35 protein-coding genes and 1 pseudogene are annotated in these 48171 nt (G+C 67.1%); 16 read left to right on the top strand and 20 right to left on the bottom strand.

Annotated elements, in window-relative coordinates; all coding sequences use genetic code 11:
• Positions 1-265: 265 nt before the first annotated feature.
• The 8 genes from J4G12_07440 to J4G12_07405 all read right to left on the bottom strand — a co-directional run bounded on the left by J4G12_07440 (position 266) and on the right by J4G12_07405 (position 8252).
• A complete protein-coding gene (locus tag J4G12_07440) occupies positions 266-1099 on the bottom strand; it encodes a hypothetical protein (GenBank protein ID MCE2455643.1) in 834 nt (277 codons plus the stop codon).
• Entirely contained in the window at positions 1099-3858 is a 2760-nt protein-coding gene (locus J4G12_07435) for a hypothetical protein (GenBank protein MCE2455642.1), read from the bottom strand. The genes J4G12_07440 and J4G12_07435 overlap by 1 nt, the downstream gene beginning before the upstream one ends.
• 176 nt (positions 3859-4034) lie before the next feature.
• The gene (locus tag J4G12_07430) at positions 4035-5030 is read right to left on the bottom strand and encodes a class I SAM-dependent methyltransferase (GenBank protein ID MCE2455641.1); all 996 of its coding nucleotides are present in this window, start codon (positions 5028-5030) and stop codon (positions 4035-4037) included.
• The gene (locus J4G12_07425) at positions 5015-5806 is read right to left on the bottom strand and encodes a carboxypeptidase regulatory-like domain-containing protein (protein ID MCE2455640.1); all 792 of its coding nucleotides are present in this window, start codon (positions 5804-5806) and stop codon (positions 5015-5017) included. The genes J4G12_07430 and J4G12_07425 overlap by 16 nt, the downstream gene beginning before the upstream one ends.
• Positions 5807-5820: 14 nt before the next feature.
• Complete coding sequence (locus J4G12_07420) at positions 5821-6522, bottom strand: methyltransferase domain-containing protein (GenBank protein ID MCE2455639.1); 702 nt, start codon at positions 6520-6522, stop codon at positions 5821-5823.
• 53 nt (positions 6523-6575) lie between these two features.
• A complete protein-coding gene (locus J4G12_07415) occupies positions 6576-7040 on the bottom strand; it encodes an MOSC domain-containing protein (GenBank protein ID MCE2455638.1) in 465 nt (154 codons plus the stop codon).
• Positions 7033-7281: a zinc ribbon domain-containing protein gene (locus J4G12_07410; protein MCE2455637.1), complete on the bottom strand. Its 249-nt coding sequence runs from the start codon at positions 7279-7281 to the stop codon at positions 7033-7035. The genes J4G12_07415 and J4G12_07410 overlap by 8 nt, the downstream gene beginning before the upstream one ends.
• Before the next feature lie 11 nt (positions 7282-7292).
• A complete protein-coding gene (locus tag J4G12_07405) occupies positions 7293-8252 on the bottom strand; it encodes a polysaccharide deacetylase (GenBank protein ID MCE2455636.1) in 960 nt (319 codons plus the stop codon).
• 229 nt (positions 8253-8481) lie between these two features.
• On the opposite strand from J4G12_07405, the gene J4G12_07400 reads away from it, so the two are divergent.
• The 11 genes from J4G12_07400 (at position 8482) to J4G12_07350 (ending at position 28484) form a co-directional block, all read left to right on the top strand.
• Positions 8482-9537 carry a DUF4159 domain-containing protein gene (locus J4G12_07400; protein ID MCE2455635.1) on the top strand — a complete coding sequence of 352 codons (1056 nt, stop codon included), beginning with the start codon at positions 8482-8484 and terminating at the stop codon, positions 9535-9537.
• 9 nt (positions 9538-9546) lie between these two features.
• Entirely contained in the window at positions 9547-11910 is a 2364-nt protein-coding gene (locus J4G12_07395; protein MCE2455634.1) for a hypothetical protein, read from the top strand.
• The gene (locus J4G12_07390; GenBank protein MCE2455633.1) at positions 11883-13031 is read left to right on the top strand and encodes a hypothetical protein; all 1149 of its coding nucleotides are present in this window, start codon (positions 11883-11885) and stop codon (positions 13029-13031) included. The genes J4G12_07395 and J4G12_07390 overlap by 28 nt, the downstream gene beginning before the upstream one ends.
• A 56-nt stretch (positions 13032-13087) precedes the next feature.
• Positions 13088-15925, top strand: coding sequence for a tetratricopeptide repeat protein (locus J4G12_07385; protein ID MCE2455632.1), 2838 nt, complete (start codon positions 13088-13090; stop codon positions 15923-15925).
• On the top strand, positions 15922-16707 hold the full coding sequence (locus J4G12_07380; GenBank protein ID MCE2455631.1) for a DUF4159 domain-containing protein: 786 nt from the start codon (positions 15922-15924) through the stop codon (positions 16705-16707). Before J4G12_07385 ends, J4G12_07380 begins: the two co-directional genes overlap by 4 nt.
• Positions 16708-16816: 109 nt before the next feature.
• Positions 16817-17860, top strand: a complete 1044-nt coding sequence (locus J4G12_07375; GenBank protein ID MCE2455630.1) for an AAA family ATPase — start codon at positions 16817-16819, stop codon at positions 17858-17860.
• 4 nt (positions 17861-17864) lie between these two features.
• Positions 17865-18791 (top strand): DUF58 domain-containing protein, encoded by a 927-nt coding sequence (locus J4G12_07370; protein ID MCE2455629.1) that lies wholly within the window; start codon positions 17865-17867, stop codon positions 18789-18791.
• 3 nt (positions 18792-18794) lie between these two features.
• Entirely contained in the window at positions 18795-20948 is a 2154-nt protein-coding gene (locus J4G12_07365; GenBank protein ID MCE2455628.1) for a BatA and WFA domain-containing protein, read from the top strand.
• Positions 20949-20985: 37 nt separating this feature from the next.
• Positions 20986-24510, top strand: a complete 3525-nt coding sequence (locus tag J4G12_07360; GenBank protein ID MCE2455627.1) for a DUF4175 family protein — start codon at positions 20986-20988, stop codon at positions 24508-24510.
• A gap of 43 nt (positions 24511-24553) precedes the next feature.
• On the top strand, positions 24554-25405 hold the full coding sequence (locus J4G12_07355; protein ID MCE2455626.1) for a hypothetical protein: 852 nt from the start codon (positions 24554-24556) through the stop codon (positions 25403-25405).
• A 28-nt stretch (positions 25406-25433) separates the two neighbouring features.
• Positions 25434-28484, top strand: a complete 3051-nt coding sequence (locus J4G12_07350) for an aminotransferase class III-fold pyridoxal phosphate-dependent enzyme (GenBank protein MCE2455625.1) — start codon at positions 25434-25436, stop codon at positions 28482-28484.
• A 131-nt stretch (positions 28485-28615) separates the two neighbouring features.
• On the opposite strand, the gene J4G12_07345 is transcribed toward J4G12_07350, so the two are convergent.
• Complete coding sequence (locus tag J4G12_07345; protein MCE2455624.1) at positions 28616-30928, bottom strand: S9 family peptidase; 2313 nt, start codon at positions 30926-30928, stop codon at positions 28616-28618.
• A 246-nt stretch (positions 30929-31174) separates the two neighbouring features.
• On the opposite strand from J4G12_07345, the gene J4G12_07340 reads away from it, so the two are divergent.
• Together J4G12_07340 and J4G12_07335 are read left to right on the top strand one after the other, a co-directional pair.
• Positions 31175-31576, top strand: a complete 402-nt coding sequence (locus J4G12_07340; GenBank protein MCE2455623.1) for a hypothetical protein — start codon at positions 31175-31177, stop codon at positions 31574-31576.
• A gap of 85 nt (positions 31577-31661) precedes the next feature.
• A complete protein-coding gene (locus tag J4G12_07335; GenBank protein ID MCE2455622.1) occupies positions 31662-34400 on the top strand; it encodes a TonB-dependent receptor in 2739 nt (912 codons plus the stop codon).
• 26 nt (positions 34401-34426) lie between these two features.
• Here the strand turns inward: J4G12_07335 and J4G12_07330 are convergent, their stop codons facing one another.
• The 11 genes from J4G12_07330 to J4G12_07280 all read right to left on the bottom strand — a co-directional run bounded on the left by J4G12_07330 (position 34427) and on the right by J4G12_07280 (position 46139).
• Entirely contained in the window at positions 34427-35182 is a 756-nt protein-coding gene (locus J4G12_07330) for a hypothetical protein (protein ID MCE2455621.1), read from the bottom strand.
• Complete coding sequence (locus J4G12_07325) at positions 35179-35775, bottom strand: PadR family transcriptional regulator (GenBank protein MCE2455620.1); 597 nt, start codon at positions 35773-35775, stop codon at positions 35179-35181. The genes J4G12_07330 and J4G12_07325 overlap by 4 nt, the downstream gene beginning before the upstream one ends.
• A gap of 210 nt (positions 35776-35985) precedes the next feature.
• Positions 35986-36891, bottom strand: coding sequence for a tetratricopeptide repeat protein (locus tag J4G12_07320; GenBank protein ID MCE2455619.1), 906 nt, complete (start codon positions 36889-36891; stop codon positions 35986-35988).
• Positions 36888-38711: a protein BatD gene (locus tag J4G12_07315; protein ID MCE2455618.1), complete on the bottom strand. Its 1824-nt coding sequence runs from the start codon at positions 38709-38711 to the stop codon at positions 36888-36890. Before J4G12_07315 ends, J4G12_07320 begins: the two co-directional genes overlap by 4 nt.
• The gene (locus tag J4G12_07310) at positions 38705-39604 is read right to left on the bottom strand and encodes a tetratricopeptide repeat protein (protein ID MCE2455617.1); all 900 of its coding nucleotides are present in this window, start codon (positions 39602-39604) and stop codon (positions 38705-38707) included. Before J4G12_07310 ends, J4G12_07315 begins: the two co-directional genes overlap by 7 nt.
• Positions 39597-40601: a VWA domain-containing protein gene (locus tag J4G12_07305; protein MCE2455616.1), complete on the bottom strand. Its 1005-nt coding sequence runs from the start codon at positions 40599-40601 to the stop codon at positions 39597-39599. The genes J4G12_07310 and J4G12_07305 overlap by 8 nt, the downstream gene beginning before the upstream one ends.
• Before the next feature lie 90 nt (positions 40602-40691).
• Complete coding sequence (locus J4G12_07300) at positions 40692-41681, bottom strand: VWA domain-containing protein (protein MCE2455615.1); 990 nt, start codon at positions 41679-41681, stop codon at positions 40692-40694.
• Positions 41681-42850 carry a hypothetical protein gene (locus tag J4G12_07295; GenBank protein ID MCE2455614.1) on the bottom strand — a complete coding sequence of 390 codons (1170 nt, stop codon included), beginning with the start codon at positions 42848-42850 and terminating at the stop codon, positions 41681-41683. The genes J4G12_07300 and J4G12_07295 overlap by 1 nt, the downstream gene beginning before the upstream one ends.
• Positions 42847-43731, bottom strand: a complete 885-nt coding sequence (locus tag J4G12_07290; protein MCE2455613.1) for a DUF58 domain-containing protein — start codon at positions 43729-43731, stop codon at positions 42847-42849. The genes J4G12_07295 and J4G12_07290 overlap by 4 nt, the downstream gene beginning before the upstream one ends.
• Positions 43732-43744: 13 nt before the next feature.
• Entirely contained in the window at positions 43745-44746 is a 1002-nt protein-coding gene (locus tag J4G12_07285; protein MCE2455612.1) for a MoxR family ATPase, read from the bottom strand.
• Positions 44718-46139: a hypothetical protein gene (locus J4G12_07280; protein MCE2455611.1), complete on the bottom strand. Its 1422-nt coding sequence runs from the start codon at positions 46137-46139 to the stop codon at positions 44718-44720. Before J4G12_07280 ends, J4G12_07285 begins: the two co-directional genes overlap by 29 nt.
• Before the next feature lie 357 nt (positions 46140-46496).
• On the opposite strand from J4G12_07280, the gene J4G12_07275 reads away from it, so the two are divergent.
• The 3 genes and pseudogenes from J4G12_07275 to J4G12_07265 all read left to right on the top strand — a co-directional run.
• On the top strand, positions 46497-47333 hold the full coding sequence (locus J4G12_07275) for a class I SAM-dependent methyltransferase (GenBank protein ID MCE2455610.1): 837 nt from the start codon (positions 46497-46499) through the stop codon (positions 47331-47333).
• Positions 47334-47483: 150 nt separating this feature from the next.
• Positions 47484-47822: pseudogene (locus tag J4G12_07270) on the top strand (Ig-like domain-containing protein).
• Between the two features lie 61 nt (positions 47823-47883).
• Positions 47884-48171 (top strand): Ig-like domain-containing protein (locus J4G12_07265; GenBank protein MCE2455609.1); only part of this gene is annotated, 288 nt, incomplete at its 3' end.

Genomic DNA, 48171 nt, shown 5'->3' with positions numbered 1-48171 from the left:
CACCGCGACAGGTGAGGCGGCCGGTCGCGTCGCGCCCGATGCCTCGTTCCGGTTCTGAGCTGGCGGGAAGCTCCCTGAGACCAACCCTAACGTTACGACGCGCTGGTAGATCCGCTCCCCGGTTGAACCGTCTCCGCCGATGTGCTTGGGTAGGACTCTGTGGGCATCTCCGTGCACCCCAACGCCAGGACGCCGGCGAAGGCGACGCCCCAAGTCCTCCGCGTACTGGGTCGCTTGTTGCTCAAGTACGGGAAGACCCTCGAACTCAGCCTCCCGCCGGCGCACCTCCCGGCTTTCTTCCGGCCCCCCGCAGGTTCGCGACCTTGCCGAGCAGATCGAACCAGAAGGGCGCACCCAGGCTGACGGCGGCGATGGTGATCAACCAGCCGCCCGCCCGCTCGATCCAGTCCGTCAGGGTGTGGCTCGCTCCTTCCCACCCGATCGGGAAATCGGCGACCCCGAGCGGCTCGGGCGAATCCGGGTCGGCCGTCGCGCTTGCTTCGAGCGCCGCTCCGGCGAAGAACGCCCCATTCTCACCCCCGAGCTCCTTGACCAGGTGTATGGTGTCGGCGTTGGCAGCCGCAGTGACCGCGACCGCGACCAGAAACACGTTGAGCTTGGCCTTGCGCGCGTACCAGCCGCCGACCCGGTCCATGCCCTCGTCGATCCAATCCGCCATGGCCCGCCGAAGATCGTCGATTCCGCCCCCGTACCGCTCCACCATAGATCCGACGACTCCGTGGAGCGGGCTGGATTCGGGCACCCGGTCGGCGACGGCTTGGGCGCTTTCCCTGGCCGAAACCTCGAGGTCGCCCTCCCTGTCCCTGGTCAGCACGTCGAGCAACGCGGCGGCGAGAGTGTCGGTCTTCAGGTACGACGGGGCCTTCCCCGACTTGGCGAGTCTGGCGACGAGCGGGTGTGCGTAGACCGCGCGGGCATGGCGTTCGCCGAAGAGTCGTTCGATCCCGGTGCGCAGGTTCCTGGAACGCAGCGAGAACAGGGAAGCGATCCACTCCTGGACCGCCGACGCCGAGAGGCTGAGCACGAAGTAGAGGAGGAAGAGTCCAAGAATCGCGTCGATCGCCGGACCGTTGAACATCAGCGACGCATGCTCCGCCACTCGTCCTTGATGATCCGCGCGTTCCGTTCCACGGTTTCGCCGTCGACGTTCAGCACCACACGGTACTCGCCCGGCGGTGCCGGAGAGACCGCGAAACGAACTCGGTCCACGCCGCCGCCTCTGCCGCCGAAGCCTCCGAATCCGCCGCCCCGCGCCTGCTCGCGCAGACGGGCCTGCTCCTCTTCGCTCCGCTCCACGCGCCTGGTCATGTCCCAGAGGATCTCGTGGAAGCCGGCCGAGCTCTCACCTTCAAGCTCCGCGACCGCGAGTCCGCCCTGGTAGACGGTCAGCGCTACCGATTCCGCGTCCTCGGGCAGGTAGTAGGAGAGAGGCACACCTGCGGGTTCGCTCTCGCCTTCGAAGTTGGAGGAGGCGTAGTTGGTCATGTCCGCCCCTTCCCAGCGCACCTTCGGCTCGGGGTGGAAGAAGTGGGCTCCGTCCGCGATCACGGGCCCGGCCGCCTGAGCGAGTTCGCTGATGTCGGCGATGTAGATGCCGCGGCCGTGGGTGGCCACCACGAGGTCGTCCTCGCGGGGATGGATCTTCATGTCGTGAACGGGCGAGGTGGGCATGTCGCCCTTCATGCTCGTCCAGCTCTCGCCTCGGTCGACGGACGCCCACACCTGGAACTCGGTGCCGACGAAGAGAAGATCCGGGTTGGCATGGTGTTCCCGCACGACATTGACAGGTCCGTGGGGCAGGTCGCCGCTTATGTCGGTCCAGCTCTCGCCGAAGTCGTCGGTGCGGTAGACGAAGGGGCGGAAGTCGTCTCGGCGGTAGCCGGTGTACGAGACGTAGGCGGTACCGAGATCGTGGTGCGAAGCCTCGACCCGGCTGACCCAGTACTCGGGGTTGTCGGGGATGTTGTCGTTGAGCAGGGTCCAGCTCTCGCCGCCGTCCCGGGTGAACTGAACGTTGCCGTCGTCCGTTCCCGCCCAGATGACCCCGGCCTTGAGCGGCGACTCGTCGATCGTGGTGATGGTGGCGTACTGGATATTGCCGTCGCCGCCCCTTCCGGTGGTCAAGGTGGCGGGATCGGCCTTGGTCAGATCTGGGCTGATCACCTCCCAGCCCTCGCCCCGGAAATCGGAACGCAGCACCATGTTGCCGGCGTGGTAGATCACGTCGCAGTCGTGCGGCGAGACGAGTATGGGCGCGTTCCAGTTCCAGCGCATGTCGGGGTCGTCGTGCCGGATGCCGCGCCGTTCGCCGGTCACGAGGTCGAGCCGGGCGATGGGACCGAACTGCGACTCGTTGTAGAGGTAGCGCCCTTCGCACCAGTCGAACTCGTTGTACATGCCGTCGCCGCCGCCGACGCGATCCCACATCTCGAAACGGACGGGACCGCCGGCCGGGTTGGTGTTGTAGGCCATATGCGATCCGTTGTCCTGAAGCCCCCCGGCGACCCGGTAGGGGTAGGACATGTCGATGCCCACGGCGTAGAACTGGGCGAGCGACTGAAAGTCCGGATGGTACCAGTGTTCGCCGGCGTCGTAGCTGACCCCCATGCCGTGGTCGTAGCCCAGGATCATGTGGCGCGAGTCGTCGGGGTTGATCCAGAGCGCGTGATCGTCGCCCCCGAAGCCGAGCGGCCTGCGCTCCCAGGTCTCGCCGCCGTCGTACGTGCCCCAGGACGCCGCCGAGAGCACGTGCACGATGTCGGGATCGTTGGGGTCGATGATGATCTGTCCGTAATAGTAGGCGGGTGCGCCTCCGATCGACTGGCCGTCCGGACTCACCTTGGTCCAGGTCAGGCCGGCGTCGTCGGATCGGTAGACCTCGCCCCCGATCATCCCTCGGCTCGATTGGTGTTCGAGCAGCTCCTGGCGCCTCTCCTCGTCCGACATCCCTTCCTTGTTGGCGTTCTCGATGGTGGCGTAGAGGATGTTCGGATCGCGTTCGTAGACATCCACGCCGATGCGCCCGAGCATGCCCTCCGGCAGCCCGGCGCCGATCCCGATCCAGTTGGCGCCGCCGTCGGTCGTCTTGTAGAGACGGCTGCCGGGTCCGCCGAGATCGAACGTGAAGGGGAGCCTGACCTTGTCGTAGCTCGCCGCGTATAGCGTGTTCGGGTCGGTCGGATCCATCACCACGTCGACCACTCCGATGGCTCGTCCCTCGGACTCCGGCGCGAGCACGTGTTCCCAGCTCTCGCCGCCGTCGGTCGTCCGGTAGAGGCCGCGTTCCGGATTCTCGGAATAGAGATGACCCAGAGCCGCGACGTAGGCGATGTCCGGATCGGTCGGATGCACCACGATGCGCCCGACGTGGTGAGACTCGGGCAGCCCCACGTTCGACCAGCTCTCGCCCGCGTCCGTGGACTTGTACACGCCGTCGCCCCAGTAGGAGGAGCGGGAGTTGTTCGCCTCGCCCGATCCCAGATAGAGGACGTTCGGGTCGGAGGGGGCCACCGCGATCGCCCCGATGCTGAAGACAGGTTCGTCCGTGAAGAGCACGTCGAAGGTGATGCCCCGGTTGGTGGTCTTCCAGAGATGGCCAGAGGCCGTGGCGATGTAGAAGGTGTGCGGATCCTGCTTGGGAACCGCGATGTCCACGAAGCGGCCGCTCTGCCGGGTGGGCCCGATCTCGCGGTAGGTCGTCGAGGATATGATCGCCTCCGCCGCGGACTGAGCCTGGATCGGCGGCGAGTCGCTCAGGAGGAGGAGGGCGAGGCCGCAGGCCGCGACGGCGAGCGGTCCGTGGGTTCGCGGCGCGGGGGAAGGCGTCGATGCTGGCATGAGGCGGTGGTCTCGAGAAGGTGGAAAGTGCCGGGTTCAACCTGCCGCCGAACAGCGTTCAGGTCAATAGCCCGGGGGGAGCCGCCGCACGTGATCCGAAGGAGGAATTTCCACCTTGCGCGGACACTTCCGCTCGGGTGTCCTCGAGGGATCGTCACCCCTTGTGCAGACGCCGTCTAACTTGCTAGCTGCCGACGACCTGCCCGCCGCGCGAACACCACCATCTTGGTGCGCGGGTCGAAGTGAACCCGAGACTGCGAGAGCCCAAGCGCCCGCGCTGAAGTTCCGAGGAAGCGCCCGAGCAGCGGACTGGCGTTGCCGAGCCGGCGCGACAGCGTCTCCAACGTCAGCGTGATCCCGTAGGACTTCACGGCGAGCACCTCGAACCCCGCTCGTTCCAGCGCTCCCGTCATCGTGTGCCTGGTAAAGAAATAGAGGTGCTCCCGCACCCGTCTGAAATCCTCCAATCTCTTCCCCGCGATCCGTGAAACCAGCGAATCCGAGTCCATGGTCGAGACGACGAAGAGCCCGCCGGGCTTCGTCAGCTCCGCGACCTTCCGCAGAGCCGCGAACGGGTCGTGCAGGTGCTCGATCACGTCCATCATGGTGACCACGTCGAACTGGCCTTCGCCGTAGTCGAGCAAGGCGCCCACGTGCACCGGGAAGCCGTACCGGCTCGCGACCGCCGCCGCCGCCGCGGAGTTCCGCTCGATGCCCTCGACCGCGAAGCCGCGCCGGTGCGCCCGTTCCAGCAGGTAACCCGGTCCGCATCCGCAGTCGAGCAGGCTCGCGCCTTCCAGGCGGTCGTCTCCCTGGATCAGATCGACGATCCGCCCGACGAGCTTGTCGAAGGCCCGGCAGCGGTCGGCGCGTTCCTCCTCGTAGTCCGAGTAACCGTAGAGCGCGGACTCGTCCCCGTCGAAGAACCCCGGGTTTCGGAAGTAATGCTCGTCGTACACGGCATGCAGGTCGTCTTCCGACGGGCGCGGATCGAGCCACATGAAGGTGCACCGGCGGCAACGCAGAATGCGATGAGCGTCGAAGACATATCTGGTCGCGATCCTGTCCGCGCGTCCACAGAATTCGCAGCCCGAGGCGGACGGATCCGGAGCGGGACCCCACGACTCCGAGGTCGGAATCCCGTCGTCGGATCCGCTTACCGAAATTCCCACTTGAAACCCCTCGTGTATAGACGCACCTGGCCCGGCAGCCATACCACTACCGCGACTGAATCTAGATCGACCGCGGTGTCGAGATGAACGGCGGGCACCTCCCGGTCGTTCACCATGAGCGTGCCGCACGGCGCCGGGCTCAGCATCTGGGCCTCCGCCCACCCGGTCATGGAGGGCGAACCTCTCTGAACGCTCGATCCTCCATAGCCGAAGCAGACGCCGAGCCGGCCGTGGCTCACGGGGATGTAGAGCTTCCTGAGCATGTCGGTGTTGTCGCGCGACCTCGCCTGCACCTCCGCCAAGCGCTGGCCCTGGTAGGCGCGAAACCCGAATATGGTGTTGGGGTTCACACCCAATTCGAGCCGCAACCAATCCACCATCGCCTCGTTGGTGACCACCGCCTCGATGGGATCGAGCGGAATGGGCTCGGGTCGCATCTCGAGGTCGAGGCCGTACGTGCTGTCGGTGGCGACCGAGAAGCGGATGAAGTCGGTATCGAAATAACCGAGCCGCTGAGCGAAGAGGACGTACTCGCCCGGCCCGGGGAGGGTGAACCGATACCTTCCGTCTTCCTCGGCGACATAGTTCGCGAGCTGATTCCCTTCACGGTCCATCAGGAACACGCCGGCGGTCACCACCGGGGAGTTGTCGGCGGAGTCCAGGATCCGGCCGCCGATCACCTGCGCCGCTCCCGGGTTCGTCACCGTCAGACCCACCCCAAGGGCGACCGCTGCCTGCAGCGTCAGACGTCTCCCGTCGGATAGGGGCTCAACCACCGGATTTACCTTCCTCATTTTCTCCCCACGCATATCGCCGACATTCCGATCCGCCAGACGCACTCCGCCCGGAAGCCCGCCCGTCCGATGGCGTCGAGCTCCTCATCCAGAGTGAAGTAGGTGTCTTCCTCGGCCCATTCCTCGAAGTGCCGGAAGACCTGCTCTCGATGGATTCCCGCAGAGACCATGTGTTCGACCCAGAGATGTCGGATGCGTCGGTTTTCGTCCTCGCTTGACGAGAGAGCGATGTCGGCGTTCACGAACACGCCTCCCTCGGGCGTATTGACGAAAATGTTCCGGTAGAACGCACGTTTGTCTTCAAGATCGGCGATGTGGTGGAGAGCCAGACTCGCGCAGAAAGCGTCCGATTCCTGCGGCGGATCGTTGAAGTCCCGGCAGCTCAGGCGCACCCGGTCGCCAAAACGGGCCAGCCTCTCTTCCGCCCGGTCGAGCATGGAGTCGTCCGAGTCGACGAGCTCGACCGCGCCCACACCTTCTTCCGCAAGCAATGCCTCCGCCAAAGAGCCCGTTCCCGAGCCCAGATCGGTCACGAGCCGAGGTCGCACCCGAGCGACTTCGGTCGCCGCCCGCGAAATCATCTCGCCGTAATTGGGAATGAATCGGCGGATGACCTCGTCGTAGGAGCTGTTCGCAATCCGCAGATGCCTGCCTGCCCAATCGGTCGCGACCTCCTTTTCAGTCTCTGGGCGACCCATCCCGCAGGCCCTCGAGCGGATCCCCGCGTTCGGTGATTCTTTTCGACACGCGCTCACTCATCCGCCCAACCGGCCGTCGCACCGACCGCGATCTCGCCCCCGGTCTCGACCTTTCCGTAGGCCCCGCCGCGCCACTCGGGCCGCAAAGCATCCTGAAGCCCGGGCCGCGCCTCCTCCATGCGACCGCAGGGCTTGGTCTCCGCCACGATGCGAATCCGAACGTCGCCCAGAGCCAGGAGCTTCCCGCCGGACTCGGCCAGCCGAACGCCGCTCACCATGACGTTCGCCCGTCGCATCTCGGGGCCGACCCCGGGGAGGCTCTCCTTGACATCGTCGAAGACCTCGCGCTCGATGATCGTGACCTGACGCAGCTTCCGTCCGAAACAGGCGTCGCCCTCGATCCCCTTGTCCTCCACCGCCAGCACCCGTCCGGACGGATCGAGCTCGCCCCGGTGCGCTCGCTTGATCCAGAGCCCCTCCACTCGCGCCGCGTCCGCGTTCATAGTCGCCTCAGTCATCGTGCGCCAGCTCGTACTCGCGCTGCGTGTGCATCATCTCGCGCGCCTGGCCCCGGTCGCGCCGTTTGGCCGCCCGCATGGAGCGGTCGCGCCGTCCCTCGGAGTGAACGCGCGGCATCGAGATAAGTCGTTCGAGCTCGGAACTCGCGCACTCCGGGCAGGAAACGGCGTCGCCCTCCTTGCGCACCCAGAATTCGAAGGCGTGGTCGCACTCGGCGCAGGCGTACTCGAAAATCGGCATCATCTCCTCCTCTACTGATCCATCCCCGCCTGCTCGCGCACGTAGCGAGCCGCCTCCTCGTGGGTGGCGAACCACACCTCCCCCTTTTCCTTAATGTGTGCGACCAGTCCTTCGAGCGCCACCATCCGCGAGCGCTTGCCGATGACGTGCGGATGCATGGTGAGCAAGAACATCGTCCGCTCCTCCCAAGCGCGATCGAACTCGTCGATCCATATTCGCATCGCGTCGCGAGGCGGCGTGTGACGATCCCCGAGCGGGTTGAAGAGCGGGGCGTCGTCGAGGATCCAGTCCACCGGAAGCTCCACCATGCCCGTGGGTTCGCCGCGCTGGACGATCTCGTAGGGGCGGTCGTCGGCCATGAGCGAGCTCTCGTAGAGGAGTCCGAGCTCGCGCACCAGGTCGAGCGTGTTTTCGGAGAGATTCCAGGAGGGAGCGCGATAACCGACCGGACGGACACCCGCGATTTCCTCGATGGCGTCCATCGCCTGCCCAAGCAGCCGGGCCTCGGTCTCGCGGTCGAGCGTGGCGTTGCGCTCGTGGATCCAGCCGTGGACTCCGATCTCGTGCATCCCCGACGCCTGGATGATCTCCGCCTGCCGGGGAGCCAGCTTGAGGCTCCACGCGGGGAAGAAGAAGGTGGACGGGATTCGCTCGCGATCCACGAACGCCACCACCCTGGGCAGCGCGACCCGAGAACCGTACTCGCCCTGCGAGAGCGGACCGACGCTCACCTCGCCGTCGCGGAGGCCGTGCACCGTCTCGTTGTCCACGTCGAAAGAAAGCAGCACGGCGACCCGAGCGCCGCCCGGCCACGATTCCGGGGTGAGGTCGCGCCCTGCGCGAGTGTGCTCGACTGCGGTCCGTACCTCCTCTTCGGTCCATTCCCAGGGCGGAACCGCCGCTTCCTCGGAGGACGAGGGGGGAGAGCACGCGCCCAGAGCGAGCAGAGTCGAGCAACGGATCGTGCCCATCGCGGATCGAATAATGATGGAGCGCATGGAGTCGGCGGAGGAGGGGACGGGTCGTCTCGAACCCGGCCTGCTAACCCTTGCCTGGCCGTAAGGGTTCCGGCAGCGGCCGGGGCCGTCCGGGTCGACGGTCTGGCGCGGAGCCCTGTCGCGAGCGACCCCCTCCGCGGACTCCGGCGCAGCCGCCGATTCGGGAACACCGACCCGCGAGCACCGTACACAAGGAGCGCCCGTGAGGCGGCGGAGTAACGGCCGCAGCTCGACGGACACCCACTTCCACACGGAACCTCCACCGCCGTTGCCCCACCGTTTCTTCGCCATTCTCGCGCTGGTTTCGGCAACGGTCGCGGGAATTGCCGTGTTCACCGCGCACCGCGAGGGTCCCGCGCCTCCGGTGGCGGAGAGCTCGAGGGCGTTGGGTGCAGGGCCCGCCGGAGCCGTCACCCAGTGGAGCTGGAACGGGATCCGGGAGCGCGACGAGGCCCCGCCCCGCCCGAGGACGACCTTCTCCGGCGGGCCAGGTGCGACGGCCCTTGCCGACGGCCTCGCGTCCGCGCCGGCGGGATTCGAGCCGATCTCGGCGCAGCAGGGGCCGCCCCACCGGCGCATGTATCCCGGCGAGCTGCCGGGCCGCTACCCCTTCTATTGGACCCGGGCCATCTACTCGGGATGGGGTAGAGGCTGGCGCGGGCAATCCTGGGCGATCGACTATCCGAAAGGCGACCAGCAGTTCATCCTCGTCCTCAAACGTCTCGTCCGGCTCGACGCCTACGACTGGGACAACGCGGTCCGGCTCGACGATCCCGATCTGCGCCGCTTCCCGGTCCTCTACGCCGTCGAGGTGGGCGGCATGGAGCTCACCCAGCCCGAGGTCGAAGGGCTGCGCGCCTACCTGGACGCCGGCGGTTTTCTCATCGTCGACGATTTCTGGGGCGACGAGTGGTTCGCGTGGGAGCACAACATCAGAAGGGTCTACCCCGACCGGCCCATCGTCGATATCGGGCTCGATCATCCCATATACTCGGCCTATTACGATATCACCGAGATAAAGCAGGTGCCTGCGCGCGGCCGCGGCATCTACGGAAGGCCGACCGAGGAGTGCTACGGTTGCTACCCGGCGGTGCGGGGCATCTACGACGACGACGGGCGTCTCATGGTGGTCATCAACTGGAACACCGACCTCGGCGACGCGTGGGAGTGGGCGGAGGATCCCAGCTATCCGCTGGAGTATTCGACCTACGCCTACGAGATGGGCGCGAACATGATCGTCTACGCGATGAGCCACTGACCCGCGCACGTGTTCGAGTTTCTCTTCAAATATCGACCGATCGCCTTCGAGGAGGGCGAGCTGGTTTTCGTCGCGCCCGCCTGGGTCGAGACCGCGGTTCTGGTCGGGTTCCCGCTCGGCGTTCTGGCGACGGTCACATACGTTTGGACCAAGGGGCGCGCGTCTCCCAGAGACAAGGTGGCGCTCGCCGGCTTGCGGGTTCTGCTCCTGGCTGCCGTCGGGTTCTGCCTTCTCCATCCCACGCTCGTGCTCAGAAGGGTGGCTCCGCAGCAGAATTTCGTAGGTGTGCTGCTCGACAACTCGGGGAGCATGAACCTCTCGGACGGTGAGCGGACGCGCGCGGACGCGATGCGGGAGAGCTTCGGCGCCGAGAGTCCGCTGACCGCCGCGCTGGCCGAACGCTTCACGCTCCGCCACTTCGAATTCGACGACGATGTCGACCGCGTCTCCTCGACCGAGGAGCTGACGTTCGACGGCACGCGCACCGACATTGGACACGCGCTGGCCACAGTCAACGCGGAGCTCACGGGAGTACCGCTGGCCGGTCTCGTGGTGGTCAGCGACGGCGTATCCACCACTTCGACCGCGCTCGCCGAGTCGCTCGTTCCCCTCCAGGCCGCCGGAGTCCCCGTCTACACGGTCGGAGTGGGGGAGGAGGCCATCTCTCCCGATATCGAGATGGGGCGCGTCGAGATGCCGCGGAACGCACTCGTCGGCTCCCGGGCTCTAGTGGACGTGGTGGTGACCCAGCGCGGAATGAGGAGCGGCGAGCGGGTGCCGCTTGTCGTGGAAGACGAGGTTCGCATCCTTGCCGAGCAGGAGATCGAGCTGGCGCGGGAAGGCGAACCGGCGGTCGCTCGGGTGCCGATCGAGCTCGACGTAGCCGGGCCCAGGGTCGTGCGCTTTCGGATTCCGGCCCAGCCCGGGGAGGAGGTGGCCCAGAACAACGAACGCTCGGTTCACATGAACGTCCGCGACGGGCGGGAAAAGGTGCTCTATTTCGAGGGCGAGCCCCGCTTCGAGGTCAAATTCATGCGTCGTGCCGTGGCGGACGACGAAAATCTTCAGCTTGTCGTTCTCCAGCGTACCGCGGAGAGCAAGTTCCTGCGCCTGGACGTGGACGACGGCAGCGAGCTGGAGTTCGGCTTCCCCACCGAGCGGGAAGAGCTTTACCGCTACCGGGGGCTGATCATCGGCAGCGTCGAGGCCTCGTTCTTCACCCACGATCAGCTCGCGATGATCGCCGATTTCGTCTCCGAGAGAGGCGGCGGCGTCCTCTTCCTGGGCGGAAGCCGCGCCTTCGCCGAGGGAGGATGGGACGGAACTCCGGTGGAGGCGGTAATGCCGGTGCTGCTGGATGACCCGGTTGAAGGAAGTCCGGCCACAGCTGGAAATCCGGATGACGAAGCCGAGGCCGCCGGTGCTCCTCCGGTGCGGTCGCCCGAGCGATACTTCGCCCAGGTCAAGGTCGAGCCTACGCGGGCGGGGCTTTCGCATCCCGCCGTCCGCCTCGACGCCGAGCTCGACGGCGTGGAAGAGCGTTGGGCGGAGCTGCCTGCGGTGACCCTCGTGAATCCGATCTCGGACTGGAAATCCGGCGCGACGCCTCTGCTCAGCGGCAGATCGACGGTGATCGACGCCGTCGGAACGGGTACGGACGGTCCCGTGCAGGCGGTTCTCGTGCACCAGCGTTACGGTCGAGGCAAGTCGATCGCGCTCACGATCCAGGACTCCTGGCTCTGGCAGATGCACGCCGACGTGCCCGTGGACGACATGGCTCACGAGGTATTCTGGCGGCAGATGATCCGCTGGCTGGTAGACGGCGTGCCTGAGACGATGGATGTTGTCGCGGAGCGTCAGCGAGTGGAGCCGGGTGAGACCGTGCGGCTGCTGGCCACGTTGCGGGACTCGGTCTACTCGGCGGTCAACGGCGCTGCGGTGGTGGGCCGGGTGACCGCGCCCAGCGGCCGGGTGACCGAGATACCGGCCGAGTGGACGGTCGAGCGCGATGGCGAGTACGCCTTCGAGTTACGCCCCGAGGAAGCCGGCGAGCATACGGTCGAGGTGGTGGCCGCCAGGGGCGGGGTCGCGCTGGACAGCGTGGAGACGTTCGTGGTCGCCGCGCCGGCGTCCGACGAGTTCTTCGGAGCCGGGCAGGACGCGGCGACGCTGCGTCGGATCGCCGAGGCCACCGGCGGACGCTACTACGCGGCGGCCGATTTGGCGACTCTCGCCGAGGACATCGAGCTCAGCGGGGGAGGGGTGACCTTGGTCGAGAGCCTCGATCTCTGGGACATGCCGGCTTTCTTCTTCGCGATGATCGCGCTCATGGGCACCGAGTGGGGATGGCGCAGACGGCGGGGGCTCTCCTGAGGGGCGGGAGGGTGGCTGCGGCCGGTTCCGCCCGACATGGCCGCGGACAGACCGCTCACGGCGTTCGAACGCCGCATCCGCGTTGGATCGCGGCCGCGCTGGCAATCCTGCTCAACCCCTTCGTTCTCTCCGACGCGAGCGGTCAGGGCCGGACTCACGCCGTGGTGGTCTACGGGCTCGGCGGGGCGCCCGAATACGGCGCGGCATTCCACGAGCAGGCGATGGCGCTGCGTGAGGCGTTCCTGAATCGACACGGAATGAATGACGACCGCGTCACCGTGCTGGGCGAACGCGTGGAGGCCGATCCCGAGCGGATCGCGGCCCGCTCGACGAGCGAGAACGTGCTGCGCGCTCTTGCGGGGATCGCGGAACGGGCGGAGCCCCTCGACCGGCTCCTCGTAGTGCTGATCGGGCACGGGACCGCCGTGGGAGGCGAGGCGCGGCTCAACCTCCCGGGACCCGATCTCTCCCCCGGTGAACTGGACCAAGCGCTCGACCTCTTCCCGACCCAGACCGTGGCGGTCGTGCATGTGGGTTCGGCGAGCGGCGGCTTCTTGCGGCCCATTTCGGGCGCCAACCGCATCGTGGTGACCGCCACCCGTAGCGAACGGGAGCGCAACGCGACCGAGTTCGGCGAATTCTTCGTCGAGGCGGTTACCAGCGACGAGGCCGATTTCGACAAGGATGATCGCACCTCGCTGCTCGAGGCCTTCCAGTTCGCGCGCCAGCAAGTGGCCCGCAGGTACGAGGCCGCCAACGAACTGCTCACCGAGCACGCGATCCTCGACGACAACGGCGACGGCGAAGGCAGCGGCGAGCCCGACGTGGCCGAAGCGGACGGAAGGCTCGCGGCCACCTTCCAGCTGGGCGGGGTGTCGGGGACTTCGGCGCAGACGCCGGACGATCCCGAGCTGGCGCGGTTGTACGATGAGCGGCGCGAAATCCAGGAGGGGATCGAGGCGCTCAGGAGCGCTCGGGACTCCATGGAGGAGAACGCCTATTTCGATGCGCTGGAGGAGCTGCTTGTCGAGCTCGCGGTGAAGAACCGGGAGATACGGGCGCTGGAAGGGAGTGGTCGGAGCGCGGTGGTCGATACGATTCTTCGGGTTCCGGCATCTTGATCCGGAAGAGCTCCGCAGGTCCGACGGTGCGGCCGCCGCGTCGAGTTCGGCTCGCCGTGACGATCGTTCCGGCGATGCTTGCGGCTCTGACCGGCACGGTCCTGGTCTCCCCGACCGCGACGAGTCCGTTGGCAAGGAGTCCGGTCACCGCGACCGCGGTGGCGACCGGCCCCGTAGCGCCTTCCGCACCCCGGCCCCAGTCCTTCGACGAAGCTCGCGTTCTGGCCAGGTCCGGCGATTACGACGGGGCGGCGAGGGCGCTCGGACGGATCCTGCGATCCGATCCCGGCCACGTTCCCGCCCGTCGCGAGCTCGTCCGAACGCTCCTCACCGTCGGCGAGTACGAGCGCGCCGAAGATGTGGCCCGCGAGGCGCCCGACCCGGTCGGCCTAGCCAACCTCCTGGGCGAGGCCCTACAGCTTCGGGGACGGCTGCCGGCGGCCGAGACGAGCTTCCGGGTCGCACTGGGCGAGCTCCCGCCGGGAAGCCTCTCGTCCGCCGGTCCGGCAGCGCGGCTTTCGGGCGGGGCGGCAGCCCTACCCGACAACGCCTCGTCGGAACGGCTGCGACGGGCTGACGACCACCTGACCGCTGCGGTCAACCTGGCCGACCTCCTCTTCCACACCGGAAGGATCGACGAGGCCGAGCTTCTCTGCGACGAGTTCATCGACATCTATAACGCTCGCGTGGGCTCTCTCGACGCGGCCGAGCTTCTGGCCGTGGGGCGGGCGGTGCATCGTCTGGCCCGCTCGGAGCCGGCGCTGTTCCAGGATGCTCTCCGCGCCTTCGACGAGGCCGGCGCGGCCGATCCCGGCTGGCCCGAGCCCCGCGCTCGCGCCGGAGCCCTTCTCCTCGAGAAGTACCAGAGCTCGGAGGCCCAATCGGAGTTCGAGGCGGTGCTTTCGGCCAACCCGAACCATCCCGAGGCTCTGCTGGGCATGGCGAGGGCGCTGATCTTCGACGGTCGCCCTGGGTCCGACGACGCGCTCGCCAAGCTGCTCGACATCAATCCCAACCACGCCGAGGGCCGCGCCCTCCTGGCCTCCATCCACCTTCGGAGCGAGCGTCACGAGGAAGCCCGTACCGAGAGCGAGCGCATCCTGGCGGGGAACCCGTCCTCCCTCGCCGGTCTGACGGCCCTCGCCGCCACTTACCTTCTCTCCGGCGACCGCTCCTCCTTCGACGAGGCCCGCGCAAGGGCGCTCGCAGTCAACCCGCGCTACGCCGCGCTCGACACCGAAGCCGCCCGGCTGCTAGAACGCCACCGCAGGTACGCGGAGGCGGCGGAGAGGGCCGCCGCCGCCACCCGGCTCGATCCCAAGGCCTGGGAGGCGCACGGCATGCTCGGCCTCAACCAAATGCGGATGGGGATGGTCGAGGAGGGCCGAGCCAACCTGGAACGCGCCTTCGCAGGAGACCCTTACAACCCCTGGTTCAAGAACTCGCTCGATCTGCTCGACACCTTCGGGCGCTACGAACTTCACTCCAACGAACGCTTCGATCTCTTCCTCCACGAGACCGAGGCCGACCTCCTCCACGCCTATCTCGCCCCGATCGCCGAGGAAGCTTACGACTCACTCGCCCGCCGCTACCTGACCAAGCTCTCCGGTCCGGTCAGGGTCGAGCTCTATCCGAGCCACGCCGACTTCTCGGTTCGCACCCTGGGCGAGGCGGGACTGGGAGCTCTGGGCGTCTCGTTCGGGCCGGTGCTCGTCATGGACTCGCCGGGCGCCCGGGAGCTTGGGGACTACAACTGGGCTTCGGTCTTCTGGCACGAGCTCGCGCACTCCTTCCACCTGGGCATCAGCCGGGGTCGTGTGCCGCGCTGGTTCTCGGAGGGGCTTGCGGTCCACGAACAGCGGCAGGCTCGGCCCGGGTGGGGCCACCAGGCGTCTCCCGCATTCCTGAACGCTCTCAAGCAGGGCGATCTCAAGCCGGTGAGCGAGCTCGACGACGGCTTCATGCGGCCCGCGTTTCCCGGTCAGGTCGTTCTTTCCTACTACCAGGCGTCTCTGGTCTTCCAGTACCTCGAGGCCGAACACGGGTTCGCCCCCATCCGCGACCTACTGACCGGTTACGGCGAGGGGCGGAGCACCGAGGAGCTGGTGGAGAGCGAGCTGGGGATGAGTCTAGATGAGCTCGATCGCGAGTTCGACCGCTATCTGAAGGCACGCTTCGCAGACGCTCTCGACGGCCTGAGCGAAGGCCCCGCCCCCCTTCAGCCGTCCGAGCTGAGCGACCTCCGACGACTTGCGGCACGCATCCCGGACGACCCGCTCGTCCGCCTCCGGCTCGGAGCCGCCCTGACCCGTGCGGAACGGCACACCGAGGCCCGCCCTCATCTCGAGGCGGCTCTTCGGCTCTTCCCCGAGGTCGGCGGGGCCGCTAGTCCGCACTGGCCGCTGGCGCAGGGATTCGTGGCCGAGGGCGACACCGCTAACGCCGTCCACCACCTCAGGGAGCTCCTTTCGCGCTGGGAGGCCGGCTACGAACCCCTTCTGCGGTTGGCCGATCTGCTCACCGCCACCGGTCGCCCGGATGAAGCCGCCGCGGCTCTCGACGACGCCGTTCTCATCTGGCCCTACGACATCGACCTCCACAGACGGCTTGCCGCTCTCCACACTCAGCTGGGCTCCTACGAGGCGGCGGTGCGGGAAAGACGAGCGGTAGTCGCGCTGGGTCCGCCCGACCGCGCTCAGGCCCGCTACCTTCTCGCCACCGCGCTTCGCGACGCCGGAGATTTGGAGACCGCACGCCGGGAGGTGCTCCTGGCTCTCGAGATCGCCCCCAACTTCGAGGAGGCTCTCGAGCTGCTGCTTGAGCTGAGGAGGGAGCGTGTCGGCCCGGGACGTCGGCAAGGCGTGGCGGCCCGCAACCCGGGGGGCGGACGATGAGGCCTATTGCGGTCGTCCTGGCGCTGACGGCCCTCGTCGGTCCAGGGTTCGCGCCGCCTTCGCTCGTCGTGCCCGGGCTCGCTCCTCCACCGCTCGCGGCTCAGAACTGGGACGATCTCAACACGCCCTACGACAGCCGCTACTCCTTTGTGCGTCTTCGTTTCGGACAGCCCGGCTCGTTCGGGGGCTGGCGCAGAGGACCCATGTGGGCGCACGACTATCCGCGCGCCGAGATCAACTTCGTCCAGATCCTCAGCGAAGTCAGCTTCGTCGATCCGGTGACCGACGGCACCAACGTCCTCTCGCTCGCCGACCCGGAGATCTTCTCCAACCCCATCCTTTACATAGTGGAGGTGGGCTACTGGAATCCGAGCGAAGAGGAGATCCGACTGCTGGGCGACCACCTGAGCAAGGGCGGCTTCCTCATAGTGGACGACACCCGCGGCGAGCGCGGCTTCGAGTGGGACAGCTTCCGCATGAACATGGAGCGCGCCCTTCCGGGCCACGACCTACTGCCGCTGCCCCACGACCACGAGATCTTCAGCTCCTTCTTCCAAATCGATCCGCTCGCGGTCATCCCGCCCTACGGTCCGACGAACCCTCTCTGGTTCGGGATCTTCGAGGACAACGATCCGGACGGGAGACTCATGGTCGTCTTCAACTTCAACAACGACATCGCCGAGTACTGGGAATACTCGTCGAGGGGATGGTATCCGATCGACCCCACTAACGAAGCGTACAAGCTCGGTGTCAACTACATAATCTACGCGCTCACCCACTAGAGTTCTCCGACCGCGCCGGTCCGCCGCCGGTCTCCGACCCTTCACCCGCAACCCCACGGAGCCATCTTTGGCCGACAACCCCGAAACAGAACCGGAAACCCGAGGCAGCATGGGCGACACCGCCCGCGACCGCACGGACGACATCGCGGAGCGCGAAGACGACGTGGCGCTCGCTGATCGCATGAGGCACGGGCGCGAGCGGATACTTGCGGAAGTGCGCAAGCTCATCGTCGGCCAGGACAAGGTCGTGGAAGAGGCCCTTCTCACCCTCTTCGTGGGCGGCAACTCCCTCCTCGTGGGCGTGCCGGGCCTCGCCAAGACGTTGCTGGTGCACACCCTGGCCCAGGTGGTGGACCTCAAGTTCGCCCGCATCCAATTCACTCCGGACCTCATGCCCTCGGACGTGACCGGGACCGACATCATCCAGGAGGATCCGGCCACCGGCAAGCGCTCAATGGTTTTCGCACCCGGGCCCGTCTTCGCCAACATCGTCCTCGCCGACGAGATCAACCGCACCCCGCCGAAGACCCAGTCCGCCCTGCTGGAGGCGATGCAGGAGCACCGGGTTACGGTTCAGGGCCGCACCTACGAGCTCGACGAGCCCTTCTACGTGTTCGCCACCCAGAACCCCATCGAACTGGAAGGCACCTACCCGCTCCCCGAGGCGCAGCTCGATCGGTTCATGTTCGAGATCGTGATCGACCACCCGCCGGAGGCGGAGGAACTCGAGGTGGTGCGCCGGACGACCGCGACGCAGGCCTACGAGTTCGAGCCTGCGGTCACCGGCCCGGACCTCGTCGCCTTCCAGGAGCTGGTGCGCAGGGTGCCCGTCTCGGAAACCGTGCTCAAGTACGCCCTGGCGCTGGTACGCGCAAGCCGACCGGAGGGCGAATCGCCTCCGGATTTCGTGAAGGAGTGGCTCTCCTACGGGGCCTCGGTGCGGGCGGCCCAGTACCTGGTGATCGGCGCCAAGGCCCGAACGATCCTGCGCGGACGCTACCACGTCACGCCTGAGGACGTGCGGGCGCTCGCCCATCCCGTGCTCAGGCATCGTCTGCTCACCAACTTCCACGCCGAATCCGAGGGGCGGAGCACGGCCGAGATCGTGGACATGCTGCTCGAAGCGGTGCCCATGCCTTCATCGGGGATGTAGCGGGTTGACCGCCACCGCGAGTACCGGCGTCGGCGGGGCCCGGTTTCTCGATCCGGCCACGCTGGCGCGCATCGGCAACCTGGAGCTGCTGGCGCGGACCGTGGTGGGCGGTTTCTTGGCGGGGCTCCACCGCTCCCCGTATCTCGGTTTCAGCTCCGACTTCGCCGAACACCGCCCCTACATGCCGGGCGACGATATTCGGCGCATCGACTGGCGTCTCTTCGCGCGGAGCGACCGCCACCACATCCGACTCTTCGAGGCGGAGACGAACGCCGACTTCGTGGTCGTGCTCGACGTCTCCAGGTCGATGGATTACGGCACCGGCCCGCTCACCCGTTTCGAATACTCCCGCTTCCTCGCGGCTTCCCTCGTCCATCTCTCGAACCGCCAGCGCGACCGGGTCGGAGTCCTTACCGTGGACAGCGGCATCGTGGACCGCATTCCGCCATCGATGGGCAATCTCGACACCATTCTAGCCGTCCTCGACAGGGCGAAGCCCCACGGGGAAGGCTCGATCGCCAGGGCGATGGCCCCGGTGACCGAGCTGCTCAAGCGGCGTGGGATCGTAGCCATCATCTCGGATTTCTACGAGGAGGCCGACCGGATCGTCGAGGCCGTCGGAGCGCTCAAGGCCCGCGGGCACGACCTCATCGTTTTCCATCCCGTCGACCCCTCGGAGCTCGACTTCCCCTATCAGGACGCATCGGCGTTCGAGGATCTCGAAGGCGGCTCGCAGATCCCCGTGATTCCCGGCCAGGTCCGCGCCGACTATCTCGACCACTTCGGTCGCCACCTGGCCGCGCTGAAAGACGGATTTCGCGACCTCCAGGCCGACTACGTGAAGGTGAACATCACCGAGCCGCTCGATCAGGCTCTTTTCGACTACCTGCTCGCCCGCAGGCGACGCACCGGCAAGGTGCGCAGGAGCTGAGCCGTGGGCCTGGAACTACTCGTACCGATCTTTCTCGTCGGGCTCGCCGCGATCGGAGTCCCGGTCTTCCTGCACCTAACCCGCAGGCAGCGACGGAACGTGGTCCTCTTTCCGTCGCTAATGTTCCTCAGGCGCATTCCGTTCCGCGAACAGCGCAGACGAAGGATACGGCACTGGTTGCTGCTCCTGCTTCGCGCCCTCGCTCTGGCGGCGATCGTGCTCGCCTTCACCCGCCCCTTCGTGGAGAACGCCGTCGTGGACGGGGCCGTGACCGGCGGACCGAGAGAAGTCGTGGTTCTGCTCGACCGCTCCTACAGCATGGCGGCCGGGAACGCCTTCGCCGACGCCGTGGACGAGGCGCGCCAGGTCTTCGGGGGACTCGGCCCGCTCGACCGGGCCAGCCTCGTGCTCTTCGACCGGGGAGCCGAGCTGGCGGTGCGTTCGACGTTCGACCCGGCGGAGCTGGAAAGGGCGTTGGACGCCGCGGAAGTCGGCTCGAATGCGACTCGCTACGGTCCCGCGCTCCGGGTCGCGGCCACCGTCGTGGAGGAGTCGCGGCTTCCTGTGGGCGAGATCTACCTGATGTCGGATCTCCAGCAGGCCGGATGGAGCGAGGACGACGAGTCGACCTTGTCCGCGAAGGCCCGGCTGATTCCGGTGCCGGTGGGGGCGGCCCGCGAGCTGACGGATGCGGACGAGATGCCGCAACTTGCCGATTACGCCGTGACCGACATTTCACTGGCTCGTTCGGCGGATGCGGGACGCGAGCGGGTGACGGTGACCGCGCGGGTGGCGCGCTTCGGTACGGTGGGGGAATCGGGCTCGGGAGAGACCTTGCCGCTCACTCTCTCCGTGGACGGAGACGAGGTGGAGACGGCGAACGCGCGCCTGAGCGACGCCGCCGGGTCGGTGAGTTTCCGCCCGTTCACGCTCTCGCAGCCCTACACCCGCGGCGAGGTCGCGCTCGAGGGCGGCGACGCGCTCTCCGCCAATGACGCCAGACGCTTCGTCGTCTCGCCGGGCGGGCACCTGGCGATCCGGATCGCCGAGGGTGCGGGCGCCGAGGACGGCGCTTCCCAATACCTGCTCGGCGCGTTCTCCGTCGCGGACGAACGCTTCCGGGTCTCGCAGCGTCTGACGCCCTCCTTCGGCGCCGACGAGCTCGACGACTACGACGTGGTGATCCTGAACGACGCCCGACCGTCCGCAAGTTCGCTGGTCCGACTCGACGAGTTCGTCGCCGGAGGGGGAGGCCTCATCGTGGTGGCGGGATCGTCCTCCAGCTGGGGCAGTGCCTGGGAGCCGCTCCCCGGCGTCCAGACCGGGCTGCGCGACTGGGAGAGCGGCCGGGCAGGTCGCCTGGGATTGCTCTCGTACTCCCACCCGATCCTGGAGCCTTTCTCCGGGCCTCACAGCGGCGATTTCACCGCGGCCCGCTTCTTCCGTGCCCGCACCTTCCGGCCGACGGACTCCGCGACGGCGCTGATGAGTTTCGACGACGGCGGTCCCGCTCTCGTCGAGCGCGGCCACGGTCTGGGCAGGGTATTGCTCTGGACCTCGTCCCTCGACCTCTACTGGAACGACCTCGCCGTCCAGCCGGTTTACCTTCCCTTCGTACACAGACTCGTCGAGCACGCCTCCGGACGGAGCGAGGCGGTGGTCGAATTCGCCGTGAATCAGGTCTTGGACCTCGAGGATCCGGTCGCGCTCGAGTCGGCTGGCGCGACCCCCGAGGAGGCTGCGGGGCTGGCCGGGGAGAGCGGGCTGATCGCGATCGCGCCCGGCGGGGACGTCGTCGAGATGCAGGATCCGGGCGACGCTCGCTTTCTCGTTCTCGCCGAGGCGGGCTTCTACGCGGTCAGGCGGGAAGGAACAGCTCCCGGAAGGACTTTCAGCGTGGCTGCCAACGTCGATGTGGTCGAATCCGACCTGACCCCGATCGACCCGGAGGAACTCGCGGCCCGCCTCGCCGGTCCAAGTATGGACACCGACGAAGCCGCCGAGGCGTCCGATCCCGGCTTCGAGACGGAGCTGCGCAGGGCCGACCGCGAACGCAGACAGTCGCTCTGGCGCTGGCTGCTTCTGGGAGCGCTGGCGCTCTTCGTCGCGGAGACCGTGCTCTCCAACCGAACACCGGCTTTGGCCAGGGAGCGATGAAGCAGTAGGTTTCGAAAGACCCAACCCGGAGTAGTTGATGAGAGAGTCAGACAGAAGGATCCAGAGCCGCCGTCTCCTCGGTTTCGTGCGTTCGGTCCGGCGGCGGTGGCGGCTGCGCATCGCGCTCCAGGGACTGACCTGGACGGGATTGACGGTGATCGCCGCACTCGTCGCGGTCTCCCTCCTGCTCGAACAGGCGAGGTTCTCCGCGGACGCCATTCTGGTCGGACGGGTCGCCGCCTGGGGGGCGCTCGCTCTCGCGGTGGGCTGGTTCCTGGTCCGTCCGCTCCTGCGCAGGGTGGACGACCGCAGGGCCGCCCTCTACTTGGACGAAAACGAGCCTTCCTTGCGCCACGTGGTCACCACGGCGGTGGCGGGCGAGGTCGGCGGATCGCCGGCGCTCCGGGATCGCACCGTCCAGGACGCCCTGTCGAGGCTGCGCAAGGTGGAAGGCGGGCGTCGGGTCGAGCGCTCCGCACTCGTGCGCTTCGGCCTCCTGCTCGGCGCGGTCGCGGTCCTCGGCCTCCTTCTGGTGCCGTTCGGACCCGACCTCGTGAGAACGGGCGCCTCGGCCCTGCTTCCCAACAAGAGCGCGGAAGAGGCTCAGCCCTATTCCGTGGCGGTTCTGCCCGGCGACACCACGGTCGCGCGCCACTCGGACCTTTTGTTGGAAGCGGCTCCGGGTGGGTTCGAAGGGGGCGACGCCTTCCTCTTCGCCAGAGCCGAGTCGGAGGAGTCCTTCACCCGCCTCGGAATGCTCGACGACGGAGCCGGGGCCTTCACGGCCATGCTCTTCGAGCTCGCTGAGCCCACCGAGTACTTCGTGGACATTTCGGGCGTGACCTCGCCCACCTACTCCATCGAGGTGAAAGACTTGCCGAGGGTGGAGCGGCTCGATCTCGTTCTCAACCATCCGGCCTATGCCGGGCTCGATCCGGTCGTCATCGAAGACGGCGGCGACGTGGCGGCGTTGCCCGGAACCGTGGTCGAGGTCACTGCGCACGCGAACATGGCGAGCGAAGGAGGCCGAATCGTGCTCGACGGCGGTCCTACGTCCGAGCTCGCGGTTTTGGAGTCGTCCGAGACGCCGGCGCTCGCCGGGCGTTTCACGGTGACCGAGAGCGGATACTACCGGGTCGATCTCGCCACGGAGGACGGCCAGCTGATCCCGGCGTCGGCCGAATACGCGATCACCGCCCTCAGCGACTATCCGCCGCAGGTCCGTTTCTCGCGGCCCGGGCGCGACGTTCCGGCTTCGCCGATCGAAGAGGTCTACCTGGAGGCGCAGGCGTTCGACGACTACGGCGTTCGGGAGCTTCTTCTGGTGAGCTCGGTTAACGGAGGCCCGGAAGACACGGTCCGCATCTACGACGACCGCGCCGGGGACCTGGACGAGGTCTCGGCCGGCCACACCCTCTTCCTGGAGGAATGGACGCTCGAGCCGGGCGACCTGGTCTCGTACTACGCCCTCGCCCGTGACCGCAGGCCGGGGTCGGAACCGGTGGCGAGCGACATGTTCTTCGTCCGGGTCAGGCCGTTCGACGTGGCGTTCCGCCAGGCGGAGCAGCAGGGCGGCGGCCAGCAGCAAGGCGGCCGGCAGGCGGGTCCGGAGAGCGCTCTCTCCGAACTTCAACGTCAGGTGATCTCGGCCACCTTCAACCTGATCCGGCAGCGCTCGTCGTATTCCGAGGACGAATTCGACGAGAACGTGGTCTCGGTGGCCCTCGCTCAGGGAAGGCTGCGCGAGCAGGTCGGCACCCTCCTCCAGCGCATGGAGAACCGGGGGATGACCGAGACCGATCCCGGGTTCCGCGACGTGAGCGCCATCCTGCCCAGGGCGATCGAGGCGATGACCGAAGCCAAGGCTCACCTGGACGAGGGCGAGCTGCAGGAAGCCATCGGTCCCGAACAGAACGCGCTCAGATACCTGCAACAGGCGGAAGAGACCTACGAGCGCTACGTGAGCCAGGGCCAGGAGCAGCAGCAGGGCGGCGGCGGTGGCGGCAGCCGGCAGGCCGCCGAAGATCTGGCCGATCTTTTCGAGCTCGAGCTCGACAACTTCGCGAACCAGTACGAGACCGTTCAGCGCGGGCAGCAGCAGAGCGCCGACAACGAGGTCGACGAGCTCATCGAGAAGCTTAACGAGCTGGCCCGCCGGCAGGAGCAGGAGGCGGAGCGCCAGGCGCGTCGTTCAACCAATGCCGGTGCGCGCGGGTCGGAGGCGCAGCGTCGGTTGGCCGACGAGACCGAGGAGACCGCTCGGCAGCTCGAACGGCTCGCTCGCGAGATGAACGATCCCGATCTGGAAGAGACCGCGCGCGGTCTCCGCGAAGCCGCCGCTTCCATGCGGCGAGCCGGGGCTCAGGCTGCGGGAAGCGATCAGGCCAACTCGGCCCTTCGGCGCTTGCGGGACGCCCAGCGCGAGATGGAGGAGGCCAGGGCGGGCCGGGCTCAGCGCGACGCCGAGGTGGCGGCCTCCCGCGTGGAAGAGCTTCAACGACAGCAGCGCGAGGTGTTGAACCGGGTGCGGGAGATGCCGCGGGACCTGGGCGAGGAGCGAGCCCGCGAGATCGACGATCTCAGGGAGCGCAAGAACCAGATGACCGAGGCCGTGCAGGGGCTGGAGAGCGCTCTCGACCGAGCGGCCGCAGGCAATCGAGCTGAAAACCCCGAGGCCGCTCGGGCCCTTCAGGAGTCGGCGAACCATATCCGCGAGTCGAAGCTGAAGGAGAAGCTCCAGTACTCCCGAGGCACGATCGAGCAGTGGGACCCCGAGTCGGCGGCCACGTTAGAGATGGACATCGAGTCGGACCTCCAGGCCCTGAGGGACCAGCTCCAGCGAGCCGCCGAAGCCGCGCCGCAGGAAGAAGCGGGCGAGGGTCTCGAACGCGCCTTGGAGGAGACCCGGGACTTGGTGCGTGGGCTGGAGTCCATGGGCAGGCGGCTGAACGAGCCGGCCGACCCGCAGGCCGAAGCGAGCGGGGAAGGGGGAGAAGGAGAGGCGGGCCGGGAAGAGGGTGGCGAAGGCGAACGCGGTGAAGGCGAGGGCGGCCGGCAGGAGCGCGGCGGCGACCCGCAGGGCGATCCGGCGAACAGCCGCGCCCAGGGCGATCCCGGTGCCCGAACCGCCGTCGACGGCTCCACCTACGGAGGTGGCCTCGTACGACCTAGGGAACTGACCCCGGAGGAGGTGCGCCAGTCGGGCCGGCAGTTCATGCGCGACACCGACCGCGTGCGCGAGATCCGGAACCAGCTTCGCATGGAGGGCCGGCCGGCGGAAGAGCTCGAAGACGTGATGGAGGCGATGTCGCGGCTCGGCCGGGAGAACACCTATGAGGACCCGGCTCTCGTGGCACGCCTGCACGCCGATGTGCTCGAAGCCCTGCGCCGGCTCGAGTTCGGCCTCCGACGCGAGGTGGAGGGCGGAGACGAGCGCGGTGCGGCGCTTACGGCCGCCGACGAGGTGCCGGAGGGGTACCGAGAACTGGTCGAGGAGTACTATCGGGCGCTCGCCCGAGGCGGCAGGGCGGCTGGCGGCCGAAGCCCGGGCGACGGTCCGTAGCCGGCGAATCGCAGCCGGGAATCGCAACCGACAGGGGGTTCAAGTGACCGAGTTCCGGAACGGGTGCATTACGGACGAACGCACCGTACCAGTCGCTGCGGCGGCCGCCTTCGCCACGGTCGCGACCGGGCGGGGGCTGTCGAACTGGTTTCCGCTCAAGGCGGAGGTGGAGCCCGAGGTCGGCGGGCGCTGCTTCTTGTCGTGGGGGGAAGGCTGCGAGGGCGAAGCCCCCGTCCACGCCTACTCGCCCGACACGCATTTCGGGTGGACCGAACGCTACCCGGCACCGGACGGGGGCGAGCCCATGATCCGCAAGGTGGATTTCCACATCGGTCCGGGTGCGACCGACGAGGGAGCCGCTGACGATCCCGCCTCGGAGGTTCGGCTCGTGCACTCGGGCTTCGACGAGGCTCTCAAACCCGAAAGTCCCGAGATAGCGGCCTACCTCCAGGGGTGGGACAACTTCATGCACTGCCTCGAGTTCTATCTCTCCCGGCACTATCCCGAGAATCGGCGGCTGGTCTGGCGCTACGACGACATTCCCGAAGGGCGTGACGCGGCATGGGAGTCGCTGATCGGCGGGAAGCGCTGCTCGGGCGGACTCGTTTCCCTGGCGAAGGGGCTCGATCCGGGAGATCCGGTCTCCTTCTCGCCGGTCATCCAGGCGGCGAACGATCCGGATGGGCCGCGTCTACCGGCTGCGGTCGGCAGGATAACCTCGGCGAAGGAGGGAGGCCACCTCAGCGTTGAACTCCCGTCCCTGGGGCGCAGCCTGCTCTTCATCGAGTTCGAGGATAAGCGGGTGGGCGTCTGGCTCAGCACCTGGGGTCTCGCCGATAGAGTGACGAAGAGCCTCCAGCGAGCGCTCGACCACGCCATGGACGCAGCGGGATAGAAGTCCGTGCCGAACGAGTAGCGCTCGAATGTCTTCGGGGGAAGCCCGCGCCCGGGTCGATCCTGCGCGCCTGAAGGAGCTCCTCGCCGGCGAGTACGGACTGGAGGGCCGCCTGGAAGACCTTCCCGGAGATCGCGACCGCAACTACCTGCTCTCCACCTCGGAAGAGCGCTTCGTGGTCAAGGTGAGCTCTCCGCTCGACCCGTTGCCGATACTCGAATTCGAGGCCGGCATGATCCGGTTGCTGAGCGAACAGACGGAGGGGTTGGTTCCCGGGATAACGCCGGCAGCGGTCGGGGAGCTGCTCGTCCCGTGGGAAGATGGCGAAACCTTCGTGCGCGTGGTCAGGCACCGGGAAGGCGTGATTCTCGCCAAGGTTGCGCCCAGGCCGCGGGAGCTTCTAGCCGACGTAGGCCGTCGGGTGGCCCAGCTTGTCAGCGCCCTGGGAGCGGTGCCCGACCATCCGCCGGCTCGTTTCGACTTCGACTGGGCGCTCGGGAACGCGGGCCTGGTGATGGACCGCGCCCTTCCCCTTCTGGCCGGAGAGAAGCGGGCGCTGCTGGATCGGGTCCGCGACGCCTTCGACCGTATGGCGCCGCGCTTCCTCTCGCTCGGCTCCCAGATGATCCACGGGGACCTGAACGACCACAACATCCTCGTCTCGCAAGGCCGGGCGGGTCTCGCCGTCTCCGGCATCATCGACCTGGGCGACGCGCACTCGGCTCCCAGGGTCTTCGACCTCGGAATCGCGGTCGCCTACTCCATCTTCGACACCGACGATCCGCTCGCCGCCGCTGTGGCGCTCGTCGAAGGATTCCATCGCGAACAGCCTCTGCTCGAGGCGGAGCTGGACGTCGTGATGGCGCTCGCCCGTGCCCGGCTGGGTCAGAGCGTGGCGATGGCCAAGCTGCGGCGCGAAAAGGGCGAGGTGGACGAGTACCATCTCGTCTCGGAGAGCTCGGCGTGGAAGATGATCGCCTATCTGGACAAGGTGGAGGACGTGGTGGCCACCGGTATGCTGCGCGCGGCGTGCGGACTGGAGCCGGTTCCGGCCGGCGCACCGTTGCGAAGCTGGCTGAAAAGGAAGGCGCCGAGGCCCGTGGTCGGCATCGGGGACTGGAGCGAGGTGGGCGTCCTGGACCTGAGCGTCGGTTCCTGGTTGGTGGATAGTCGGGAGACCGACGACGCCCGGGCGTTCTCGCACAAACTGGAGCGGCGCCTCCGGGAGAAAGGTTGGAAGTACGCCATCGGAAGATACCTGGAGCCGCGTGCCTTCTACGCGACCGAGGCGTTCAGAGGGAGAGAAGGCGATCCCCGCGAACGACGTACCGTCCACCTCGGGCTGGACATCTTCGCACCTGCCGGCACGTCGATCCACGCGCCCCTCGACTCAACGGTGGCCTGCATCCGCGACAACTCCGCACGCCTCGACTACGGACCCACCGTCGTGCTCGAACACGAGGGCCCGCACGGGCCGTTCTGGACCCTCTACGGACACCTCGACGCCGCAGCTCTCCACCTCGAACCGGGAGCCGTACTGCGCACCGGCGACGAGTTCGCGGCCTTGGGAGCCCCTCCGGAGAACGGCGACTGGCCGCCTCATCTGCACATGCAGGTCATTGCCGACCGGCTAGGCTGCGAGGGTGACTTCCCCGGTGTGGCGCTGCCCCGGGAGGAGGCGGTGTGGGCATCGCTTTCGCCCGACCCGAACCTGCTCTTGGGGATGCCGTTCGAGACGACGTTCCGCCACGAGACCGACCTGCACGAACGCCGACGACGGGCGCTCGGCGGCAACCTCAGCCTCTCCTATTCCCGTCCTCTCCGCATGGAGCGGGGCAGGGGAGCCTACCTCTACGACGCTCGCGGGCGGGAGTACCTGGACTGCGTGAACAATCCGGCGCACGTGGGCCACGAACACCCTGCGGTCGTGGAGGCCGGACGGCGACAGATGGCCGTGCTCAACACCAACACGCGCTACCTGCATCCGCTCGTGGTGGAGTATGCCGAACGGCTGACTGCCGAGCTGCCGGAGCCGCTCTCGGTGTGCTGGATGGTCAACTCGGGGAGCGAAGCCAACGAGCTCGCGCTCCGAATGGCCCGAGCCGCGACCGGGAAGCGGGGCGTGGTGACCTTGGAGGGCGGCTATCACGGCAACACGACTACGCTGATCGAGCTCTCGCACTACAAGAGTCCCCGGACCGTGGGGCGCGACCCCGCCGGCCCGGTGCGCGCCGCGCCGCTGCCCGACACCTACCGGGGTCTTTACAGATCCGACGACTCCGCCCGACTCTACGCCCAGGGGGTGGCGGCGGCAATCCGGGAGCTCGAGGCGAGCAGCCACGGCGCTTCGGCCTTTCTGGTCGAAAGCGTTATATCGTGCGGCGGACAGATAGTCCTGCCCGACGGCTATCTCGACCTGGCCTTCCGAGCCGCTCGCGAGACGGGCGCGCTCTGCATCGCGGACGAAGTTCAAGTGGGTTTCGGGCGCGTGGGCAGCCACACCTGGGGGTTCGAGGCCGCAGGTGCCGTCCCGGACATCGTCACGCTCGGCAAGCCCATGGGCAACGGTCACCCCATCGGCGCGGTGGTGACCACGCCGGCGATCGCCGAGCGCTTCGCGGGCGAAATGGAATACTTCAGCACCTTCGGCGGCAACCCGGTATCGGCGGCGATCGGCTTGGCGGTGCTGGACGTGATGGAGGCCGAAGACCTTCAGCACCATGCATGGGAGGTGGGCGAGCATCTCAAGGCGGGGCTCCGCGAGCTCGCTTCCCGACACGAAGGCATCGGCGACGTGCGCGGTCTCGGACTCTTCCTCGGGATCGAGTTCGTGCTTACGGCGGAAGGTCGAGAGCCCGACAGAGCCGGCGCCCGCACCGTGGTCGAGCACGTGCGGCGTCGCGGTGTCCTGCTCAGCACCGACGGCCCCGACGACAACGTCATCAAGATCAAGCCGCCGCTGGTGTTCTCGCGGGCGGATGCGGATCGGGTGGTGGAGGAGGTCGATCGAGTGTTGGAGTGGAGACGAGTTCCCCAGCCGGGACCGCTCCCGCCGGCCCGGTTTGGACGAGTGCCATGAGCCGAAACGGGCCCGTCATCGACGGCTGGAAGGAAGCTTCGTACCGGCGTGAGCATTCGAATCGCTCGCGAGGAAGGACCGCACCCGGGCGCGCCGGGGATTGACGTGCCGGCCCCGGGGGAGCGTGCGCCCTACGTCGCCGGCCCCTTCTCCAGCGTCTTCAGAACCTGGCGCCAGTCGAACTTCTCGCCGATCCCGCGTACGTAGTGGTCCATCCACGCCATCTCGCTGACCGCCTTCACCAAGCGATTGCGGGGATCCGGGATGCCGTGGCTCCGGCCCGGGTACATGAAGAGTTCGGTCGGAACGCCCAACTTCTTGAGCGCCATGTGCAGCTCCAGCGACTGGGCGCTCGGCACGCGGGGATCGCCCTCGACCACGTGGACCATGGTGGGCGTCTTCGCGTTCGCGACGTACTTGAGGGGCGACTGGTCGAAGTAGGTGTCGAAATCCTCGTAGAGGAAGCCGTCGCCGACGTAGAAACGCCGGTTGCGCTGGAGGTCGCTCTGAGCGTACATGCTGATCCAGTTCATCGTCCCCGCACCCGAGCTGATCGCCTTGAAGCGGTCGGTGTGGGTCAGAATCCAGTTCGACCAGTGGCCGCCCGCGCTCCACCCCAGGGCTCCCAGCCTGTCGTCGTCGACGATGCCGTCTTCGATGAGGGCGTCCACTCCCGTCATGATGTCGTCGTAGCCCAAGGTGAAGTAGTCGCCCACGATGTCGGTACGGTGGGCGTTGCCGTAGTTGCGCGACCCTCGGTAGTTCGGACGTAGCACGGCGTAGCCGGCTCCGGCGTAGACCTGCGCCGAGTAGCCTCCGTTGAAGCGAAGCAGGTCGGCGGAAGCGGGGCCGCCGTGGATGGCGACGATCAGCGGGTAGCGAGTCCCCTCCTCGTATCCCACCGGATAGACGAGCACGCCCCCGACGCGCTTCCCGTCGGTCGAGGTCCATTCGTATTCGATCTCCCGCCCCAGCTCCTTGTCGGCCAACTGCGGGTTGACGTCCACGAGCCTGACCCAGCTTTCGCGGTCGGTGACGGCGTGCACGTCCGGTATCGTGAAGACCGTGGGTGGCGTCGTGGGGTCGGAATAGTTGACCAGGAACACGCCGGTGTCCTCGTCCCGCGACACCGAGAGCGCGGCCCGTTCGTGGGTCATTTGAGTGACCTCTCCGCTTTCCACGTCGAGAGCGTGCACCTGGTTGGTGACGGTGACGCCGGCGGTGAAGTAGATGGTGGAGCCGTCTTCGGACCAGAACCCGATGTTCGAACTCTGGTCGAAACCCGAGCCGAGCTTGCGGAACTCCCCGCCGCGGTCGGCGGTCGCACGCACGTACACCCGGTTTTCGGTCATCGAATATCGTTCCATGTCGTCCGGCGCCGAAAAGGCGATCATGGAGGCGTCGGGAGAGAACGACAACCCGCTCTCCGAGACCTCGTAGTTGTCGGTCAGTCGCTCCACCTCTCCGCCCTCGACATCCATGAGGTACAGGTCGGCGTAAAGCCTTGCGCCGGTGATGTTGCGTTCGTAGCGCTCGGGAGAGCCGCCGTTGAAGCCGATCCAGGCCCCGTCGGGCGAGATCGTGAAGCCGTCGACGCTGTATTCGGCGTTTCCGGCCAGCCTGCGCTCGGCCGCGGTGGCCGCGGTCACGGCCCAGAGCTCCAAGAGCGGCGTCTCCTGATTGCGCACGTCCACCGTGAAGCCCTTTTCGCGGCGCTCGTGATCGTCCTCGTCGAAGTCGGCGGGACGGGTGAAGTAGATGGTCGCGCCGTCGGGCGAGAACTCCCACTCTTCGATCCCGGCCTCTCCGTCCGTGAGCTGGACCGGCTCATCGGCTTCGGCGGCATCTCCGGGAGGGACGGGACCCATGCGGAAGAGCTGTCTGCGCGGGGAGCCCGAGCTGTAGACGAGCACCTGGCCGTCGGGGGCAAAGGCGTAGTCGGAAACTCCGTCCGGTACGTCGGTGATGCGCACCGCCTCGCCTCCGTCGTGGCGCATGGCGTAGAGCTGCGATCCGGAGGCGTCAGGGTCGCGGTCGGACAGGAAAACGAAGTACGAACCGTCGGGCGCCCAAGCGGGGCTGCGCTCATCGCTCCCGGTGGTGTAGGTGAGACGACGCGACGGAGACGCGCCGGCCGCGAGCTCCACCATATGGATGTCCGATTGGGACGAAGCTTCCTGCCAGTCCGGGGTGGTGAGCACGTAGAGCATCAACGAGCCGTCGGGGCTGGGAGTCCAGGATCCTGCCCGCCGCATCTCCTGGACGTCCATGAAGGTGAGCGGGTTGGCGGTTTCCTGCGCAGCCCGGACATTCCGCGTTCCCTGCGCGACCTGGGTTCCTACGGTTTCCTGCGCTCCTCGGGCTGCACCGGAGAAGGCGAGGAGGGCAAGCGCGGTGGCGGCCAGAGAGCCGAGGGTGCGGAAATGGGTGTTTCTCCCGGTCATGTCCTTTCTGGGTGGAGGTGCGTTACGACGTATCTTCGTTTTCTCGAGAGCTGAAGGGTACCCAACGACGGTCCGAGACGCCAGCCCCCGGTTCGACCATCCCTTAGCTCGAACTGCTGCAGATCCACATTCCGCTATTGCGGTCTGACTGCCGTACGCTATCTTTTTCGAAACGGCGGGTCCCGGCAGGCCTCCCTGTCCTCCTCCGTCGAGCGCGGTTCTCGCCCACTTCCTGTCTCTTTCCATATGAAGCACACAGCCGCCGGCGCCGCTATCCTCGTGGTCGGTGTCGCCGTGACCGCAGCGACCATGGTTTCCGCCCCCGCGAATCTTGCCCAGGAGGCCGCGGCCGACACCACGAGCTTCACGGAAGACGTGGCCCCCATCCTGACCGCAAGCTGCGTCCAGTGCCACGGCGGCGAGGTCGACGGCGTAATCGTCAAGGAGGTCTCGCTCGATCTGACCACCTACGAGGGCGTGATGGCCGGCTCTGAGTTTGGAACCGTCGTCGAGGCCGGAAACCCCGACGACAGCTATCTCTTCGTGATGGTGCAGGAGGGCGACATGCCCTTCGAATCCGATCCGCTGCCCCCCGAGCAGATCGAAATCCTGAGGAGGTGGATCGCCGGGGGAGCCCTCAACAATTAGCCGCCCGCAGCGCACCGGGTCAGGCACCCGTCATTCGAACGTCACATCCGTTTCCGATCGCCACCCATCCCGAAAAGGAGACCGCATGACTCATCTCAGGCCCGGCGGCGTCCGACACGTTGTCAGCGCCATCGCCCTTCTCGCCCTCGCCGCGTTTCCCCTTGCGGCGACGGCCCAGACCGGCTCGATCACCGGGACCGTTACCGACGCCGGAAACGGCCAGCCTCTGTCCAACGCCCAGGTCCAGGCGGTCGGGACGACCGTCGGCACGACCTCGAACGAGGCGGGAGTCTTCGGCTTCGATATCGCTGCGGGCACCCATTCGGTATCGGTCGTGCTGCTCGGCTATCAGACCGTTCGGGTGGACGGCGTCTCGGTCGAGGCGGGCGCCGCCACGGAAATCACGGTGGAGCTGGCCACGCGCGCCCTCTCCCTCAACCCGATCGTGGTCACCGTGAACCGGGGTCGCGAGGAGCGCACCGTCGCGTCTCCGGCCCATGTGACCGTGGTTAGCGCCGAGGACGTGGAGGAGTCGGCCGGGCTCGCCAGCTCGGATTACGTGAGGGGGCTTCCCGGGGTCGACGTGGCCGACATGGGTATCGCCACCTCCAGCGTGGTCTCGCGCGGCTTCAACGGAGTCTTCAGCGGGTCCCTGCTCGTGCTCACCGACCATCGGTACGCGCGCATTCCCTCGCTCCGCCTGAACCAGTACTCGCTGATTCCCACCTCCTCGCTCGACATCGAGCGGGTCGAGATGCTGCTGGGTCCGGCCGCGGCGCTTTACGGCCCCAACGCGGGGCACGGGGTCATGCACCTCATCACCTCGTCTCCGATCGACGACCCGGGAACCAAGGTCAGCCTCTCGGGGGGCGAGCGAAACGTCGTGCAGGGAGAGATGAGGCACTCCATCAGGATCGGCGAGAAGGCCGGAATCAAGATCTCGGGGCGGTACCTGACCGGCAACGACTTCGAATACATCGACCCCGCCGAGGTGGCGGCGTCGCAGATACCCGGAGCCAATCCGCTCACCGGTCAGCGTGATTTCCAGATTGAAAACTACACCGGCGAGCTGCGGTTGGACCTCAGGCCGTGGGAGAATCCGGACGACGAGATCGTCTTTACCGCAGGCTACGCGAACTTCAGCGGCATCAACCTGACCGGCCTGGGTTCGGCGCAAGGCAAGAAATGGACCTACCGCACCGGCCACGTCCGCCTCTCGAAGGGCGGCCTCTTCGCCCAGGGATTTTACAACCTTTCGGGAGCGGGCGGCACCTACCTTCTGCGGACCGGCACCCCTCTGGTGGACAACTCGAACGCCGTGGGTGCCCAACTGCAGTACGGTTTCGACCTCGGCTCCCGGCTGAGCTTCATCACCGGCACCGACTACGCTTACACCACGCCCAAGACCGGCGGCACGATCCACGGCCAATTCGAGGACAGCGACAACACCACCGAGTACGGCGCCTATCTTCACGGCCAGTTGGAACTCAGCGACGCTCTCAAACTGGTGGCGGTGGCGCGCACGGATTCGCACGAGCACTTGGAAGACATGATCTTCACGCCTCGCGCGGCGATGGTTTTCGAGCCTGCGGACGGTCAGTCGTTCCGTTTAAGCTACGGAAGCGGATTCGAGACTCCCGTCAGCACCCGCTTCTTTCTCGATCTGGCGGCGGGCCGGGTGCCCCTTGGAGGCGGGCTGGGCTACACGGTGCGGACCCGGGGCGTCAACGGAGGCGGATACACCTGGAACAACACCTGCGCGGGCGGAGTCGACAATTACTGCATGTACTCTCCCTTCGCGCCCGGCCAGCTCCCCGCGAACGGGGCCGTTCTCTGGGACGCGGTGCTGTTGCCGCTGGCTCTGACCGACCCGACGCTCCAGGCGGTTATCGCGCAACTGGGGATGACCCCCGAGATTTTCGCCCAGATCGTCGGCAACCCGCAGCCCGGCGACATCCGATCCACCCTCCTGCGACTCAATACCGAGAACCCCGAAGTACCCTTCTTCCCCGACCCCGGCATTACCGCCGTCGAACCTCTGAAGCCGAGTGTGACCACGACCTACGAGCTAGGATACAACGGCATCATCGGCGACCGGGCACTCCTCTCCGTGTCCGCATATCGCTCCTCCCGGGATCGCACCTCAGGCTCGCTGTCCACGGTCACCCCCAACGTCTTCCTCGACGGCGCTTCGGTAGCGGAGTTCCTGGTAGGCCGTCTGGTGGCCGCCGGACTGCCGGCGTCCGTTGCGGCTCAGGTCGCCCAGGGACTTGCGACCACGGCGGCGATGGTGCCGCTCGGGACCGTGGCTCCGGATCAGCTCGCTTCCCCGGACATTCTGGTAACCTACCCGACCTTCGGATCGGGTGTCGAAGGCGGTCTCCAGTGGTACGGCTTCGATCTCGGACTCGAGGTGATCGCGAACGACAAGGTGACCTTCACCGGTTCGTATTCGCACGTCAGCGACGACTGCTTCGATATAAACAACGACGGCGAGTGCCCGGATCTTGTGGCCGACGTCTCCCTGAACGCGCCCAAGAACAAGTTTTCGATGGGTCTGCGCTTCAACGACAAGGTGAGCGGCTGGTATGCGAACACGCGCTTCCGGTACGCCGACGGATTCTACATGGACTCAGGTCTGTACCGCGGGGCCATCGACTCCTTCGGCGTCATGGATCTCGGACTCGGGGTGAGAGTCCCCGGTCACAAGGGACTCCTGATCGGTGCGGACGTGAGCAATGCGCTCAACAACCTCCACCGCGAGTTTATCGGAGCTCCGGAGATCGGCCGCGTCGCCCGGCTCAAGCTGCAGTACGAGTTCTAGCGGCCCGGAACCGGACTGCCCGTTGCTCACGTCCGAGCTTCGGTACGCCGAGAACGCCGGTCGAATTTCCGCCGATAGTGCCGTGTCCAGAGGAGGATCGCCGGGATGCCGATGATTGTCGGCGCGATCCACGGCACGACGGCGAGCGGCCCGGCGAGTTCGTATGCCCACAGGCGTTGCACTCCGAACACGATGAACGCGGTGTGGAAGGCGATGCCGCCGGCCAGCATCGACACGAGGTGGCTGTAGAACCAGCCCATGTGTTGCGCCCCTGGGTTACGCATCAGCCGGAGCATTCGGCGACCCGTGATGAGCCCGATTGGGCTGAGTCCCAGCAGGATGGGTGAGAGGTTGGACCATAACGTGAGCGCGTACACGACGATGGTCCCGCTGGCGACGACGGACGCCCAGGCGAGCGCCTCGTGCACCGGGGTCCGCAGCGTCTCCGGCGACCTGCGGGTAGCCAGAACCCGTATCGCGTGGTGGACCGTTGCGAACGTCACCAGACCCAGGTAGCCCAGGAACAGGCTGGTGCCGTAGAGCTCGGGCTGGTCGACGAGCCGGATCCCCTGGATCTGGTAGTAGGCCAACCGGCCAGCCGCCGCGGTGACCGCCGACAGCGTCACGATGTAGGCGCAATAGACGAAGACTCGACCGGCACGCACGTGCGTCCTGCCACCTTTGTGCGCGAACACCGGAACCCAGAACGCCGCGAGGCCGACGAATCCGGCGGCTACGTGCACCAGAACGACAACATCGAAAATCAGGGGCGGGATGGTCATGGCCCGACCTCCCCCCCGGTCTCGGCGGGTGGCTCGGCGAACGCCAGCCTCCGGTCGATCGCGGCCAGTGTCTCCTCGCACCACGTCACCTTGGCCTCGATGGAGTGTATGCCCATCCGGAGGGCCGCGAACTGGTGGAATCCCGCGTCGCCGTACCGTTCGGGCGCATCTCCGCAGGTGGCGACGATCTCCCGCTCGACCTCCCGGAGCTGGGCCAGCCAGCGCGAAAAGTGGTCGGCGAGCTGCGCCATGAATGTCCGTGTCCGGTGGAGGTCGCCGATGGCGTCCATGAAATACAACTGGGCCAGATACGCGAAACGCTCAGTGCCGACCGCAGGGTCGTCGCGCAGCCAACGCAGCAGTTCGGCGCTGCCCTCCTCCGTGAGCTTGTAGACCTTGCGGTCGGGTCCCATTGGGGACGGCTCCCACCGGCTTTCGAGCATTTGCCGCTGTTCGAGACGTTTGAGGGCCGGGTAGACCTGGCTGAGTTGGGCGGACCAGAAGTGCCGCACCGTCTCGCCGAACACGCCCTTGAGGTCGTACCCCGTGGCCGGCTCGCGGAGTAGGCCGAGCAGGATGTGGTCGAGACTCATCTCGCTATGTCGCTCCCGTAGTTATATCAATATTGACATAGCGAATATATAAGGATTGGCATAGCCGTGCAAGGGTAGGGCGGCTACCGGGTCGACCCGCAGCGCGATCTTTCTTTGGGCGCGCCGGACGGCACCGAATCCGACGCTCCAGCCCGAGCCGATAGCCTCACGATGGGAGGCTGGTCCGAATCGCAAATTGCCAATCCCCGTTCAGATCTCCTCCAAGGATTCCGCAGGTACCCAGCCGACCTTGCCGTCGTCGAGGACTATCTCGACCCAGAAATCCGTACGGGCGTCGATACGGGCGCTCGTTCCCTCATGAACGTAAAAGAGGGTCAGATCGTCGTTGCCGGCGGGGGCTGACCTTACCGGCACCCTCTCCTCCAGGATCACCGCCCGTTCGGCTCCCCCCCAGCCGATCTGGTGAACCACGAATCCGGGGCCGAAGAGCAGAAGAAGCAGGCCGCCGGTCCAGACGAACGGACGCGCGCCGCCCCGGCCCCGGGTCAGGAGCAGGTAGGAGATTCCCCCGGTGACCGCGAGCCACCCGGTGCCGACGACCAACGCCAGCCAACGCATCGGCAACAAATCCAGCCACCGCTCCGCCGCAGCGAAGAGCCAGAATCTGGGAAGCGGCTGGATCTCGTCGCGGGTGAGAGCCCGAGCAAGCTCGAGATTGGCTTCCACGTCGTCGTCTCCGGGCATGAGCCTGGCGGCGCGCTCCCAGGCGAGTATCGCCCATCCCAGCTCCCCGTTCTTGAAGTGGGCGTTTCCGAGATTGTAGTGGAGCCCGCCGTTCTCGAATCCCCGGTCCAGGATGGCCCGATAGGCCTCGATCGCGTCGGCGAAGTCGCCTTCTTCGTAAAGGGCGTTTCCGAGCGCGACGAGCTCGGCGGGATCGAAGGTCTGCGCGGGAGGCGCACCCACCACCGACGATCCGGCCACGGGTTGTCCGGCCGGGAGCCGCCTGGAGGTCGGCAGCGTTTCGGTTACGGGATGGACACCGAGGCCTAGGATGATCGCGATCGCGACGACGGAAGCGGCGACGGTGGCGAGCCGAGCGGCCGGGTTGGCGGTGGACGGTGCAAGCGGGCTGCGGCGAGCCTCACCTCTCATCGACGCAGCTCCCGGTCGAGCGCCGACATCAACGCGCTCACCTCGTCGAGGAAGAGCTTTTCTCTCGCATGGTCCGCACCGGACGGAGCGAAACGTTCGCGGTCGCAGCGGTCGAGCGTCTCGCCCACTCGCGAGCAGGTCTCCTCGCTCACCCCGGCCTCTGCCAGCACCGCCGAGATCTCTTCGGTTCTGAGCCCGGCCTCGGCCAGATCGAGCCGGTTCGCCGCCAGCTCGCGCAAGGCCCGGTCGGTCTCGGCGTAAAATGGCTTTCCTTCACCCAGAAGCGCACGGGCCGCCTTCAACCGCCGACGAGCCGCGGCGCCGGCGCCACGGTCGCGGGCGTAGGCGACGTCGCCCTCCAGCCGGGCCCTCCTCTTGCCGACCATCGAAGCCACCGCCACCGCACCGAGAGGAGTCACGAAGAGAAGCCAGAACCAGGCTGAACCGAAGGCGTTCTCGCCCCTGCGGGTGAACGAGCCGGCGTCGAGGCGGATGAAGCGGATGTCTTCCCGCACCTCCGCGATGCCGTCGCGCATGCCCCCCAACACCCCGGCGGCATCCTCTCCGGTCACCAGAAACGATATGGGCGCGGTCCGGGCGGTCTCGTACGCACCGGTCGACTCGTCCAGGTAGCTCACCTCTATCGACGGAATGGCACGCATTCCCGGCGCGCGCGGGATCATTACGAACCTGTACTCCTTCTCACCCCGGAGCCCCGGCCAAGCCTCCGCGACGCTGCCTGACTCCTCCGGCGGAAAGAGCTCGATGTCGGCGGGCAGATCGATCTCGGGCGGAGGAAGTTGTTCGATGTGGCCGCCCCCCCGGACCACGACGGTCAGAGTGACTGCCTCGTTTGCCTCGAGGGAGTCGCGGTCCAGGGACGCCTCCAGCGTCCACCCCTCTCCTACCAGACCGCTGAACGAGGACGGTGCGCCGTCAGGGTGCCGGTCCACGTCGACCACCAGTTCCTCCGATCGGAGGGTGACCTCTCGCAGTCTGGTGCCAAGGAAGAAGCCTCCGCCCTCCCGCACCGAAGCCTCCAGGACGAGCGGCTCGATGGTGCGGGTTCCGGACCCGCTCGGGATCAGGGCCAGGCGGCGGACCACGGCGGTCGCGTAGCTCCTGCCGTTCAGGGTGCGCTGATTGACGTCGAGCTCTCCCTGCTCGGACAAATCCTCCACCCAGAACCCGGTCGGATCCGGCCTTTCGGAGACGGTGAGCCCCGACACCGGGAGCTCCGTCCAGAGAGTGTACTCCACGAGCACGGGCTCGCCCTCGTAGATTTCGTCTTTGGATAGGGTGGCGGTGACGAAGATGCTCTCGTTCGAACCCGGGGGTGCCGCGGTCCCGCCGTCGGCACCCGGTGGCGACCCATCGGTACCGGACCCGTTCCGAGGATCGGCCACTACGGTCAGGCTCACGGGATTGGTCGAGAAGACCGCCTCGCCGACGGTGATCTCCTGAGACGGTATCTCGAAGTCGCCGAGCTGCGTGGCGACTGCTCGGTACGATACCTGGTACACCGTCTCCGTCCCGCCCGGACCGCTGCGCAGGGAACTCCGGCTGCTCCAGCCCTGGACGCCAAGGAACGGGAGCTGAAGCCTGGGCACCGGGCCGACCCCGCCCGCACCGCGCACGGTGATGGTATAGTCGAAGGGCACGCCGAGGGTCACCGTGTCCGCGTTCAGCGCGGCCGTGACCGAGGGCTCCTGACCGGCGGCGGCCGGCACAGCCACTTCAAAGGCGAGGGCTGGCGGCAGCAAGGGGAGTGCGGCGAGCAGGACGCGAGGCGCCATCCCGCGGACGATCGGAACTACCAAGGCTTCCTGGGCCTGCGTCCGCGACTCGACGGCGGCCTGCGCTCCACCCCTTCGGGGTCCTCGTCGATCGCCCCGAGGAGCCTGCGCGCCTCCTCTTCGGTCATTCGGCCCTCCCGAGGCTGAGGTCGGCCCTGGCCGTCGCGTTCGTCGTTTTCCGGATCTCCGCCACCGGGAGGGCTGTCGGCGGGATTCCCGCCTTCGTCGGGATTCTCCTCTTCGTAGCCCTCCGAGCCGTCCTCGCCCTCGTCGTCCCCGTCGCTCTCGTCGGCTCCCTGTGAAGCTTCCTGCCGATCGTCCTCCGGGTCTCCGTTCTCGTTCTCGTCCTGCTCCTGTCGGTCCTGAGGCTCCCGATCGTCGTCGCCGTCGCCGCCCTGCTCCTGCTCGTCCTGCTCCTCAATCAACTTGAGCACGACCTCGAGATTGTGCTTGGCATCGAGATCGCCGGGATCGATCCGGAGCGCCTCCTTGTAGGCCTCCAGGCTCTCCTGCAACTGTTGTCTGCGGAAGAACGCGTTGCCGGAGTTGTACACGGTGGGCGCGAGCCCGTCCGCTTCGGCCGCCCGCAGAGCTTCCTCGTAGGCCTCGAGCGCGGCCTCGAAGTCGCCCATACGATAGAGGGCGTTACCGGAGTTGAAGTGGATCGCGGGTACGGAGGGCGCCGCGCCCAAGGCTTCGAGATACTTCCGGTGCGCCTCCTCGAACCGACCCTCCTCGTAGAGCCGATTGCCTTCGTCCACGAGGCTGCGTCCGTCCTGCGCCGTCAGGGCGAGAGGCCCGAGGGACGCCGCTCCGACCGAGACCGACGCAAAAAGCGCCGCCACGTTCCCGACCGCGGCGCTCCACGTCGACGGCCGGGCGCCGCGTGAACTCCGTCGATCTTTCGCGTCAGTCATCGGTGCGTCTCCTGTCGGGCAGAGCCCATTCGCAGAGGATGAGGAGTAGGGCCAGGCCCACGAAGAGCTGGTACTGGTCGGCGAAATCGGTAATCTCGGTCGCATCGATGGCTTCTCCCTCCACATTGGCGATATCGTCGATGAGCCGGTCGAACCCGGCACCGGCGCCGGCTCGCGCGTATCGGCCGCCGGTACGCTCCGCCAGCGAGCGCAGGGTCGCCTCGTCGAGCCGGCTGGTGACCACCGTGCCGTCTTCGTCGCGCAGGAAGCCGGTCCCACCCGCATCGTCCGGATCCGGTATGGGAACGCCCTCCGTCGAGCCGATCCCCACGGCGTGAACGATGACGCCCCCTTCCAGGGCTCGGGCCAGTTCGGTGTCGAGCCCGCCTTCGTGGTCCTCGCCGTCCGTTATCAGGAGGACCGAACGAGCCTCCCGGGCTCCTCCGTCCAACGCATCCAGTGATACACGGAGAGCGGCTCCAAGGTCGGTGCCCTGGATCGGCATCATTGCCGGAGTCATGGCGTTCAGGAAAACGGCCGCCGCCGTGTAGTCGGTGGTGAGCGGGCTCTGCAGGTAGGCGTCACCAGCGAAGGCCACGAGAGCGATGCGGTCCCCTGCGAGCTGGGTCATGAGCCTGAGTATCGAGACGCGGGCGCGTTCGAGGCGGTTGGGCGCGATGTCCTCGGCCAGCATGGAGGAGGAGAGGTCGAGCGCGACCACGATGTCCTGACCGACCCTTGAGACCGTTTCGATCCGGGTGCCGAACTGCGGGCGGGCGAGCGCGACGAGGACGAGTGCGGAGGCAACGACCGTGAGGATCGAGGCCGTTCGGCGGAGGCGAGCGCTGACCGAGTCCGTGAGTCGGCCGATCAGCCGCGCGTCGCCGAGTCGATCCAGCGCCCGTTTTCTTCTGGACCCGCTCCAAAGCATGAGGAGGACCAGAAGCGGCACCCCCGCCAATCCGACGAGCCAGACCGGCTCACCCCAGCGAAACATCGGTCGCCTCCAGCAGTCCGCGGCGAAACTCGCGCGAGCCCCGAGAGCGGCGAAGCGCCACGCCCCCGTCATCCGTCGCAGGCCTCTCGTTCACGGCAGGGTTCTGAAAAGCGTTCGCCGCAAGATCAGCTCCAAAAGGAGAAAGGCGAGAGCGGCGGTGAGCGGGACGTGGAACAGTTCCTCGTAACGGGAGAAGATGGTCACCGGCAGTTCGGTGCGCTCCAGCGCGTCGATCTCGGCGTAGATGGCAGCCAGGCTCTCGGTGTCTGTTGCCCTGAAGTAGCGACCGCTGGTCGTCTCCGCGATCTCCCGGAGCGACTTCTCGTCGATGTCGACCTCTCCCACCGCCGAGTACGGCGGGCGAGCGGGCCTGGGAGAGAGAGGGATTTCGGTAGGACCGACCCCGCCGACACCGATGGTATAGACCTTGACTCCCAGGGCTTCGGCGATTTCCGCAGCGGTCGAAGGACCGATCTCTCCCGAGTTGTTGCGTCCGTCGGTGAGGAGAATCACGACCTTGGACTCCGCGAGCGAGCCTTCCAGCCGCTTGACGGCGGTCGCGAGTCCCATACCCACGGCGGTTCCGTCGTCCACCATGCCGGTCTCCAGCTCGTCTATCAGAGTGACGACGACATTTCGGTCGAGCGTGAGCGGGGCCTGCGTGAAGGCCTCCCCCGCGAAGGCCACCAGTCCTATGCGGTCGTTCGGCCGGCCCTCGACGAAATCCGTGCCGACCGCCTTCGCCGCCCCGAGCCGGTTCGGTTGGAGATCGAGTGCCAGCATGGAAGAGGAGACGTCGAGCGCCAGCACGATGTCTATCCCTTCCATCCCCACCTCGGTGGAGGTGATCCCGGATTGCGGACGGGCGAGCGCGACGACCGCCGCAGCGACGGCCATGGCTCGCAGCACGGCCGGGACTGTCCGGGTCCAGCGGCTCCCGCGCCCCGGCTCGCCGAGGATCATGCGGACCGCCGAGTACCGGAGCGCGGGGCGGCTTCGCCGAGTGGCGCGGCGGACGAGGTACGCCGCAGGCAGCAGCAGCAGGAGGAAAAGAAGCCAGGGATCGGCGAACCGGAACATCAGCGGGGCTCCTCTCGGCCAGGGGCCGGTGGCTCGACGGGGGACGGTGCCGCCATGAGCCTAACGCCGGCGTCGTCGCCTTCAGTCGCGGATTCGCGGGCTCCGTTCCGGGACTCGCGGGCTCCGGTCTCCGCCTCGTCCGCTCCGGCCCGCGCCCGCGCCTCGGCCTCCGTCGCGGCGCGCCGGGCGGCCTCCTCGACCCATCGGGCCGCCTCGCGCACGAGTTCCCGCCCCAGCGCGAGACATGCGACCGAGCTCTCCGCAGTCGGTCGGGCCTTGGCGAACTTGACGAGATCGGCCTGGGCGAGGAGCTCGCGCAGCCGTCGCAGCCACCCTTGCCCTGCCTCCTTGTCGGCGATCACCGCCCCCGTCGTCGGGCCGTCGAGCATTTCCATGAGCTCGCCGGTGGTCGCCTCCATCGCATCGACCCCGAAACGCTCGCGCACGTAGCGGCGCACGACCTCGGAGAGCTCGATGTGATACCGTTTGGCCATGCCGCGGGCGAGGAGAGGCGAGCTTTCGATACGGTCGAGCTCGGCGTAGGCCGCCTCCTCCGGCGAAGGGGCGGGAACGACTCGCTCGGCCTCCCCCTGCCGTTTGCGGAAGCGCCGGCGGATCAGGTACGCCGCCAACGCGGCGATCGCACCGAGGAGCAGCCAGGTTCGGGCGCCTCCCCAGTTGGCCGGCAGGGCCATCGGACCCCGGATCTCCCTGATGTCGCCCCCTTCGTCGATGCCCACGCTCGCCACCTCGACCACAAAGGCGTCGCCGACGAGTGTGTCGACGAAGCCGTCCGAAGCGACCACCGGCACACGCAGAGCCGGCAGGTCCAGTTCGCCCAGCTCCCAGGCCGTAAGCGAGAGAGCGAGAGTCGCGGCGGGGCGTCCATTGCCGGTACCGGCGCCGACCGCGGCCTCCAGAACCTCGAAGGGAGCCAGGTCGATCGAGTCGGTGGCCGGCCATGCGACGGTACTGGTAGGATCGTGCTCGACGGTCGCGATCAGTGTGATGCGGTCGCCGACATTCATGAGCGTGGTGTCGACGGCGACAGTGATGCGCGGCGGGGCGGCCTGACCCGCAGCTTGCGCGCCGCAGGCTCCGAGCCCGGGCGTCGCGTCGACCGGGAGAGCGAGCAGCGTCGAAACGACCAAGGCCGGCAGAGGTCTCATGCGCTCCGCAGCCGTCGCTGTCGTTCTCTGAAAAAGTGCATGAGTGCACGTGTGTAGTCGCCACCGGTCTCGATTTCCACCAGATCCACGCCCGATCTGCGCACCGCCCGCTTCAGCCCGCGCTTCCTCTCGATCGCCCGGGCGCGCAGGCGTTCCTGAAAGGCGACGCTCGAGGTGTTGACGAGCATGGTCTCGCCGCTCTCGGCATCCTCCAACTCGACCCACCCCACCTTGGGCAGCTCGCGCTCACGAAGATCCTCCAAGTGGAGCGCGATCACATCGTGTCGGCGCGCCGCGACCGCGAGCGAACGCTCGAATCCGGAGGTTAGGAAATCCGAAGCGAGAAATGCCGTTGCCCGTCGTCGCTGAACCCTCGCGAAATATTCGAGCGCGGCGGCGATATCGGTCCCTTTCCCCACCGGGCGATGGTAGATGAGTTCGCGGATGACCCGCAGGACGTGGCGTCTTCCCTTGCGCGGCGGTACGTACTTTTCGACGTGATCGGAGAAGATCGTGAGTCCGACCCGATCGTTGTTGCGGATGGCGCTGAATGCGAGAAGCGCGCACACCTCCGCCGCCAGCTCGCGCTTGAGGCTGGTCCGCGTACCGAACTCGCCGGACCGGCTGACGTCGACGAGCAGGTGGACCGTTAACTCCCTCTCCTCCTCGAACACCTTGACATGGGGCGATCCGCTGCGCGCGGTCACGTTCCAGTCGATGGAGCGGATCTCGTCGCCGTATTGGTACTCGCGCACCTCGGCGAAGCTGATGCCCCGGCCCTTGAAGACAGACTGGTACTCGCCCGAGAAGACCTCCGTCACGAGACCGCGGGTCGCGATCTCGATCTGGCGAACCTTCTTGAGAACCTCCCGCGGAATCACGGACAGCTGGTGCCTAGGGGACTTCGACGCTGTCGAGGACGCGCCTGACCACGTCCTCCGACGTTACCTCCTCGGCCTCGGCCTCATAGGTGATGAGCACGCGGTGGCGAAGCACATCCATGGCCATGGCCCGGACATCGTCGGGCGTCACGTAGCCCCGACCTTTCAGAAACGCGTATGCGCGCGCGGTCTTCGCCAGACAGATCGTCGCCCTGGGCGAAGCTCCGAAGGCGATGAGGTCTGCGAGATCCGGGATGCCGCTTCCGGCCGGGTCCCGGGTCGCGATCACGAGGTCCACGATGTAGCGCTCGACCTGACGATCCATGTAGACGAGCTCGGCGGTCGCCCTGGCCCTCAGAATATCGTCCGGACCGACCACCGGTTCGACCTCGGGGAGCTTGCCCGTGGACATTCGGCGCATGATCTCCAACTCGTCGTCGGCACCGGGATACTCCACCACCACCTTGAGCATGAAACGATCGACCTGCGCCTCGGGAAGAGGGTAAGTGCCCTCCTGCTCGATGGGATTCTGTGTGGCGAGCACCAGAAAGGGCGACGGCAGCGGATAACTCTTCTCGCCGAGCGTGACCTGACGCTCCTGCATGGCTTCGAGGAGGGCCGCCTGCACCTTCGCGGGCGAGCGATTGATCTCGTCGGCCAGGATGACGTTGGCGAAAATGGGGCCCTTCTTGGTCTCGAAGTCGCTTCGGCGCGGATCGAAGACGAGGGTGCCGACCACGTCGGCGGGCAGGAGGTCGGGCGTGAACTGGATGCGGCGGAAGGTCGTGGAGATCGCACGAGCGAGCGTGCTCACCGTGAGCGTCTTCGCGAGGCCGGGAACGCCTTCCATGAGAACGTGGCCGTCGGCCAGCATGCCCACGATGAGCCGTTCGGTCATCCTCCGCTGGCCCACCACGACCTTCCCGATCTCGGTGCGCAAACCGCGCAGAAAACCGCTCTCCGCCCGGACCTTTTCTTGAATTACTTCAATGTCGAGATTGCGTGTTCCATTCATCGTCGGATTCGACTAGCCTGACGTATCGAACGTTGCCTTTGTCAAATTTACGGGTGTCGGACATCGCAGTGATGACCCAGTAGATCGTCGGGTCCTTCACGTTCGCCCGCTCGCGGACCATCTTGCGCAGCTCCCTCAGCTTGGCAGTGTGCTCCGGGTGCTCGCGCAGAGTATCGCGGACGACCCGGGCCACCTTTCCGCGTACAGTATTTCGGCGTCGCCTTCTCGTACGTCGCCGTTTGATGCGGCGCCTGGGCTGTACCTTCGCGGGATCGAGATCCCAGGTCGCAAGGGCGAGCTTGGCCTTCTTGATGCGCACGAAACGGTCGGAGAACACGTGCACGAGAGCGAAGATGGTAGACCGTTTCACGTCCGGCCTCATGCGGTGAACGAAATCCCAGATGTCGTCGTAGGGCACCGGCTCGCCCCTCTTGGCAAGTATCTCCTCCATCAGGGACGCGACCGAGTCGCCGCGCACATGAGTCCAGGTCGCGAGCATCCAGCGACCGCTTCGGCCTACCGGCTGGAACCTCGGGTCGAGCGAGAGATGCTTGGAGAGACCGAGAGCGTCCGCGCCCGGGGCCTTCAAGCCCAGCTCGGCGTAGCGAGCGGTAATGCGTTCGGCGATAACCCGGAAGTGAAGCGGGTCGCCTTCGTCCCACAGGATCCTGACCGCGCGGCAGGCGTTCGAGGACAGGAGCTCGAAGGGCACCCTTACGCCATCCCCCTTTTCCCGGATGTTCGCTACCAGCGAGGTGAAACGTTTCGTCTCTTCCGAACTTACGTCCCTGCCTGCGGCCCGGCTCGCGGCCACGCTGAGGTCTCGCCAGGTCGTGCCCTGCGGACGCTCCGCAAGATGCTCGGCCAGAACACTGTTGATCTTACTGATCTCACGAACGTCGAGCGGGCCGCGAGGCGACCAGTAGGTAGCGTTGTCCTTCAACCCGAGCGTGCGCGCGGAATAGGAGACGACCCCGATCATCACGAGCAGGAGCGGAAGCGCCGCCTGTTCCTTGTCGGTCAGCTCCCTCCCGTACCTGGCGGCAAGCTGGGCCGCAACCTCCTCCTGTCTGGAGAGCATGGGACCGGACCTGAGCAACCGTCCGATCTCGCGGGCTTCACGGCCGAGCTCCCCCGCCTCCGCCGGTTCGGCTTCGATCAGGAAGGCCCTCACCCGTCGGGTGAGGCGATTTCGTAGCTGGCGCACCCGCTCCCTTGTCAGCCCGAAGTCCCTGCCGATGTCCTCAAGAATCCAGCGCTTGCCTCCGTCGAGGCCGTAGTAGCGAGAGAGCGCCACATAGTCCCGGTGTTGGCCGTGCTCGACCGCCACGGCGGTTGCGAGCGCGGGAAGTTCGCTCAGGATGTTCGGCCCGGCAATTGCGTGATCGTCCATCTGAGCGGGAGGTGAGGTGACAGGTCCCGGAACCGAGTGGCGGGTGCGCGAACGGCCGAGATGGTGGGACGCAGGCCACCGATCCCAGGTCGTGTAAGCCAGTCTAACGCCGGCATGTGCGTTCGTCAAGATGTCGGGGCTCTCCACCTGCGGGACCTTCGTTGACCGGTAACTGGAGGAACAGACATTCGACAGGAGGTCCGCCCGTCGTCGCGTGCTTACCCGCGGCAGCGGCGGCACGGCAGCGGCAGGCGACGAGGAGGCCGGTCGGCGGTGCGGTTGCAGCGTATGGCCGGTCCGAATATTCTTATCGGACAGCGCCATGCCCAATCTACCACCAGCTCAAGGACGTCTGCCATGACCTCGATCGACAAGATCGGTGCGACCGCCTTCGTCATAGCCTCGATCCGCGAGAGCGAAGACAGCAAGCCCGAACCGCTCTTCACCGATCCCTACGCCGCATGGTTCTCGAGCGACTTCGCGCGCACGGCGGCCCGGGGAATAGACGCCGCCTTTCCCCCCTCGACCACGATGGTTCGCTTCCGGACCCGGTACTTCAACCGTTTCATCGAGCGCGGAATCGAAGCCGGAGCTGTTCAGGTGGTGTTGCTGGGCGGCGGTTTCGACATGCGGGCTCACATTTTCGCCCGGGATGGGGTGACCTTCTTCGAGGTGGATCGGAAGCCGGTGATCGACTTCAAGAGCAAGCTGCTCGATGACCGAGGAACGGTTCAACCGCCGTCGCTCCCGATCGACTACCTCGAAGGCGACCTCACAGGAGGACTCGAGGAGCTTGGTCTGGACCCGAACCTGACCACGCTCATCGTCTGGGAGGGCAACACCATGTACCTGCCGGCCGAGTCGATCATGCCTTTCCTGAACCGCCTGGCCGATGGGCTCGCGCGGTTCCGGATCGCCTTCGACCACTTCGTGCTCGACCTTATGAACCGGGACCCGGATTCGATCGACATCCAGCGGGTCGAGGGGATCGAGCAGGCCATGCACGTCAGATTTCTGACCGGCTTCCCCGACCTCGCGGCCTTCGAGAACGAGACGCCTCTGAGGGTGGCCGAATCGGGGTCCTTCGCCGATCTGGGCCGCGAGTACGGAATGGGTCCCATGGTGGACGGCTACCCGGAAGACTGGCGAAGAACGCTGGAGATCTACCGTTACTGCGTTCTGGCGACCCAGTAGGCCTGTCAAGCCGGCCGGTTTCCGGATCAATCCCGAGTCCACGGTGGCGGCGACTCCCGGACCACGTTAGGTTGAAGCCGAGTCTAGATCCAGTCCAGCTCTCTCGGTTTCCGGGTTGGCTGTGGGCTCCGCCTTCGCCGTGACGATGCCATGAGACGACCACCAGCCGTAGCGCCCATACTTGTGCTGGTGGGCCTAGCCGGCTGGGCCGTCGCGTGTGGCGACGGGGCTACCGAACCGCCTCCCCCGCCTCCCCCCGATCCGCCCCGGGCGACTGCGGTGACCGTGACGCCCGCGACCGCCTCGATGACGGCGCGGGGGGACACGGTGCGGCTCACCGCCGAGGTGCGCGACCAGAACGGCAACGTGATGGCGGGCGCATCGGTCGCATGGTCGAGCGAGGACGCCTCGGTGGCGACGGTGGACGGGTCGGGGCTGGTGACGGCGGCGGGCGCGGGGACGGCCGCGATCACGGCGACCTCGGGGTCGGCGTCGGGGAGCGCGACGGTGACGGTGGCTCACCGTATCTCCCGCAGCCGACACGCTGTTTGTGGGCGACACGCTGCGGCTGGTGGCGGAGGCGTTCGACGCGAACGGCCACGCGGTGGCGGGAGCCGAGTTCACGTGGGAGTCCGGGGACGCCTCGGTGGCGACGGTGGACGGATCGGGACTGGTGACGGGAGTGGGCCTTGGCGAGGCGGAGGTCACAGCCACCTCGTCCGGGGTGTCCGGGCGCGCGGCACTGGCGGTGGTCGCGCCTGTGGCGACGATGGTTGCCGTCACCCCGGACACCGTCGAACTGGCGGCGCGGGGCGACACCGTGCGCCTGACTGCCGAG

The sequence above is a fragment of the Gemmatimonadota bacterium genome, assembly GCA_021295815.1.
Lineage (GTDB): Bacteria > Gemmatimonadota > Gemmatimonadetes > Longimicrobiales > Gaopeijiaceae > JAGWBQ01.
Note: the sequence above shows the minus strand (reverse complement) of the source record. Positions and strands in the feature narration are given on the sequence as shown.

Excerpts from the sequence above, each read along its gene's own strand:
- J4G12_07390 (MCE2455633.1), top strand. The coding sequence starts at position 11,883 with ATGGCGCAGACGGCGGGGGCTCTCCTGAGGGGCGGGAGGGTGGCTGCG.
- J4G12_07345 (MCE2455624.1), bottom strand. The coding sequence starts at position 30,928 with ATGACCGGGAGAAACACCCATTTCCGCACCCTCGGCTCTCTGGCCGCC.
- J4G12_07380 (MCE2455631.1), top strand. The coding sequence starts at position 15,922 with ATGAGGCCTATTGCGGTCGTCCTGGCGCTGACGGCCCTCGTCGGTCCA.
- J4G12_07300 (MCE2455615.1), bottom strand. The coding sequence starts at position 41,681 with ATGTTCCGGTTCGCCGATCCCTGGCTTCTTTTCCTCCTGCTGCTGCTG.
- J4G12_07275 (MCE2455610.1), top strand. The coding sequence starts at position 46,497 with ATGACCTCGATCGACAAGATCGGTGCGACCGCCTTCGTCATAGCCTCG.
- J4G12_07325 (MCE2455620.1), bottom strand. The coding sequence starts at position 35,775 with ATGAGTCTCGACCACATCCTGCTCGGCCTACTCCGCGAGCCGGCCACG.
- J4G12_07305 (MCE2455616.1), bottom strand. The coding sequence starts at position 40,601 with ATGTTTCGCTGGGGTGAGCCGGTCTGGCTCGTCGGATTGGCGGGGGTG.
- J4G12_07295 (MCE2455614.1), bottom strand. The coding sequence starts at position 42,850 with ATGAGACCTCTGCCGGCCTTGGTCGTTTCGACGCTGCTCGCTCTCCCG.
- J4G12_07350 (MCE2455625.1), top strand. The coding sequence starts at position 25,434 with ATGTCTTCGGGGGAAGCCCGCGCCCGGGTCGATCCTGCGCGCCTGAAG.
- J4G12_07360 (MCE2455627.1), top strand. The coding sequence starts at position 20,986 with ATGAGAGAGTCAGACAGAAGGATCCAGAGCCGCCGTCTCCTCGGTTTC.
- J4G12_07335 (MCE2455622.1), top strand. The coding sequence starts at position 31,662 with ATGACTCATCTCAGGCCCGGCGGCGTCCGACACGTTGTCAGCGCCATC.
- J4G12_07280 (MCE2455611.1), bottom strand. The coding sequence starts at position 46,139 with ATGGACGATCACGCAATTGCCGGGCCGAACATCCTGAGCGAACTTCCC.
- J4G12_07330 (MCE2455621.1), bottom strand. The coding sequence starts at position 35,182 with ATGACCATCCCGCCCCTGATTTTCGATGTTGTCGTTCTGGTGCACGTA.
- J4G12_07420 (MCE2455639.1), bottom strand. The coding sequence starts at position 6,522 with ATGGGTCGCCCAGAGACTGAAAAGGAGGTCGCGACCGATTGGGCAGGC.
- J4G12_07410 (MCE2455637.1), bottom strand. The coding sequence starts at position 7,281 with ATGCCGATTTTCGAGTACGCCTGCGCCGAGTGCGACCACGCCTTCGAA.
- J4G12_07440 (MCE2455643.1), bottom strand. The coding sequence starts at position 1,099 with ATGTTCAACGGTCCGGCGATCGACGCGATTCTTGGACTCTTCCTCCTC.
- J4G12_07375 (MCE2455630.1), top strand. The coding sequence starts at position 16,817 with ATGGGCGACACCGCCCGCGACCGCACGGACGACATCGCGGAGCGCGAA.
- J4G12_07405 (MCE2455636.1), bottom strand. The coding sequence starts at position 8,252 with ATGGGCACGATCCGTTGCTCGACTCTGCTCGCTCTGGGCGCGTGCTCT.
- J4G12_07310 (MCE2455617.1), bottom strand. The coding sequence starts at position 39,604 with ATGACTGACGCGAAAGATCGACGGAGTTCACGCGGCGCCCGGCCGTCG.
- J4G12_07285 (MCE2455612.1), bottom strand. The coding sequence starts at position 44,746 with ATGAATGGAACACGCAATCTCGACATTGAAGTAATTCAAGAAAAGGTC.
- J4G12_07435 (MCE2455642.1), bottom strand. The coding sequence starts at position 3,858 with ATGCCAGCATCGACGCCTTCCCCCGCGCCGCGAACCCACGGACCGCTC.
- J4G12_07320 (MCE2455619.1), bottom strand. The coding sequence starts at position 36,891 with ATGAGAGGTGAGGCTCGCCGCAGCCCGCTTGCACCGTCCACCGCCAAC.
- J4G12_07340 (MCE2455623.1), top strand. The coding sequence starts at position 31,175 with ATGAAGCACACAGCCGCCGGCGCCGCTATCCTCGTGGTCGGTGTCGCC.
- J4G12_07415 (MCE2455638.1), bottom strand. The coding sequence starts at position 7,040 with ATGACTGAGGCGACTATGAACGCGGACGCGGCGCGAGTGGAGGGGCTC.